Annotated in this window: 51 protein-coding genes (1 of these 51 running past the window's edge); 24 read left to right on the top strand and 27 right to left on the bottom strand. The window is 64.3% G+C overall.

The genetic code is table 11. The features are described from left to right. The 5 genes from SE92_RS03625 to SE92_RS03605 all read left to right on the top strand — a co-directional run. Positions 1 to 757, top strand: the 3' portion of a protein-coding gene (locus SE92_RS03625) for a TatD family hydrolase (RefSeq protein ID WP_063194506.1). The gene continues 20 nt to the left of window position 1, outside the view; 757 of the gene's 777 nt are visible here — the last part of the coding sequence; its start codon lies beyond the left edge, outside the window; its stop codon occupies positions 755 to 757. Between the two features lie 13 nt (positions 758 to 770). Then, positions 771 to 1,568, top strand: coding sequence for an MBL fold metallo-hydrolase (locus SE92_RS03620; protein ID WP_063194505.1), 798 nt, complete (start codon positions 771 to 773; stop codon positions 1,566 to 1,568). A 171-nt stretch (positions 1,569 to 1,739) separates the two neighbouring features. Next, on the top strand, positions 1,740 to 2,321 hold the full coding sequence (locus SE92_RS03615; protein WP_063194504.1) for a TRAP transporter small permease: 582 nt from the start codon (positions 1,740 to 1,742) through the stop codon (positions 2,319 to 2,321). A gap of 2 nt (positions 2,322 to 2,323) precedes the next feature. Beyond that, the gene (locus SE92_RS03610) at positions 2,324 to 3,637 is read left to right on the top strand and encodes a TRAP transporter large permease (RefSeq protein ID WP_063194503.1); all 1,314 of its coding nucleotides are present in this window, start codon (positions 2,324 to 2,326) and stop codon (positions 3,635 to 3,637) included. Positions 3,638 to 3,669: 32 nt separating this feature from the next. Further along, entirely contained in the window at positions 3,670 to 4,647 is a 978-nt protein-coding gene (locus SE92_RS03605; protein WP_063194502.1) for a TRAP transporter substrate-binding protein, read from the top strand. Between the two features lie 52 nt (positions 4,648 to 4,699). On the opposite strand, the gene SE92_RS03600 is transcribed toward SE92_RS03605, so the two are convergent. The 5 genes from SE92_RS03600 to SE92_RS03580 all read right to left on the bottom strand — a co-directional run bounded on the left by SE92_RS03600 (position 4,700) and on the right by SE92_RS03580 (position 11,796). Beyond that, positions 4,700 to 6,349, bottom strand: coding sequence for an acyl-CoA synthetase (locus SE92_RS03600; protein WP_063194501.1), 1,650 nt, complete (start codon positions 6,347 to 6,349; stop codon positions 4,700 to 4,702). Between the two features lie 18 nt (positions 6,350 to 6,367). After that, the gene (locus SE92_RS03595; protein WP_063194500.1) at positions 6,368 to 8,257 is read right to left on the bottom strand and encodes a TRAP transporter large permease; all 1,890 of its coding nucleotides are present in this window, start codon (positions 8,255 to 8,257) and stop codon (positions 6,368 to 6,370) included. Positions 8,258 to 8,272: 15 nt separating this feature from the next. Beyond that, the gene (locus SE92_RS03590; protein ID WP_063194499.1) at positions 8,273 to 9,304 is read right to left on the bottom strand and encodes a TRAP transporter substrate-binding protein; all 1,032 of its coding nucleotides are present in this window, start codon (positions 9,302 to 9,304) and stop codon (positions 8,273 to 8,275) included. A gap of 858 nt (positions 9,305 to 10,162) precedes the next feature. Then, positions 10,163 to 10,858, bottom strand: a complete 696-nt coding sequence (locus tag SE92_RS03585) for a VIT1/CCC1 transporter family protein (RefSeq protein WP_063194498.1) — start codon at positions 10,856 to 10,858, stop codon at positions 10,163 to 10,165. A 53-nt stretch (positions 10,859 to 10,911) separates the two neighbouring features. Continuing rightward, positions 10,912 to 11,796 carry a ferritin-like domain-containing protein gene (locus SE92_RS03580; RefSeq protein ID WP_063194497.1) on the bottom strand — a complete coding sequence of 295 codons (885 nt, stop codon included), beginning with the start codon at positions 11,794 to 11,796 and terminating at the stop codon, positions 10,912 to 10,914. Between the two features lie 247 nt (positions 11,797 to 12,043). Between SE92_RS03580 and SE92_RS03575 the strand changes: the two genes are divergently transcribed. From SE92_RS03575 to SE92_RS03545, 7 genes are read left to right on the top strand one after another with little or no spacing between them, the layout of a single operon-like run. Then, on the top strand, positions 12,044 to 14,266 hold the full coding sequence (locus tag SE92_RS03575; RefSeq protein ID WP_245324800.1) for a NosR/NirI family protein: 2,223 nt from the start codon (positions 12,044 to 12,046) through the stop codon (positions 14,264 to 14,266). Between the two features lie 22 nt (positions 14,267 to 14,288). After that, positions 14,289 to 16,235 carry a TAT-dependent nitrous-oxide reductase gene (gene nosZ / locus SE92_RS03570; RefSeq protein ID WP_063194495.1) on the top strand — a complete coding sequence of 649 codons (1,947 nt, stop codon included), beginning with the start codon at positions 14,289 to 14,291 and terminating at the stop codon, positions 16,233 to 16,235. Between the two features lie 31 nt (positions 16,236 to 16,266). Continuing rightward, positions 16,267 to 17,607: a nitrous oxide reductase family maturation protein NosD gene (locus tag SE92_RS03565; RefSeq protein ID WP_063194494.1), complete on the top strand. Its 1,341-nt coding sequence runs from the start codon at positions 16,267 to 16,269 to the stop codon at positions 17,605 to 17,607. Beyond that, positions 17,604 to 18,524 (top strand): ABC transporter ATP-binding protein, encoded by a 921-nt coding sequence (locus SE92_RS03560; RefSeq protein ID WP_063194493.1) that lies wholly within the window; start codon positions 17,604 to 17,606, stop codon positions 18,522 to 18,524. The genes SE92_RS03565 and SE92_RS03560 overlap by 4 nt, the downstream gene beginning before the upstream one ends. After that, complete coding sequence (locus SE92_RS03555) at positions 18,521 to 19,348, top strand: ABC transporter permease (RefSeq protein ID WP_063194492.1); 828 nt, start codon at positions 18,521 to 18,523, stop codon at positions 19,346 to 19,348. The genes SE92_RS03560 and SE92_RS03555 overlap by 4 nt, the downstream gene beginning before the upstream one ends. After that, on the top strand, positions 19,345 to 19,917 hold the full coding sequence (locus tag SE92_RS03550; RefSeq protein ID WP_063194491.1) for a nitrous oxide reductase accessory protein NosL: 573 nt from the start codon (positions 19,345 to 19,347) through the stop codon (positions 19,915 to 19,917). Before SE92_RS03555 ends, SE92_RS03550 begins: the two co-directional genes overlap by 4 nt. After that, positions 19,914 to 20,909, top strand: coding sequence for an FAD:protein FMN transferase (locus SE92_RS03545; RefSeq protein WP_063194490.1), 996 nt, complete (start codon positions 19,914 to 19,916; stop codon positions 20,907 to 20,909). Before SE92_RS03550 ends, SE92_RS03545 begins: the two co-directional genes overlap by 4 nt. Before the next feature lie 7 nt (positions 20,910 to 20,916). Here SE92_RS03545 and SE92_RS03540 read toward each other — a convergent pair whose 3' ends face one another. The 6 genes from SE92_RS03540 to SE92_RS03515 form a co-directional block, all read right to left on the bottom strand. After that, complete coding sequence (locus SE92_RS03540) at positions 20,917 to 21,732, bottom strand: hypothetical protein (protein ID WP_063194489.1); 816 nt, start codon at positions 21,730 to 21,732, stop codon at positions 20,917 to 20,919. A gap of 106 nt (positions 21,733 to 21,838) precedes the next feature. Further along, a complete protein-coding gene (locus SE92_RS03535) occupies positions 21,839 to 22,495 on the bottom strand; it encodes a hypothetical protein (protein ID WP_063194488.1) in 657 nt (218 codons plus the stop codon). 11 nt (positions 22,496 to 22,506) lie between these two features. Beyond that, entirely contained in the window at positions 22,507 to 23,001 is a 495-nt protein-coding gene (aroQ, locus tag SE92_RS03530) for a type II 3-dehydroquinate dehydratase (RefSeq protein ID WP_063203324.1), read from the bottom strand. 51 nt (positions 23,002 to 23,052) lie between these two features. Then, positions 23,053 to 24,333 (bottom strand): TRAP transporter large permease, encoded by a 1,281-nt coding sequence (locus SE92_RS03525; RefSeq protein ID WP_063194487.1) that lies wholly within the window; start codon positions 24,331 to 24,333, stop codon positions 23,053 to 23,055. A gap of 61 nt (positions 24,334 to 24,394) precedes the next feature. Beyond that, positions 24,395 to 24,904: a TRAP transporter small permease gene (locus SE92_RS03520; protein WP_063194486.1), complete on the bottom strand. Its 510-nt coding sequence runs from the start codon at positions 24,902 to 24,904 to the stop codon at positions 24,395 to 24,397. A 73-nt stretch (positions 24,905 to 24,977) separates the two neighbouring features. Next, positions 24,978 to 25,994, bottom strand: a complete 1,017-nt coding sequence (locus tag SE92_RS03515) for a TRAP transporter substrate-binding protein (RefSeq protein WP_063194485.1) — start codon at positions 25,992 to 25,994, stop codon at positions 24,978 to 24,980. A gap of 229 nt (positions 25,995 to 26,223) precedes the next feature. Between SE92_RS03515 and SE92_RS03510 the strand changes: the two genes are divergently transcribed. Both SE92_RS03510 and SE92_RS03505 read left to right on the top strand, forming a co-directional pair. Next, positions 26,224 to 26,883, top strand: a complete 660-nt coding sequence (locus SE92_RS03510; RefSeq protein WP_063194484.1) for a GntR family transcriptional regulator — start codon at positions 26,224 to 26,226, stop codon at positions 26,881 to 26,883. A gap of 21 nt (positions 26,884 to 26,904) precedes the next feature. Next, positions 26,905 to 27,795, top strand: a complete 891-nt coding sequence (locus SE92_RS03505) for an SMP-30/gluconolactonase/LRE family protein (protein WP_063194483.1) — start codon at positions 26,905 to 26,907, stop codon at positions 27,793 to 27,795. Between the two features lie 2 nt (positions 27,796 to 27,797). On the opposite strand, the gene fsrB is transcribed toward SE92_RS03505, so the two are convergent. From fsrB to SE92_RS03485, 4 genes are all read right to left on the bottom strand, one after another. Beyond that, entirely contained in the window at positions 27,798 to 29,090 is a 1,293-nt protein-coding gene (gene fsrB / locus SE92_RS03500; protein ID WP_063194482.1) for a siderophore utilization protein FsrB, read from the bottom strand. Between the two features lie 10 nt (positions 29,091 to 29,100). Next, positions 29,101 to 31,413, bottom strand: coding sequence for a TonB-dependent siderophore receptor (locus SE92_RS03495; protein ID WP_063194481.1), 2,313 nt, complete (start codon positions 31,411 to 31,413; stop codon positions 29,101 to 29,103). 276 nt (positions 31,414 to 31,689) lie between these two features. Continuing rightward, complete coding sequence (locus SE92_RS03490) at positions 31,690 to 33,687, bottom strand: primary-amine oxidase (RefSeq protein WP_063194480.1); 1,998 nt, start codon at positions 33,685 to 33,687, stop codon at positions 31,690 to 31,692. Positions 33,688 to 33,702: 15 nt separating this feature from the next. Then, positions 33,703 to 34,893, bottom strand: a complete 1,191-nt coding sequence (locus tag SE92_RS03485; RefSeq protein ID WP_063194479.1) for a serine hydrolase domain-containing protein — start codon at positions 34,891 to 34,893, stop codon at positions 33,703 to 33,705. A 180-nt stretch (positions 34,894 to 35,073) separates the two neighbouring features. Between SE92_RS03485 and SE92_RS03480 the strand changes: the two genes are divergently transcribed. Next, complete coding sequence (locus SE92_RS03480; protein WP_063194478.1) at positions 35,074 to 36,063, top strand: helix-turn-helix domain-containing protein; 990 nt, start codon at positions 35,074 to 35,076, stop codon at positions 36,061 to 36,063. Positions 36,064 to 36,069: 6 nt separating this feature from the next. On the opposite strand, the gene SE92_RS03475 is transcribed toward SE92_RS03480, so the two are convergent. The 4 genes from SE92_RS03475 to SE92_RS03460 form a co-directional block, all read right to left on the bottom strand. Beyond that, on the bottom strand, positions 36,070 to 36,735 hold the full coding sequence (locus tag SE92_RS03475; RefSeq protein ID WP_063194477.1) for a methionine ABC transporter permease: 666 nt from the start codon (positions 36,733 to 36,735) through the stop codon (positions 36,070 to 36,072). Continuing rightward, entirely contained in the window at positions 36,725 to 37,864 is a 1,140-nt protein-coding gene (locus tag SE92_RS03470; RefSeq protein ID WP_198172547.1) for a methionine ABC transporter ATP-binding protein, read from the bottom strand. Before SE92_RS03470 ends, SE92_RS03475 begins: the two co-directional genes overlap by 11 nt. Positions 37,865 to 38,101: 237 nt before the next feature. Continuing rightward, positions 38,102 to 39,574: a DASS family sodium-coupled anion symporter gene (locus tag SE92_RS03465; protein ID WP_063194476.1), complete on the bottom strand. Its 1,473-nt coding sequence runs from the start codon at positions 39,572 to 39,574 to the stop codon at positions 38,102 to 38,104. Positions 39,575 to 39,686: 112 nt separating this feature from the next. After that, complete coding sequence (locus SE92_RS03460) at positions 39,687 to 40,493, bottom strand: enoyl-CoA hydratase/isomerase family protein (protein ID WP_063194475.1); 807 nt, start codon at positions 40,491 to 40,493, stop codon at positions 39,687 to 39,689. Between the two features lie 122 nt (positions 40,494 to 40,615). Between SE92_RS03460 and nthA the strand changes: the two genes are divergently transcribed. The 3 genes from nthA to SE92_RS03445 are packed head-to-tail and all read left to right on the top strand — an operon-like array spanning position 40,616 to position 42,284. Next, positions 40,616 to 41,251, top strand: coding sequence for a nitrile hydratase subunit alpha (gene nthA, locus SE92_RS03455; protein ID WP_063194474.1), 636 nt, complete (start codon positions 40,616 to 40,618; stop codon positions 41,249 to 41,251). After that, positions 41,248 to 41,907 (top strand): nitrile hydratase subunit beta, encoded by a 660-nt coding sequence (gene nthB / locus SE92_RS03450; RefSeq protein WP_063194473.1) that lies wholly within the window; start codon positions 41,248 to 41,250, stop codon positions 41,905 to 41,907. The genes nthA and nthB overlap by 4 nt, the downstream gene beginning before the upstream one ends. Then, on the top strand, positions 41,907 to 42,284 hold the full coding sequence (locus SE92_RS03445; RefSeq protein WP_063194472.1) for a nitrile hydratase accessory protein: 378 nt from the start codon (positions 41,907 to 41,909) through the stop codon (positions 42,282 to 42,284). Before nthB ends, SE92_RS03445 begins: the two co-directional genes overlap by 1 nt. Here the strand turns inward: SE92_RS03445 and queC are convergent. After that, a complete protein-coding gene (gene queC / locus SE92_RS03440; protein ID WP_063194471.1) occupies positions 42,277 to 42,999 on the bottom strand; it encodes a 7-cyano-7-deazaguanine synthase QueC in 723 nt (240 codons plus the stop codon). The two genes, SE92_RS03445 and queC, sit on opposite strands and share 8 nt — an antisense overlap. Before the next feature lie 146 nt (positions 43,000 to 43,145). On the opposite strand from queC, the gene SE92_RS03435 reads away from it, so the two are divergent. From SE92_RS03435 to SE92_RS03425, 3 genes are all read left to right on the top strand, one after another. Next, a complete protein-coding gene (locus tag SE92_RS03435; protein ID WP_063194470.1) occupies positions 43,146 to 43,661 on the top strand; it encodes a hypothetical protein in 516 nt (171 codons plus the stop codon). Positions 43,662 to 43,766: 105 nt separating this feature from the next. After that, positions 43,767 to 44,585 (top strand): nucleoside triphosphate pyrophosphohydrolase, encoded by an 819-nt coding sequence (gene mazG, locus SE92_RS03430; RefSeq protein ID WP_063194469.1) that lies wholly within the window; start codon positions 43,767 to 43,769, stop codon positions 44,583 to 44,585. 14 nt (positions 44,586 to 44,599) lie between these two features. Further along, the gene (locus SE92_RS03425) at positions 44,600 to 45,058 is read left to right on the top strand and encodes a GNAT family N-acetyltransferase (protein ID WP_063203322.1); all 459 of its coding nucleotides are present in this window, start codon (positions 44,600 to 44,602) and stop codon (positions 45,056 to 45,058) included. Positions 45,059 to 45,162: 104 nt separating this feature from the next. Here SE92_RS03425 and hflX read toward each other — a convergent pair whose 3' ends face one another. From hflX to SE92_RS03405, 4 genes are all read right to left on the bottom strand, one after another. Continuing rightward, on the bottom strand, positions 45,163 to 46,545 hold the full coding sequence (gene hflX, locus SE92_RS03420; protein ID WP_063194468.1) for a GTPase HflX: 1,383 nt from the start codon (positions 46,543 to 46,545) through the stop codon (positions 45,163 to 45,165). An 11-nt stretch (positions 46,546 to 46,556) separates the two neighbouring features. Further along, a complete protein-coding gene (gene hfq / locus SE92_RS03415) occupies positions 46,557 to 46,805 on the bottom strand; it encodes an RNA chaperone Hfq (RefSeq protein ID WP_007591126.1) in 249 nt (82 codons plus the stop codon). Positions 46,806 to 47,118: 313 nt separating this feature from the next. After that, the gene (gene ntrX, locus SE92_RS03410) at positions 47,119 to 48,489 is read right to left on the bottom strand and encodes a nitrogen assimilation response regulator NtrX (protein ID WP_063194467.1); all 1,371 of its coding nucleotides are present in this window, start codon (positions 48,487 to 48,489) and stop codon (positions 47,119 to 47,121) included. Positions 48,490 to 48,506: 17 nt separating this feature from the next. Continuing rightward, entirely contained in the window at positions 48,507 to 50,900 is a 2,394-nt protein-coding gene (locus tag SE92_RS03405; protein ID WP_063194466.1) for a sensor histidine kinase, read from the bottom strand. A gap of 178 nt (positions 50,901 to 51,078) precedes the next feature. Between SE92_RS03405 and SE92_RS35560 the strand changes: the two genes are divergently transcribed. Next, on the top strand, positions 51,079 to 51,219 hold the full coding sequence (locus SE92_RS35560) for a hypothetical protein (protein ID WP_157095055.1): 141 nt from the start codon (positions 51,079 to 51,081) through the stop codon (positions 51,217 to 51,219). A 208-nt stretch (positions 51,220 to 51,427) separates the two neighbouring features. On the opposite strand, the gene ntrC is transcribed toward SE92_RS35560, so the two are convergent. Genes ntrC through dusB form a run of 3 tightly spaced genes read right to left on the bottom strand, consistent with a single transcriptional unit; the run spans position 51,428 to position 55,047 of the window. Then, positions 51,428 to 52,870 carry a nitrogen regulation protein NR(I) gene (gene ntrC / locus SE92_RS03395; protein WP_063194465.1) on the bottom strand — a complete coding sequence of 481 codons (1,443 nt, stop codon included), beginning with the start codon at positions 52,868 to 52,870 and terminating at the stop codon, positions 51,428 to 51,430. A 9-nt stretch (positions 52,871 to 52,879) separates the two neighbouring features. Then, complete coding sequence (locus SE92_RS03390; RefSeq protein ID WP_063203321.1) at positions 52,880 to 54,049, bottom strand: two-component system sensor histidine kinase NtrB; 1,170 nt, start codon at positions 54,047 to 54,049, stop codon at positions 52,880 to 52,882. Further along, positions 54,046 to 55,047: a tRNA dihydrouridine synthase DusB gene (gene dusB, locus SE92_RS03385; protein WP_198172895.1), complete on the bottom strand. Its 1,002-nt coding sequence runs from the start codon at positions 55,045 to 55,047 to the stop codon at positions 54,046 to 54,048. Before dusB ends, SE92_RS03390 begins: the two co-directional genes overlap by 4 nt. A gap of 281 nt (positions 55,048 to 55,328) precedes the next feature. On the opposite strand from dusB, the gene SE92_RS03380 reads away from it, so the two are divergent. Further along, the gene (locus SE92_RS03380; protein ID WP_063194463.1) at positions 55,329 to 56,510 is read left to right on the top strand and encodes a bifunctional 2-C-methyl-D-erythritol 4-phosphate cytidylyltransferase/2-C-methyl-D-erythritol 2,4-cyclodiphosphate synthase; all 1,182 of its coding nucleotides are present in this window, start codon (positions 55,329 to 55,331) and stop codon (positions 56,508 to 56,510) included. Between the two features lie 4 nt (positions 56,511 to 56,514). Further along, on the top strand, positions 56,515 to 56,995 hold a 481-nt coding region (locus SE92_RS03375; RefSeq protein WP_063194462.1), incomplete at its 3' end, for a CinA family protein.

The following is a 56,995-nucleotide window of genomic DNA, read 5'->3' as shown; positions in this document are numbered from 1 at the left end:
CCATCTGGATTTTCCGGACTTTGCGGAAGATCTCGACGGGATCGTGTCGCGCGCGCGAGCCGCGGGCATCGGCCGCATGGTGACGATCTCGACGCGGGTGCGGCGACTACAGGGCTTGCTCGCGATCGCCGAACGCTATGACGACGTCTACTGCTCGGTCGGCACTCATCCGCACCACGCGGATGAGGAGGACGGCATCCCGCCGGACGAGTTGGTCGCACTCACGCAACATCCCAAAGTGGTCGCGCTCGGCGAGGCCGGGCTTGACTATTTCTACGACAACGGCTCGCCGGAGGCGCAGGCGAGGGGCTTTCGTGCCCACATCGCCGCCGCCCGCGCGACGGGCCTGCCGCTGGTGATCCACACCCGCGAAGCCGACGAGGACTGCGCCCGCATCCTGGAAGAGGAGGCGGCCAAGGGATCGTTTCGTGCCGTGCTGCATTGCTATACCGGCGGACGCGAGCTGGCGCTGAAGGCGGTGTCGCTCGGGCTCTATATCGGCTTCACGGGCATCCTGACGTTCAAGAAGTCGGAGGCCTTGCGCGCGCTCGCGGCCGAGCTGCCGTCCGATCGGATCCTGGTCGAAACGGATTCGCCCTATCTTGCGCCGGGCAAGTTCCGGGGCAAACGCAACGAACCGGCCTATGTGGTCGAGGTCGCAAAGGTGCTGGCCGAAACGCGCGGCGTATCGTTCGACGAGATCTCGCGCCAGACCAGCGAAAACTTCTTCCGCCTGTTCTCGAAGGTGAAGGCTTGAAACTGGACGCCGCATGACGCTGACGCTGACGATCCTGGGCTGCGGCTCCTCCGCCGGCGTGCCGCGTCCGGCACTCGGCTGGGGCGCCTGCGATCCCAGCAATCCCAAGAACCGTCGTCGCCGCTGCTCTCTGCTGGTCGAGCGGATCTCAGAGCACGGCACCACGCGTATCTTGATCGACACCTCGCCGGATCTGCGCGAGCAATTGCTCTCGACCAACGTCGATCACATCGACGCTGTGTTCCTGACGCACGAGCACGCCGATCAGACGCACGGCATGGACGATCTGCGTTCGGTCGTGATGAAGATGCGCCGCCGTATCCCGACCTATTTGAACCAGTCGACCGCCAAGGACATCCTGTCGCGGTTCTCCTACTGCTTCATCTCGCCGGAGGGCAGCGACTATCCGCCGATCCTGACGCGGCATTCGATCGAAGCGGGCGAGAGCCAGACCATCCTGGGGAAGGGCGGTGCGGTGACGTTGACTGCTTTCCTGGTGCAGCACGGCGCCATTCCTGCGCTCGGCTACCGTATCGGGGACGCCGCCTATACGCCTGACCTCAACGACATTCCGCGCGAGAGCTGGGGCGCGCTGGAAAACCTCGACCTCTGGATCGTCGACGGCCTGCGCTACACCAGCCATGTCAGCCATTTCAGCATCAACGACGCGCTGTCCTGGATCGAGCGCTTCAAGCCGAAGCGCGCCGTCATCACCAACATGACCGCCGACGTCGACTATGAGGTGATCCGGCAATCGCTCCCCGCCGGCGTCGTGCCCGCTTTTGACGGGCTGCGGCTGGAGACGCACTGAACCTGCGGTAGAAATTCCGCCGCAGGCAGGCATAGTCCTTGCTTGCATCGGCTGCATCATGTTGATCTAACGTCTGAAAGACAGGGCGTTGGGCAAGGGCGATATTGAGGCAGGATCGGTGGCGAGCGTTATTGGATCGCCCGATCGCCTCGCGTTGAGGATGGGGATCGCGTGACAGGGGACGACGTAACGACTGGGGGATTGGTGCGCCGCGCTCTGGATCTCCTCTATCTCGGGGCGGGCTACGCCGCTGGCGTCTTCCTGGTTGCGATCTTTGCAATCATGATGACCATGTCGGTCGGGCGCCAATTTGCGATCAACATTCCCGCCGGCGATGATTTCGCGTCCTGGTGCATGGCCGCGATGGCTTTCCTCGGCCTCGCGCACACCTTCAAGCGCGGCGAGATGATCCGTGTCGGCCTGCTGCTGGAACAGCTGCACGGGCGGACCAAGCAGATCGCGGAGATCGTGGCGCTCGGTATTGCCACTGCTTTCGTCCTCTATTTCACGCGCTATGCCGTGCAGATGACCTACGATTCCTGGCGCTTCAATGATGTGGCGCAGGGCGTCGTCGCGCTGCCGCTCTGGATTCCGCAGCTCGGGTTTGCCGGGGGCCTTGCGATCCTGTCGATCGCGCTCGTGGACGAAATGATCAGCGTCGTCAGCGGCAACCGCCCGAGCTACGAGAAGGGCTCGCCGGATGAGACGCCGGACGAGTTCATCGAGCGCATCTCTCAGGGCGGCGGAGGTTGACCATGGCCAATCTCGGCATGATCGAGCTGTCGTTCATCCTGCTCGGCGTCATGATCCTGCTGCTGGGAAGCGGCGTCTGGATCGCGGTCTCGCTCGGGCTCGTCGGCTTCGTGGCGATGGCTCTGACCACCAGCCTGCCGCTCGGCGCCGTGCTCGCCACCACCACCTGGAGCGCCAGCTCGTCGTGGACGCTGGCCGCGTTGCCGCTGTTCATCTGGATGGGCGAGATCCTCTTCCGCACCAAATTGTCGGAGGAAATGTTTCGGGGGTTGTCACCCTGGGTTCAGTGGCTTCCCGGGCGCCTGACCCATGTCAACGTGATCGGCTGCGGCATCTTCGCGGCGGTCTCGGGCTCGTCGGCCGCGACCTGCGCGACGATCGGCAAGATCGCACTGCCGGAGCTCGACAAGCGTGGCTACGACAAGGGCCTGAGCCTCGGCTCACTCGCGGGCGCGGGCACGCTTGGCCTCCTGATTCCGCCCTCGATCCCGATGGTGGTCTATGCGGTCACCGCGAATGTCTCCGTGCTGCAGGTTTTCCTCGGCGGATTCCTGCCGGGCGTGCTCGTGATGGTGCTCTATTCGGGCTACATCATCATTTGGTCGCTGCTCAATCCGAAGAAGGTGCCGCCGCGCGACCCGCCGATGCCGTTCCGACAGAAGCTGCAGGAGTCGGCGAAGCTCGCGCCCTGTCTGCTGTTGATCCTTGCGGTCTTCCTCTCGCTCGTGCTGGGTTTTGCGACCGCCACGGAATGCGCCGCTTGGGGCGTCTCGGGCGCATTGCTGCTGGCGTGGTGGAGCGGCACGCTGACGCGCAAGAACTTCCTCGAGAGCATCATGAGCGCGACGCGCCTGACCTGCATGATCATGCTGATCCTGGCGGGCGCGGCTTACACCACGGCTGCGATGGCCTATACCGGCATTCCGGCGGCGCTCGCCACCTGGGTCCAGGGCCAGCAGCTCACGCCCGGCATGCTCGCGCTGTATCTGAGCATCATGTACATCATTCTGGGCTGCCTGATCGACGGCATCTCGATGATCGTCCTGACCGCCGTCATCGTGCTACCGATGGTCAAGCAGGCCGGGCTCGATCTGGTCTGGTTCGGCGTCTATCTCATCATCCATGTCGAGATGGCGCAGATCACCCCACCGGTCGGATTCAATCTGTTCGTGCTGCAGAACATGAGCGGACGGGATACGTTCACAGTTGCCCGGGCAGCGTTTCCCTTCTTCGTCCTGCTGCTCGCCTCCGTGTTCATCATCACGGAGTATCCGCAGATCGTGATGTTCCTGCCGAAGCTCGCTTTCCCAGACTGAGCGTATTCAAATCGAATGTGAGGAGAAGTCCGATGATGTCTCGTTTATTCTGCGCGTCCTTGATCACGGGCGCGATGGCGATTGCGACCCCCGCCTTGGCCCAAACTAAATGGAATCTGCCGGCGGCGTATCCCGCGGACAATCCTCACTCCGAAAATCTCGTCGCCTTCGCCAAGGACGTCGATGCAGCGACGTCCGGCAAGCTCCAGATCACGGTTCATCCCGGCGCCTCGCTGTTCAAGGCACCGGACATCAAGCGCGCCGTGATGACCGGGCAGGCGCAGATGGGTGAGGTGCTGCTCTCGATCCACGAGAACGAGGATCCGCTTTTCGGCATCGACGTCGTGCCGTTCCTGGCGACCAGCTTCCCGGACGCCATGAAGCTGTATCAGGCCTCCAAGCCCGCGATCGCCAAGAAACTCGACGCGCAGGGTCTCAAGCTGCTGTTCGTCGTGCCGTGGGCGCCGCAGGGCGTCTATGTCAACAAGCCGCTCGCCTCCATCGAAGACATGAAGGGTCTGAAATGGCGGGCCTATAACGTCGGGACCGCACGCATCGGCGAGCTGGTCGGCGCGCAATCGGTCACGATCCAGGCGGCCGAGTTGCCGCAGGCGCTCGCGACGGGCGTCGTGAACTCCTTCATGTCGTCGGGCGGCACGGGCTATGACGCAAAGGCCTGGGAGTCGCTCAAGTACTTCTACGACGTGCAGGCCTGGATTCCGAAGGACTACACCTTCGTCAACAAGGCCGCGTTCGAGGCGCTCGACAAGCCGACCCAGGAGGCCATCCTCAAGGCGGCGGCGACGGCGGAGACCCGCGGCTGGAAGGCCTGGCAGGACAAGAGCACTTGGTACATCGATCAGCTCAAGGCCAAAGGCATGACCGTGGAGCCGCCGAGCCCGGCGCTCAAGGCCGGCTTCCAGAAGATCGGCGAACAGCTCACGACCGACTGGCTCAAGAAGGCAGGGGCCGACGGCCAGGCCGTGGTCGACGCCTACAAGAAGATGTGAGGATGAATGTCTTCCGCCCGCCACGTGCGGGCGGAAGACTCCTGGACGTTGCTCAGGCCGTGATCGCTTTCGCTGATCCGACCTCGTTGCGCAGCAGGAATTTTTGAATCTTGCCCGTGGACGTTTTTGGGATGGGCCCGAACACGACGGCCTTCGGCGTCTTGAAGCCGGACATGTGGCTGCGGCAGAACGCGATGATGTCGGCTTCGCTGGCGCTGGCGCCGTCCTTCAGCTCGACGAAGGCGCAGGGCACTTCACCCCATTTCGGATCGGGCTTGGCCACCACGGCGGCGAACAGCACGGCCGGGTGCTTGTAGAGGATGTCCTCGACCTCGAGGGACGAGATGTTCTCGCCGCCGGAGATGATGATGTCCTTGGAGCGGTCCTTGATGATGACGTAGCCGTGCTCGTCGAGCACGCCGAGATCGCCGGTGTGAAACCAGCCGCCTTCGAAAGCTTCCCTGGTGGCCTTCTCGTTCTTGAGATAGCCCTTCATCACGATGTTGCCGCGGAACATGACCTCACCGATGGTCTCGCCGTCGCGCGGCACCTGCCGCATGGTCTGCGGGTTGATGACGGTGACGCCTTCCTCGAGCGGGTAGGGCACGCCCTGCCGGCGCTTCATGCGCGCGCGCTCAGCCGGCGGCAGCTCGTCCCAGCCGGGCTGCTCGGCGCAGACCGAGGCGGGGCCGTAGACCTCGGTCAGGCCGTACACGTGGGTCAGCTTGATGCCGATGCTTTCGGCGCCTTCCAGCACCGCGACCGGCGGCGCGGCGCCGGCAATCAGGCCGACGACGCGGCGCGCGGCGTTGCCTTTGGGCGCATCGGGCGCGTTGATCAGCGTGTTGTAGACGATCGGCGCGCCGCACATGTGGGTGACGCGGTGGTGCTTGATCAGCTCGAAGATCTTCGTCGGCTCGACCTTGCGCAGGCAGACATTGACGCCTGCGGCAGCAGCGATGGTCCATGGGAAGCACCAGCCGTTGCAGTGGAACATCGGCAGCGTCCAGAGATAGACCGGATGCTGGCCGAGATTGCCGGCGAGGATGTTGCTGACCGCGTTGAGATACGCGCCGCGATGATGAGTGACGACGCCCTTGGGATTGCCTGTCGTGCCCGAGGTGTAGCTCAGCGCGATCGCGTCCCATTCATCGCTCGGCGTGATCGCCGCGAAATCCGGATCGCCTTGCGCGACCGCTGCCTCATATTCGATCTCGCCGATGCGGCTGCCACCCTTGAACGATGCATCGTCAACATCGACCACCAAAGGCTTCGCGCCCTTCATCTGCGCCAGCGCATCGGTGATCACGCTCGAAAACTCGGGGTCGACCAGGATGATCTTGGCGCCGCCATGGTCGAGCTGAAACGCGATCGAGGGCGCATCGAGACGGATGTTCAGCGCGTTGAGCACGGCGCCGGTCATGGGCACGGCGAAATGCGCCTCGTTCATCGCCGGGATGTTCGGCAGCATTGCAGCGACGGTGTCGCCGACGCCGATGCCCTTGCGTGCGAGCCAGGACGCAAGACGCTTGCAGCGCTCATGGGTCTCAGCCCACGTGAAGCTGCGTCCCTCATAGACCGTGCTGACATGATCGGGATAGACGGCGGCGCTGCGCGCGAGGAAGCTTAAGGGGCTCAGTGGCACGTAGTTGGCCGGATTCTTGTCGAGGCCAATATTGTACTGGTTCTGTCGCTCACTCATCGACACACTCCTCAAACCTCAAAGAAATCCGATCGAGATCCACGGGAAGACCGCGACGATGATCAATCCCACCAGCAGCGCCAGCAGATAGCCCCAGATCGGCCGGATGCCCTCTGCGGGATCGACGCGTCCGATGGCGCAGGCGGCATAATAGCCGACGCCGAATGGCGGGGCGAATAATCCGATACCCATGGCGAGAATGATCACCATGGCGTAGTGCACCTCGTGCACGCCGACGGCCCGGGCGATCGGAAACAGCAGCGGCCCGAACAGCACGATCGCCGGGATGCCTTCCAGCACGCTGCCAAGGATCGTGAAGGCCAGGATCGACACTGCGATGAAGGTCGCAGCTCCCCCGGGCAATCCGGTCATGGCCGCCGCCAGCGAGCGCGAGAAGCCGGATTGGGTCAAGCCCCAGGCCATGCCGGTCGCCGTGCCGATGATCAGGAGGATCGCGCCCGACAGCGCCGCGGTCTCGACCAGCATCGGAAACAGCCGCCGCCAGTCGAAGCGGCGATAGACGAGGAGGCCGACCAGGGCGCCATAAACGATGCCGATGGTGGAGACCTCGGTCGCGGTGGCGATGCCCTCGACCACGGCGTAGCGGATCACGAAGGGCAGTGCGAGCGCGGGCAGGGCGACGATGAAGGTCTTGCCGATCTCACCGCCCCTGGCGCGACGGACGTGGCTCATGTCCTCGTGGCGGTAGCGCCACCACACCAGCATGCAGAGCGTGATCGCGAGCACGACGCCGGGCAAAAGGCCGCCGGTGAACAGGGCGGCGATCGACACGCCGGTGACCGAGCCGATCGTGATCAGCACCAGGCTCGGCGGAATGGTCTCGGTCTGAGCGCCGGTCGCCGCCAGCAGCGCGACGAGATCGCCGGGCTTGGCGCCGCGCTGCTTCATCTCTGGAAACAGCACCGGCGCCACGGCGGCCATGTCGGCTGCCTTGGCGCCTGATATGCCGGAGACCAAGTACATCGCGCCGACCAGCACGTAGTGCAGTCCGCCGCGGACATGGCCGAGCAGGCTCGCCAGGAACGCCACCATGGCCCGCGCCATGCCGGTCATTTCAATCAAGAGGCCCAGGAACACGAACAGCGGCACCGAAAGCAGGATGAGGTGGCTCATGCCCTCGTCCATCCGTCCGACCAGCACCATCACGGGCGTGCGCGTGGTCAGTGCAAGATAGCCGAAGATCGCAAGGCCAAAGCCGAACGCAATGGGAACGCCGGCGAAGACGCAGAAGCCGGCGACGCCGACGAAGAAGATGACGAGGTTGAGATTGCCGAGCGGCCGCAGCAACGGCTCTGCCAGCCAGAACAGGCCGACCAGGACGGCAACCGACAGCACCGCGGCCGCGACCATCCGGTAATCCGGCGCGCGCAGCAGCCGCAGCAAGGCAAAGGCGGCCATCAAGCCGATGCCGGCCGGCAGCGCGGCGGCGCGCCACATGTTGGAGATCTGCAGCGCCGGCGTCGTGATGTAGCTTTCCTCATAGGCGTAGTCGCAGGACGGCCAGACGATCAGCGCCAGGAACGCCAGCGCCGCGGAGGTCGCGACCAGATCGAGATAGGCCCGCATCGCCGGACCGGCGCTGGCGACCACCGCGGTCATGCGCATGTGCTCGGAGCGGCGGAACGCAACCGCCGCGCCCAGCATGGCCAGCCACAGGAACAGGATCGAGGCAAGCTCGTCCGACCAGATCAGCGGCCGGTGCAGGCCGTAGCGCGCGACCACGCCGGCAAACAGGATCACGATCTCGGCGACGACCAGGATCGCCGCCGGGATCTCGACGACGAGACCGAGCACGCGCTCGAGCGAAGTCAGCAACGAAGATCGGCGAGGGGACTGAACAGCCACCTCGCCCGCCACTTCGATCACATCGATCTCGACATGAGCCATGATGGCCCCGACGCGTTACGACAGCTTGCCGACGGCCTTTTCCAGGAGGTCCCACGCCTGGTCGCCATACTTGCCCTTCCACTCCGCATAGAAGCCGGCGGTGCGCAGCTTGTCGCGGAACGGCGCCACCGCCGGCTGATTGAAGGTCAGGCCCTTGGTCGCGAGCTCCTGCTGCAAATTGGCATTGAGCTTGGCGGTATCGGCGCGCTCGTTGATCGCGGCGGCGTTGATGTGCTTGGCAACGACCGTGCGGACGTCCTGCGGCAGCTTTTCCCAGGCACGGCGGTTGGCCAGGAACCAGAAGCCGTCCCACATGTGGTTGGTCAGCGAGCAGTACTTCTGCACCTCGTAGAGCTTTGCGGTCGAGATGATCGCCAGCGGGTTCTCCTGGCCTTCGACGATCTTGGTCTGCAGCGCCGAATAGACCTCGCTGAAATTGATCGAGGCGGGTGCCGCGTCGAACGCCTTGAACATCGAGGTCCACAGCGGCGACACCGGCACGCGGATCTTGAAGCCCTTGAGGTCGTCGGGACCGGTGATCGGCTTGCTCGACGACGTGGTCTGGCGGAAGCCGTTGTCCCAGATCTTGTCCATGACCTCGAGGCCGGCCTTCTTGATCTCGCCGCGGACATGGGCGCCGAGATCGCCGTCCATGGCCTTCCAGACCGTGTCGTAGTCCGGGAACGCGAAGCCGATGCCGTTGATGGAGGCCGCCGGCACCAGGGTCGACAGGATCAGGCCCGACAGCGTGAAGAACTCGACGCCGCCGGAGCGAATCTGGCTCAGCATGTCGGTATCGGACCCGAGCTGGTTGTTCGGGAAGATCTGGAGGTCGAACTTGCCGTTCGTCTCGGTCTTGATCGCCGCGGCCATCTCCTTGGCGCGGACGTTCAGCGGATGGGTGTCCGGCAGGTTATTGGCGTATTTGTAGGTGAACTCGGCGCTCTGGGCGCGGGCCACATGGGGCGCACTGAGGCCGCCCAGGACCGCGGTCGCGGCGGAGGCCTTGAGAAGCGTGCGTCGGGAAAAGCGCGTCGAAAAGACCATGGGTCTGCTTCCTCGGAAGGTTTGTTGTTGTTCTGAGACGCAAACCTATACGGACGGAAGGTCAGAAGGTCATCTGCGATCTCGCGGAAGCCTCGCTTATTGCAGCCGGACAACGTCACGGCAATATCGGCTTTCGGAGACATCGGCCGGATTCGAAATCTGAAAACAACCCCATGCACAGTAGCCGTCAAGAGCTGAGGTGACAGGCGTAGCGCAGATCGAAAATCGGACTGGGGCGAAGGTGCGATGGCAGGAATTTCGCCTAAATAACTGATCTGATTGTATATAAATATATTCCATAATATACCTTATGCGAATCACGTATTGCTGCATGCCTAGAAGCCCCTTGCACCAGGATCCGTCCCGGGACTGGTCGGTCGCCACGTTGGCGAAGGCCGCCGGCGGACCCCTATCGGTATTCGCGCAGCGTAGGTGAAGAGACGCGCCTGGCTTGTGATCGGATCGAACGCCTTGCTTCCCGGTGCGGATTTGTACGATGCATGTCCGTGCGGTCACCCGGACGATGAGCTGTTCCTCATCGCGGAGACTACGCGATTACTGCGCGCGATGAGGAAGACGGACTGACACGCTGAGGCGCGCTGACTGCCGGGACGCTTCCCTGCGATAGGCAGTTTCCGGCAAAGCGCGAAATATTTGGCAGCCCCTTTGCGTCGCTCAAGACACGTCGCCTGCCCGCCCTCAAGGGAAGAATTGCCGCCCTGCTCCCGACACCTATACCGCGGTGCTTTCGGGTAGAGGGCTAGGCCAGCATATCCGTGATGAAGTCGGATTCGGGCAAGAGACAGCGAATGCCATCGTCGGCGAACTGCAGCGCCGCAAGTACAGAATTAGGAGCGACTAGACTGCGTGCCCTACGAGCGCGCCGATACCAGCGCTGGCGGCCATCGCGATGGCCCCCCAAAACGTGACTCGTAACGTTGGCTTCATCATGCCTGCGCCCCCAATGCGAGCGCTGAGAGCACCGAGCAGCGCCAGGCAAAATAGAGATCCAGCAGACACGATCAGGGATGTTGAACCTGAGGGCGCGAGCAGCACGATGCCGATCGGCAAAGCTGCGCCGACCGAAAAAGTCAGAGCAGAGGTCAATGCAGCCTGCACCGGTTGGGCGACTACATGGGCCGACAGCCCCAACTCATCTCTTGCATGCGCAGCGAATGCATCCTTCGCTGTCAATTGTTCAGCAACTTGGCGGGCCAGGGCGACCTCGACACCGCGATCAACATAGATTTTGGTCAGTTCGTCTAGCTCGGATTCGGGTGTATCAGCGAGTTCCTTGCGCTCTCGGGCCAGATCCGCCTGTTCGGTATCGGCCTGAGAGCTGACCGAGACATATTCGCCGGCGGCCATCGACATCGCTCCGGCGACAAGCCCTGCGACCCCTGCCACCAGTACTTCGCCGGAGGAATTAGCGGCCGCAGCGACGCCTACAACCAGACTAGCAGTCGAAATGATGCCGTCATTCGCACCCAGCACGGCAGCACGCAGCCAGCCGATACGCTCGATGAGATGCGTTTCACGATGAGTCGGATGCATGGCCGGCTTTCCCAATGGATAAGATTGCAAGCTGGACGGTTACCGCAAGCGCGTCACTCGGCCGCAAGCGATCGCAGCCAGGCCAGTCTTGAGATCGCGCGCTCGGCCAGGTGCTGCAGGCCTTCCAGATGGGCTGCGTCGCTCGACCGCTCGGCGCCGTCGAGGTAGCCGTCGACGAGCGCTTCGGCGATCTCCAATGGGCCCTTGCGTTCCATGGACGCGGGAAAGCTGCCGAAGCCGGCGGCGGCGGCGGCGGCGGCCATCTCGATCGACTGTTGACGCAAATCCCTGATCCGGACCGCGGCTGGCTCGTTCAGACGCGGTTCCATGTCGTCGAGCTGGGCAACGAGGCGCAGCTCAAGCCGCTGTGCATCGACATGCGACGACCCAGGCGCTGATGCCGCTACGGCACTGATCCGGTCGTGCTCGTGATGGTAAGCGCGCCGCCTCTCCCTCCGTAGCGTGGCCACGTGGCCGAGCTCCTCCTTGGCCATCGCCTCGGACGCCTTCTTGACCTCCGGATCATGCGAGTAGGCTGCCAGATATGACCAGAAGGCGAAGGCCCGCTCCTCGTTGCGGACCGCCATGGCGAGTGCGCGGTACGGCGTCATCAACCGTGAGGTCTTGATCTCGGCGGCAGCGTCCGGGGCGAGCGCGTCCGGAGCCTCCCAGCGCACCATGGCGGGATCCGGGCGCTTGCCTCGGCGCGATTGCGACCACTGCGTCACACTGTCCACATGCTCGCGCTCGGCGGCGGCGAGCCGGGTGAACACCTCCGCCAGATCATCCTTGCCCTGCCCGCGCATCTCTTCGGCGAGAGAATCGTACTTGCTGGCCGCTTCCTGCTCCATTGCATGCGCTAGCGCAAAGAGCTCGTCGAGCGACTCCAATACTCCGGCGGGCTCAGCACTGAGCAATGACGTGCGTAGGAATGGCATACCGAGGACTCCACATGCAGATTTCTGATCCCGTTCCGCGCGAACATCTCATGAGCGGGCTTGACAGAGTCAGTCGTACAAGATGAGCTTTGCACGTCAGCGGCGACAAATCATCGACGAAGATTATCAAGGCAAGCGTGGCCCGGTTGGTCGCGCAGATGGCATTTGAATCGACATGTCGAAGCGGCCGAATGATTATATCGCCTTCGCAAGGCGTGCAGCGCTAGCGCTCGCGGGCTTGCTGCTGATGTGTCTGACATATATTTCACCTGCCTCCGCCGCCGGTGATCTGCAGACATACTTGCCGAAAATCCCGCCTGCGGAGTTTTTCCCGGGAGCCGACCGTTTCGGGGCGCCGCAGGGCGATCCGCCGATTGTACCAGTGTACCGCGGCGACCAGCTGCAGGGATTTGTCTTCCTCAACTCCGATCTCGCGAATTCCGTCGGCTACTCGGGCAAGCCGATCCACCTGCTCGCTGGGATCGACCCGAAAGGCGTGATCACCGGCATCAAGCTGGTCGATCACAAGGAGCCGATCGTGCTGGTCGGCATTCCGGAAGCGCGCATCGTCGCGGCCGTGAACGGCCTGATCGGCAAGGACATGAAGCCTGTCGCATCTGGCGCGGAGAAGCCGCCGCAGGTCGACATCGTGAGCGGCGCGACGGTCACCGTGCTGGTGATGGGCGACAGCATCGTCCGCGCGGCGTCCAAGCTGATCCGAAGCGGCCGCGTCGGCGGCGGAGACGGCGCTGCGGCTTCGGCAGCCCTGCCCCCTGTGATCAAGACGCTCGATCTCCAAAACAGCGAAATGCGCGACTGGGAGAGCCTCGCCGGCGACGGTTCGATACGCCGTCTTCATCTCGGCATCGGCGACATCAACGAAGCCTTTGCAAAGTCCGGCAGTGCGGCGGCGGCGCAGTACCCCGAACCAGGTGAAGCCAGCGACACCTTCATCGACCTCTACGTGGCGCTCGTGAGCGTGCCCACGATCGGCCGCAGCCTGCTCGGCGACGACGGCTATCGACGGCTGAAGGACAGCTTGAAGCCCGGGCAGCAGGCGATCATCGTCGCCGGCAACGGTCCCTACTCCTTCAAAGGTTCGGCTTATGTCCGCGGCGGCATCTTCGATCGCATCGAGATCCTGCAGGAAGGCAACAGCACCCGCTTCCGCGATCGCAACCATACCCGCCTTGGTGCACTGGAGGCGGCCGGCGCGCCCGAGTTCAAAGAAATTGGACTGTTCGTTACCCCGCCTGAGTTCACCCTGGACCCGACGCAGCCGTGGCAGATTCAGCTGCTGGTGCAGAGAAGCCTCGGCGGCCGCGACAAGGCATTCCTGACCTTCGATCTCGGCTACGCCCTGCCCGACGGCTACATAAGGCGCGAGCAGCGTGCGGTGACGGTACCGGAGAACGCCGCGTCTCCGGCCTCTCAGGCAAAGGCTGCGACTGCTCCCCCGGCCGAGGCTGACGAGCCGCTTTGGGTGCGGATCTGGCGGTCGAGCACGGTTTCAATCGGAATCACCGCGTTCATGCTGATCGCCCTCACCGGCATCTTCTTCTTCCAGAACCTGCTGGTGCGCCGCCCGGTGTTCTACACCTGGGTACGACGAGGCTATCTCGCTTTCGTCCTGGTCTGGCTAGGCTGGTACGCCAACGCGCAGCTGTCCGTCGTCAACGTCGTCACCTTCAGCAATGCGCTGGTGACCGGCTTCCGCTGGGAATTCTTCCTCGCCGCTCCCCTGATCTTCATCCTGTGGGCCGCGACGGCCGGCGGGCTTCTGTTCTGGGGCCGCGGCCCGTTCTGCGGCTGGCTGTGTCCCTTCGGCGCGCTCCAGGAGCTCACCAACACGGCCGCGAAATGGCTGAAGGTGCCGCAAATCACCGTGCCGTGGGGACTCCACGAGCGGCTGTGGCCGATCAAGTACATCATCTTCCTCGGACTGTTCGGCCTGTCGCTCTATTCGGTCGACATGGCCGAGCGCTTCGCCGAGATCGAACCGTTCAAGACCGCGATCATCCTGAAGTTTTCGCGCAGCTGGCCGTTCGTGGCCTATGCCGTCGCCCTGCTCGTCATCGGCCTCTTCATCGAACGCTTCTTCTGCCGCTACCTCTGTCCGCTCGGTGCCGCGCTCGCAATTCCCGGCCGCATGAGGACATTCGAATGGCTGCGTCGCTGGGAAGAATGCGGCTCGCCCTGTCAGCGCTGCGCCAAGGAATGCCCGGTGCAATCGATCCATCCCGAGGGTCACATCAACGTCAATGAGTGTATCTACTGCATGCACTGTCAGGAACTCTATTACGACGACCACCGCTGCCCGCACATGATCCAGGTGCGGCTCAAGCGCGAGAAGTTCGCGGCCATGTCTTCGCCCACGATGCGATCGGGCGGCAAGGGTCCTGCGACCGTCATCACCGCCGGCGGCAAGACTGTCGGCGCGTCACCCGCCATCTCTCCACCACCGAACTGAACCGAAAGCCGAGGAGGCAATCATGAGCGAGAACGAACAGGCAAAGGGCGTCAGCCGACGAACAGTGCTGGGAACGACGGCGGCTGCGGCGGGCGTGGGCCTTGCCGGCGGAGTCGCACTGAAGGACGGCGGCTTCGTCTCCTCCGCGGACGCGCAGACCAAGAATGCCGCGCCGAAAGCGCCGGCGGCGAGGCCGGCCGTGCAGAAGACCGAGGTCGCGCCCGGCGAGCTCGACGAATATTACGTGTTCTTCTCGAGCGGCCAGTCCGGCGAGATGCGCATCATCGGCCTTCCCTCGATGCGCGAGCTGATGCGCGTCCCGGTGTTCAACCGTTGCAGCGCGACCGGCTGGGGCCAGACCAACGAGAGCATCAAGATCCTGACCGAGGGGCTGCAGCCCGCGACCCGCGAATTCCTGAAGAATCGCGGCGGCACGTTCCTGAACGGCGATCTCCACCACCCGCATATCTCCTTTACGGACGGCACTTACGACGGTCGCTATGCCTTCATGAACGACAAGGCCAACAGCCGCGTCGCGCGCGTGCGGCTCGACATCATGAAATGCGACAAGATCGTCGAACTGCCGAACCAGCACACGGTCCACGGCCTGCGTGTGCAGAAATATCCGCGCACCGGCTATGTGTTCGCGAACGGCGAGGATGGCGTGCCGCTGCCCAACGACGGCAAGGTCCTCGACGATCCCAAGCAGTATCACTCCATCTTCAGCGCGATCGACGGCGATACGATGAAGGTGGCCTGGCAGGTGATCGTCAGCGGCAACCTCGACAACGTCGACGCCGACTACCAGGGCAAGTACTGCTTCGCGACCTGCTACAACGGAGAGGAAGGTGTCACTCTCGCGGAGATGACCGCCAGCGAACAGGACTGGGTCGTCATCTTCAACATCAAGCGGATCGAAGAAGCCGTGAAGAAGGGCGACTTCAAGGAAATGAACGGCGTGCCCGTCATCGACGGCCGCAAGGGTTCGGCCTACACCCGCTACGTGCCGGTCTCGAACAATCCGCATGGCATGAACACCGCGCCGGACGGCATTCACATCGTGGCGGCCGGAAAACTCTCGCCGACCGTGACCGTGATGGACGTCCGCAAGTTCGACGATCTGTTCGACGACAAGATCAAGCCGCGCGACGTCGTCGTCGCCGAGCCCGAACTGGGCCTTGGCCCGTTGCACACCGCCTATGACGGCAAGGGCAACGCCTACACCACCCTCTTCCTCGACAGCCAGGTCTGTAAATGGAACATCGACCTCGCCAAGCGGGCCTTCAAGGGTGAGAAGGTCAATCCCATTCTCCAGAAGCTCGACGTGCACTATCAGCCGGGTCACAACCATACCTCGATGGGACAGACCAAGGAGGCCGATGGAAAGTGGCTCATCTCGCTGAACAAGTTCTCGAAGGACCGCTTCCTGAACGTCGGGCCGCTCAAGCCCGAGAACGATCAGCTGATCGACATTTCCGGCGATCAGATGAAGCTGGTGCATGACGGTCCGAGCTTTGCCGAGCCGCATGACGCAACCATCGTCCACCGCTCCAAGATCAACCCAATCTCGATCTATGACCGGGCGGATCCGATGTTTGCCGATGCGGTCAAGCAGGCCAAGGCCGACGGCATCAATCTCGAGGCGGATTCGAAGATCATTCGCGACGGCAACAAGGTGCGCGTCTACATGACGTCCACCGCCCCCGCCTTTGGCCTCGAACAATTCCAGGTCAAGCAGGGTGACGAGGTCACCGTCTTCGTCACCAATATCGACGCCGTGGAAGATTTGACCCACGGCTTCTGCGTCGTGAACTACGGCGTCCAGATGGAGATCGGGCCGATGGCGACGGCGTCCGTGACCTTCACGGCCGACAGGGCGGGCGTCTACTGGTACTACTGCTCCTGGTTCTGCCATGCCATGCACATGGAGATGAAGGGCCGGATGTTCGTCGAACCGAAATCGGTCTGATCGGAGCGACCTCGTGGGTCCATTCTTACGCATGTTTCCGGCGGCGCTCGTCGCCGCCGGATTGTCCGGCTTCGCCAGTGCGGAGACGTTGACGGCTGTGCCCGGACAGCCGCTGCAGGCGGTGCTGGATGGCGCGCGCGCCGGCGACGTCGTCACGCTCGCGCCCGGTGAGTATCATGGCTCGATCCGGATCGAGCGTCCCCTCCAACTGGTCGGGAGCCGCAAGGCGGTGCTCGATGGCGACGGCTCCGGCAACGTCATCACCGTCAGCGCCCCCGACGTCACCGTCCGCGGTCTGACCATCCGGGCCTCCGGCCGCGATTTGCAGGCGATGAACTCCGGGATCTTCCTGCAAAAGACGGCCGAACGCGCCACGATCGAGGACAACCGGCTGGTCGGGAACCTGTTCGGCGTCTACGTGCACGGCGCCAGGGGCTCGCGGGTCGTCCGTAACGAGATCGAGGGATTGCGCGGGGTGCGTCTCAGCGAGGCCGGCAACGGCGTCTCGCTCTGGAATGCGCCCGACGTCACCATCGCCAACAACATTTTCCGCTACGGCCGCGACGGCATCTTCTCGATCTCCAGCAGCAAGGACCGTTTCGTCGACAACCGCTTCGAGCAGGTTCGCTTTGCGGTCCACTACATGTACACCAACGACAGCGAGATCAGCGGCAACGTCTCGATCGGCAACCATGTCGGTTACGCCATCATGTATTCGAACCGCCTTTTGGTCCGCGGCAACTCCTCCGATCATGATCGCGATTATGGATTTCTCTTCAACTACGCGAATTACGCCCAGATCGAGGGCAACCGGGTGACCGGCGGCCCGCTCGGCGCGACGACAGAGAAGACGGAAGAGGGTCCCGACGACGAGCGAGGCATGCTTCCGCAAGCCAAACGAGAGAGCGCGCTCAAGAGCGGCCCCGAGAAATGCGTGTTCATCTACAACACCAATCACAACAAGTTCCGCAGCAACTGGTTCGAACGCTGCGCCATCGGCGTGCACTTCACAGCCGGCTCCGAAGGCAACGAAATCACTGGCAACGCCTTCGTCAGCAACGCCAACCAGGTGAAATATGTCGGCACAAGGCACCTCGACTGGTCGACCGGCGGACGCGGCAACTACTGGAGCGACAATCCGGCATTCGACCTCAACGGCGACGGCATCGCCGATACCGCGTACCGGCCGAACGACCTGATCGATCGCGTGCTGTGGACCGCGCCCGCTGCGAAGGTCCTGATCAACAGCCCTGCCGTCCAGGTGATCCGCTGGGCGCAGGCACAGTTTCCCGCGCTGCTGCCGGGCGGCGTTGTCGACAGCCATCCGCTGGTGTCGCCGCCGCAAAGAGTTGCACCGAAGGAAGCGCGATGACCAGCACGGTCCGCATCAGCGACGTCACCAAATCGTACGGCCAGGTCAAGGCCGTGCGCGATGCGTCGTTTACGCTCGACCAAGGCGAGCTGGTCGCCTTGATTGGCCACAACGGCGCCGGCAAGACCACGCTGATGAAGCTCATGCTCGGCTTGATCCGGCCGACCAGCGGCGCGATCGAGGTTCTCGGAGACAATCCCGCCGCCGGCGAATTCGCAGGCCGCCGACAGCTCGGCTACTTGCCGGAAAACGTCTCCTTCGACCCTGCCCTGACCGGCCGCGAGACGCAGGCCTTCTACGCCAGGCTGAAACGGGAGCCGGTGGCCAAGGCCCTCGATCTTCTCGACGCCGTCGGGCTCGGTGCTGCCAGCCGCCGCCGGGTGAACACTTATTCGAAGGGCATGCGTCAGCGCCTGGGACTCGCGCAGGCGCTGCTTGGCACCCCGCGGGTGCTGCTGCTGGACGAGCCGACCACCGGTCTCGATCCGGAGCTGCGCCAGACATTCTACGATATCATCGCGCGCCTCGCGGCGGGCGGTGCGACCGTGCTGCTGTCGTCGCATGCATTGACCGAGCTCGAGGAGCGCGCTGGCCGGGTCATCATCATGAACCGCGGCATCAAGGTCGCGGACGGATCGATCGACGAACTGCGTCGGCTCGCCCGGCTGCCCACCCGGATCCGTCTCAAGGTGGCTGGCCTCGCACCTCAGGAGATGCCGGGCTGGGCTCCCCAGGACGCGACCTGCCGCCGCCTGAACGGACACATCGTCGAGATCGACGCCGCACCGGAGCGGAAGATCGAGCTGCTGCATCGCGCGACGGCCGCCGGCAATGCCGTCGAGGACGTCGACGTCGTTCCGCCGACCCTCGACGAGCTCTATGCTCATTTCCTCCGGCAATCGGAGCAGGCGCCATGAACGTTCTGATCATCGCCGCCAAGGAGATCCACCAGGCCATCCGCAATCGCTGGGTGCTGGCCGCAACGCTCCTGCTCGCCGGGCTGGCGCTGTCCCTCACCTTTCTCGGCAGCGCGCCGACCGGCAATGTCGGCGTTCGCACGCTGGACGTGGTCGTCGTCAGCCTGTCGAGCCTGACGATCTTTCTCGTGCCGCTCATCGCGCTCCTGATCTCCCACGACGCCATCGTCGGCGAGATGGAACGCGGGACGATGCTGTTGCTGCTGAGCTATCCGGTCGCACGATGGCAGGTGCTGCTCGGCAAGTTCCTGGGCCACCTCGCCGTGCTCGCCTTTGCGACCTGCCTCGGCTACGGCGCGGCGGTCGGCGCGCTGGCGGCGACCGGCAGCCAGATCGACAACGATAGTCTCCTGGCCTTCGGAGCGATGGTGGGCTCCTCGGTGCTGCTCGGCGCAGCTTTCGTCGCGATCGGATATCTGGTCAGCGCGCTCGTGCGCGACCGCGGCACGGCCGCCGGCATCTGCATCGGATTGTGGCTGCTGCTGGTGCTGATCTACGACATGGCGCTGCTCGGTGTGCTCGCGCTCGATCAGGGACGCAGCATCTCGGCTTCCGTGCTCAACGCCATGCTGCTGGCGAACCCGACCGACGCCTACCGGCTGATCAATTTGACCGGCTTTGCCAATGTCAGCACCTTTGCCGGCATGGCGGGCCTTGCCCAAACCACATCCCTGACCATACCTGTCCTGCTGACCGCCCTGCTCGGCTGGACGCTGCTGCCGCTGGGTCTGGCTGCGCTCGCCTTCTCGCGGAGGGAGCTATGAGGCGCCGAACCATCCTTCTTGCCTTGCTCGTGCCGCTCGCGCTCGCCGGCTGCAACGACAAGCAGGCCGCGAAGATCCCGTCGCCGCATCGGATGACGGCGGAGGACATCGGCCATTACTGCGGCATGAACGTGCTCGAGCATCCCGGACCGAAGGGCCATATCTTCGCCGCCAGCCTGATGGAGCCGGTGTGGTTCTCGTCCGTGCGGGACACCATCGCCTTCACCATGCTGCCGGACGAGCCCAAGGACATCCAGGCGATCTACGTGTCCGACATGGGCAAGGCGCCCGACTGGGACAAGCCCGGCGCCGACAACTGGATCGAGGCGCGCAAGGCGCTGTTCGTGATCGAGAGCCGGGTCAAAAGCGGCATGGGCGGCGACGAGGCCGTTCCGTTCTCGGACCGGGCGGCGGCGGAGACATTCGCCGGTGCAAACGGAGGCAGGATCGTCGGCTTCGACGAGGTGCCCCGGGACTATGTCTTGACCTCGGCGAACGCCGGCGGCGCCGTCGCGGCCGACGAGACGGCGGAAGGCCCGCCGGGCGAAAGACCGAGGAGAACGCCATGACGCGAATCCTGACGCGCCGACGCTTCATCCATATCAGCGCGGCGGCCGCGGGCCTCGGCGCGCTGTCTTCTGCTCATCCTGCTCGGGCCGAGCTCGCGCCGGTGACCTGGCGCGGCACGATGCTGGGCGCGGTGGCGACGATGGAGATCCATGACGACGACCGCAGCCGGGCGGAACGGCTGATCGTGCTGGCGTGCGCTGAGGCGCGGCGGCTCGAGCGGCTGTTCAGTCTCTACCTCGACGACTCCGCCCTGGTGGGGCTGAACCGGACCGGCATCCTGATCGATCCTGCCGCCGAGATGGTCGATCTGCTCTCGACCTCGCAGCACTATTCGACGCTCTCGGGTGGTCTGTTCGACGTCACGGTGCAGCCGCTGTGGGAGCTCTATGCCAGCCATTTCGCGCGAGATGACGCCGATCCGGCCGGTCCTGCGGCAACCGAGATCAAGACGGCGCTGGCGCGCGTCGGTAGCGGCCGGCTGTCGATCAGCCGCGAGCGGATCGTGATGCCCAGAGGCATGGCCGTCACCCTGAACGGGATCGCGCAAGGTTACGTCACGGACAAGGTGGTCGAGCTGCTGCGGGCGCACGGCATCTCTCGCAGCCTGGTCGACATGGGCGAAGCCCGGGCGATCGGCTCGCGTCCGGACGGGCGCCCCTGGGAGATCGGCATCGCCGATCCCGACGTTGTGGGCCAGACGAAAACTGTGCTGCCGATCGTCGACCGCGCCGTGTCCACATCGGGCGGCTACGGCTGCCAGTTCGGCGCCATGGGGCAATTCAACCATCTGTTCGATCCGCGATCAGGCGGCTGCGCCCTGCGCTATCGCAGCGTGACCACCGTGGCCCGCAGCGCGACCGCCGCGGACGCATTTTCGACGGCGTTCAGCCTGATGCCGGAAGACGAGATTCGATCGCTCTTGCCGCGCGTCGGCATCGACCGCGTGCACCTGATCGATGGGGCCGGCAAGTCGGTCGAATTGTCGGCGTAATCGCAAGTTAGCGCAGCGGCAGCAGATCCAGCTGGCTCTGCGCCTTCTTGACGGCCGCCGCGAACCAGCTCTGGCTTGGTGCTTCCTTGGCGAAGCATTTGGTGTAGGCGTCCATCGCCTGGTCTTCTTTGGCCATGGTGTCCTGCGGCGTCTTCCGGGCCATCATCTGCTTCCAGACTTTCTCGCAGGCGGGGATCTCGGCCGTCTTCACGGCACCGCTGACGGCAAGGAAGAAGACCTTGTCGCCCTGGATCGCGACGACGCCAATCTCGCTCGGCGGTCCCTTCAGGTCGCCATTGCCGCGCACGCCCAGCACGGCGACCGCGGCGCTCGCCGATGCTGGCTTGGTGACCGGCAATTCCGCATATTTGGCGAAAGCGGCGTCCTGGATCGCGTAATAGTAGAAGCGGTCTGACGTCAGCGCGCTTCCGATCTCCTGCGGCATGCCGTCCCCGCGGCGTTCGCGCAGCCAGTGCTTGAGCAGCCCGGAGGTGGTCACCACGGCCTGCATCTTGTCGCCTTCGGAAGCGAAGCCGAGACCGTCGAGATGACCGAAGCCGGAGTCACCGCTGAACAGCGTGTCGACGTTCGACTTGCCCTCTGCGGGCAGCCCCCTGATCGCGACCGGTCCGACCAGGCCGCGCAGTACTCCTGTCAGCTCCTTCAGAGCGGCATCATGCTGCCTGGAGGTCTCGTCGCTCTCCTTGGCCTTCGAGAATTTTGCGATGTAGCGATCGCGCAGATCAAGGTAGTGCTGCTCGGTCGTGGCGGCATGGACGGGCGTCGCCAGGACGAGCAGGCTGAGCAGGACAAGCGATTTCATTCAACGTCCGCGGACTTGGGAGTGATCTCTCTCTTTGTGCCCTCACCTTGCGGCAAGGTTCATCCGCGAGGGCCGTGCCAGGCGGTAGCACGGCTTCCGGTGCTGATCAGCCGAAATACGCGATGCGAGCGTCGAGTGCAAACATGTTCTGATAAATCTCCGGCTCGCTCGCGCGGTCCATGACGTCAGGTGCAATCTCACGGGCCTTGTGAAGGGCGGCCTGCAAAGCCGTCACGTCCAGCGCCTCGATCAACAAGAGGCCCGCGAAAAAGCCTTCTGCCTTTCGCATGCCCTTCTCCGTCGTCGGCACCGAGGTCCGGGCCTGATCGGTCGCGCCGATCTGCACGGCGGCAACTCCGTCGCAGGCGACGAGTGCCTGGGCCATTCCTTGCGGATCTTCAGGCAGCTTCTCGATCCGCAGCGCCATGATCGTTGCCCCCTCGCCCCTCCCCGCCCGCGTGAGCATGACGCCCCCGCCCCGCATGAAATTGCCGAGTTTCGGCATGATGCGCTGCGACCACGGCGTCGGCGCGTTGAGGCGCGCCAGATAGGCTTCGCCATCGAGAACCTCGGGCGCTTCCAGCTCATACAGGATGAAGAAGCGGTTGATGTCGGCTCTTGCAGCGCGAAACACACGCGCAGCCAGGAATCCCTTGGTCGTCACGCGCTCGGTGGTGTGCTCACGCGTCAACCAGTGCCGGTAATCCGTCAGATCGTACGCCTCAACGTCGCTCCAGATGGCGAGAAATCCCGCTCCGCGCATTCCGCCCTCCCCTAAGCTTTGCCGGCAGCAGCGAGCCCGTGAAGAGCGGCCGGGATCGTCCCAGGCAATCGTCCGATGCGCTGGACAACCGCCAGCATCGCGGCGAGATAGCCGTAGGGGCCCAGACCGCAAATGACCGCCGTGCAGGCGCTCGAGGTGACCGAGTGGCGGTGAAGCTCGTCGCGCATATGGATGTTCGAGATATGCACCTCGATCTTCGGTCCCTCGAAGATCTTCAGCGCATCGATCAGCGCGATCGAGGTGAAGGAATAGGCCGCTGGGTTCATGATGATCGCATCCGCTTTCCCATGGGCGGATTGGATGAGCTCGACGAGCTCGCCCTCCATGTTGGACTGGTGGAACGAGATCGAGACCTCGAGCTGATCGGCCAAGGCCCGGCAGCTGGCTTCGATTTCCTTCAGCGTCGTCGAGCCGTAGATGTGGGGCTCCCGGATGCCGAGGAAGTTGAGATTGGGTCCGTTGAGGATTATGATCCGTGCGGTCATTTTGTCCCTCTTCTCTTGCCAAATCTGCGCAACCAAAGCGCGATGAAATCTCTAGCCGCCAAACCACTTGGCCGGGATCGTCACCAGCCCCGGGAATAGCACCATCGCGAACAGCACGACCAGCTGAGCGATCATGAAGGGCCATACGCCCTTGACGATCTCCTCCATGCTGATCCTTGAGACGCCGCAGACGACGTTCAGCACCACTCCGACCGGCGGGGTGATGAGGCCAATGGCGTTGTTGATGATGAAGAGGACGCCGAAATAGACGGGGTCGATGCCGGCCGCCTTGACGATCGGCATCAATATTGGCGTGAGGATGAGGATCGTAGGCGTCATATCGAGGGCCGTTCCCACGATCACCACTACGACCATGATCGCCAGCATCAGAAGCGTGTTGTTGCCCATGAACGGCTTCAGGAGATGGACGATCTGGGTCGAGATCTCCGATACCGTGATGAGCCAGGACGACACGAGAGCTGCGGCGATCAGAAACATCACGATGCTCGTCGTCACCGCGGAGGAGACGAACACGTCGTAGAGCTGGGTCAGCTTCAGCTCGCGATAGATGCAGGTTGCCACGAAGAGCGAATAGACGGCGACCACCACCGCAGCTTCCGTCGGCGTGAAGATGCCGAAACGCAGGCCGACGACGATGATGACGGGCAGCATCAGCGCCCAGAAGCCGTCGACGACGGCCTTCACGATCTCGGACAACGAGGCCCGTGGCGGCGGCGTCAGGTTCTCCTGCCGCACCACCCACGCCCAGGCGAGGCACAGCCCGGCTCCGAGCAGCAGCCCGGGCACGATGCCGGCCAGAAACAGCTTGGAAATCGAGACCCCGGCGGCGACGCCGAAGATGACGAAGCCGATGCTGGGCGGAATCACGGGGGCGATGATGCCGCCGGCCGCCACCAGACCCGCTGCATGGGATTTGTTGTGCCCCGCCGCCACCATCATCGGTACCAGCAACGCCGCCAGCGCCGCGGCGTCGGCCGCCGCCGAGCCCGACAGCGAAGCAAGAATGCACGAGGCCAGGATGGTGACGTAACCAAGGCCGCCGCGAAAATGCCCGACCGCGATCAGCGCGACGTTGACGATGCGCTTGGCCAGCCCCCCCTTGTTCATGATCTCGCCGGCGAGCATGAAGAACGGAATCGCCATCAGGGGAAAACTGTCGGCGCCATTGATGACATTCTGCGCCACGATCTGGGCGTCGAACATGTCGATCGTGCTCATCAGCGCAACGCCGCAGACGATCAGCGCAAAGGCGATCGGCATGCCGAGCGCCATGGCCCCGAGCAGCGAAAGGGTGAAAACAGCGATCGTCATGGCAGGGTCCTGCCGGTTTGCAGGATGTGAGCGTCGGCCGGCAAGGCTCCATGCGACAACATCAGTGCTCTTCCGATTCCTTGACGGCCACCATGTCGGATTCGCTGGCCTGACCGCTGAGCACACGAAAGAGGTCGTAGAGCAGGATCACGCCGGCGGACACGCCGAAGACCACACCGACGCCGTAGAAGATCCCGAGCGACAGGCCGGTGGCCGGCGCCCGATCGTCGATGTTGATGATGGTCTGGCGCCAGCTGCCCGAGAGCAAAAGCCAGTCGGCAAACAGCATCAGGCAATAATTGATGACGAAGCAGATGCGCTTGCCGTAAGCCGGCAGCATCCGGATCAGACTATCGACGCCGAGATGCGCGTGTTCGCGCATCGCGACGATGGCGCCGAGGAAGGTCAACCAGACCAGCAGCCACCGCGACAGTTCCTCGGAAATGGCAATGCCGGAGTTGAAGCCGTAGCGCAGCACGACGTTGCCGAACACCAGCACCACCATGACGGCGAGACACGCGGCAATGACGGCCTTCAGGAACGTGCAATAGAGGTCGAGAGCTCGCGCCATGCGTGACGTCCGGGCAAATCGAGGGCTCGAGCCGGCAAAGTGCCGGCTCGGCACCTGCGTGGCGAAGAAGCGGCTACTTCACGTCCTTGCGGATGCGCTCGACCTCTTCGTTGAACAGCTTCACCGTCTCGGCACGCAAATTGGCCGAGATCTTTTCGACGACGGGTTGAACCGCCTTCCGCATGCGCTCGGTCTCTTCGGGAGCGATCGCATTGTACTGCATGCCCTTGGCCTGCAGCTCCGCCAGAGCCTTTTCGGTCTGAAGGCGGGTCTGCTCCTTCTGATAGCCACGGCTTTCCTCGTAAGCTTCGCGCATCAGGCGCTGCTCGGTCGGCGACAGCTTGTCCCAGAATGCCTTGCTCACCAGGATGATGTTCAGGGTGAAGGTGTGATTTGTGGCAGAGACGTATTTCTGCACTTCGTAGAATTTGTTCGAGAGGATGACCGTGTACGGATTCTCCTGGCCGTCGACAGTGCGGGTCTCCAGCGCCGAATACAGCTCGCCGAAGGCCATCGGGACCGGGTTGGCCTTAAAGGCGCTGAAGCTTTCCAGATAGACCGGGTTCGGAATGACGCGAAGCTTGAGCCCGCTGAAGTCTTCGAGCTTGGTAATCGGGCGGGTGCTGTTGGTGACGTTGCGGAAGCCGAGGCCCCAATAACCCAGGCCGGTCAGCCCCTTCGCCGGCAGCGTGTCGAGCATCGCCTTGCCGAACTTGCCGCTGCCGAGAGCATCGGCCTGCTCCGTCGAGTTGAACAGGAACGGGAAATCGATGAGGCCGAACTCGGGAATGACGGTCGCGAGTGAGGTCGTGGAGGCCGACAGCATCTCCTGGGTGCCGCCGCGCAGCGCGGATTGCTGCTGCAATTCGTTGCCGAGCTGTGAGGCCGCGAATTCCCGGACCTTCATCTTGCCTCCGCTCTTGGCGAGCAGGATCTCGGCAAACTTCTGCACGCCCATGCTCACGGGGTGATCGGTATTGTTCAGGTGGCCCCACCTGATTGTGCGCTCCTGAATATCTTCGGCAGATGCGCCGACCGTCAGCGCCACGCAGATCGCCGTCGCAGACAGCGCCCGTACCAACAAGCTCATCGCTTCCTCCCCTATGCGAGCGAGCACGAACTGCGGCTTAAGCCATTATCTTTCGTGCCCTCCGTTTATTTAGAGAACATACATGAATCGACATGTCAAATGAGGATCATAGTTTCATATGATATTCTTCTAGACGTCAGGCGTCCGGACTCTGTTATATTGCTGTCAGCATTGATGTTCGTCCGTCCGGACGGAGCGGCGCGATCGGGACAAACGGGGTCTGGAAAGCATGACGGCAGTTGATGAACGGCCCCTCTCGGCGGGCGACAGCGGCTACCAGCGCATTCGCTCCGACATCATTTTCGGGGTGCTGACGCCATCCGGGCGTCTCAGGCTCGACGCCATGAAGGAAGATTACGGCGTCAGCATCAGCACATTGCGCGAGATCCTCAATCGCCTGACCTCCGAGGGCTTCGTCGTTGCCGAAGGCCAACGCGGATTCGAGGTGGCGCCTGTATCAATCCAGAATTTGCGGGAGCTCGCCGATCTGCGCATCCTCCTGGAGCATCACGCGATGGCTGAATCGTTCCGCGCCGGCGACGTCGAGTGGGAGGGCCGCGTGGTTTCAGCGCACCACAAGCTGGCGGCCACCGAACGCACCGTCCTCGCGGAGGGCGATGATCCCGAGTTGCGCAAGCGTTATGACGGCGAATTTCACCAGGCGCTGATCTCTGCTTGCGGCTCGCGCGAGTTGATGCAGACCCACTCGGTCGTGTTCGACAAATACTTCCGCTACGCGCTGCGCTATCGCGGCGCCGAGACGATCAACCAGCACAAGGCCTTGCTGGAATGCGCCCTGAAACGGGACATCAAGACGGCCAGGGCGGTCCTCGCCGACCATATCAATGGCTGCGTCGCGCATGCGCTGTCCTCCTGGAAGAGCAACTGACGGCTGGAGCGGGAATCCCGGATGAGCCCGGCTACGATCCCCGCGCATCGGGTTGAGATCGCGGTCGCGAGCGCGGATATTCTCGGCGAGACGCCATTGTGGTGCGATCGGTCCCGCAAGCTGTGGTGGATCGACGTCGACGGCAGGCTTCATCAATCCTTCGATCCGGCGACGGGCGCCCATCACGTTGCCTCCCGCGACTGCCAATTCCTGGGCAGCCAGGCCTTGACGGCGGACGGCTCGCATCTGCTGGCGCGCGATCTGCGTCTCACTCGTGGTTCTTGCGAAGATGTCTCCCCCGGTCAACTCTGCGAGGTCGAGCACGGCCTGGACAACCGCCTCAACGACGGCCGCGTGGATGCCCGCGGCCGCCTGTGGATCGGCACCATGGACAATCAGCTGCATCGTCCGAACGGCTCGTTGTATCGCGTGACCGGCGACGGTCAGGTGGCCCGCATTTTCGGCGACGTCATCGTCACGAACGGAATTGCGTTCTCACCCGACAATCGCACGTTCTATTTCACGGACACGCGGCGATACTGCACCTGGATGTTCGACTTTGATGTCGATGACGGCGTGATCCGAAACAGGCGCTTGTTTGCAGACTATAGCGATTCCAAAGAAAGACCCGACGGCGCGTGCGTCGATGCTGCCGGCGGGCTATGGACGGCTTTCTTTTCCGGCGGCCGGGTCGTGCGATACCGGCCGGACGGGCAGATCGATACCATCATCCCGATGCCCGTGACCAATCCGACCTGCCTGTGCTTCGGAGGCAGCGATCTCAAAACGCTGTATGTCACGACGGCGAGAAAGTTCCTGGATCAGCGCCAGCTGAGCATCGAGCCGCAGGCCGGTCATGTTCTCGCCATTCACGGCGTCGCGCAGGGCCTTCCAGAACATCGCTTCGGCTAACCCTACTCCGCCGGCGTCAGTTGCCGGGCATTCAGGCGCATCGCCGCGGTCTCGCGAACCCGGACCCGGGCGCGGCGCTTGCGCCACCAGATCACGACACCGGTGACCGAGAGCGCGGCGACCACCAGCCCCATGATCGAGATCAGGATACGGCCGAACAGTCCGACGATACGGCCCGAATGCAGCGGAAACTGCGCCTGCACGAAGATATCGGCGGCGGTGCCGACCCAAGGCAGCCGCTCGCCGATCGGGCGGCCGTCCTCGCTGTCGTAATAGAGCTGCGCCGGGCCAACGCCGCCGGCGCCGTGATCGTCACCGGGGTGGAAGAAGGCGGCGGCATAGACGCCATGGGCGGGGCCGTAATTGATCGAGCCGACCGGAATGGTCCAGCCGCGCGCCTTGCCGTCGGCTGCCGCGCGCGCCGCGATCTCGGCGAAGGTGACCTTCGGCTCGATGGGATCGTCGAGACCGCGATAAGGCCGCTGCTCATAGGGCGTGGGCGTATAGTTCGACACCATCTTCATCAGCGGCGAGAACACCTCGAAATAGAGGTTCAGCGAGAACGCAGTGAAGGCGATGATGAACAGGACACCCCAGGTCCACAGGCTGAAGGCGCGATGGATGTCGAAGTTGATCCGGTAGGCGCTGCCGGAGGTCTTGATGGTCCAGGCCGGCGCCCAGCGCGCCCAGAAGCCGCGCTCGAGCTGGCGCGTCACGGCAGGCGCCCGCGCCGCCTTGGCGCGCCGGCGCGATGGCAGCGTCAGATAGAAGCCGACGAAGCAATCGATGGTCCAGATGATGGCGATCACGCCGAGCACGCGCATGCCCCAGCGGTCGCTGCCCCAGAACTCCGGGATGTGCATCGTGTAATGCAGCTTGTAGAGAAACGAGACGAAGTTCTCCCGCGTCACCGGCCACACCGCGCCCCAATAGCGCCGGCCGAGCTCCGCGCCGGTGTTGGGATCGAGGAAGACCTGATTGTAGTCGAGCGCGTATCGCTTGCCGGTCGAAGGATCGATCCGCGGCATCACGAAGAACCACAGCGAGTGGCCCTGCTCCGGCGTCATGAAGAGGTAGACCACGCGCGCACGGGGATCGCGCTGCTCGATCATTTTGGCGAGCTCGATCGAGGGGATAGCCGGGCCTTTGCTGGTGACGTCGAACAGATGGCTGTTCAGGATGTCATCGATCTCGTGATCCCAGGAGATGATCGCCCCCGTGATGCCGGAGAAAAACAGGAATCCGGCCGTGAGCAGTCCCGCCCAGCGATGCAGCTTGCCGAATATCGCTCTCATGGTCTTGCACTCACCAGCGGTAAGTCAGCTTGCCGATCGCCTTGCGTCCCTCCGCGTAGAAACAGCCCGACAGGGTGTAACAGGCGGCGACATAGCGGGTGTCGGCGAGATTGGTGACGTTCAGCGACAGGCGCCAATTGTCCCTGCTGTAGGCCAGCAGCGCGTCCAGCACGGTCGCCGATCCCACCTTGAACGTATTGGAGTCATCGCCCCAGGTCGCGCCGACGTAACGGATGCCGCCGCCGAACTGCAAGCCGGCCAGCGGTCCGTTCTGGAGCGTGTAGTCGTTCCACAGCGAGGCGCGGTTGAGCGGCACGGTCGCAGGCGCCTTGCCGACATTCACCGGATCCTGCGTGACCATGGCATCGACATAGGCATAGGCCGCACGCAGGTTCCAGCCGTCGGCGAGCGACATCGAGCCCTCGAGCTCGATACCCCGCGATTTCACCTGACCGGTCTGCTCGGCGATGTTGAGCGGCGGCGCGTAGGTGACGACGTTATCGCGCGTCAGGTCGAAGGCCGCGAAGGTGAACAGCGCATTCCAACCGATGGGCTGGTATTTGACGCCCACTTCGTACTGCACGCCGGTCTCGGGATTGAGCATCTGTCCGGACGGACCGGTCGCGAGCACCGGCAGGAACGATTCCGAGTAGCTGAAATAAGGCGCGATGCCGTTGTCGAAATTGTACATCACGGCGGCACGGCCGGTGAAGGCCGAAGCGTCCTTCGCGACCGTGGTGTTGGCGATGCCGCTGTCGACCTGCGTCGTCACGAAATCCTGGCGGCCGCCGAGCTGGAACGACAGCCGGCCGAGCTTGATCTGGTCCTGCGCGTAGAGCCCGACCTGGGACTGCTTGACGCCGGTGTTGTCGCTCATCCCGCCCAGGGTCCAGTCGTAGCTGTAGACCGGGTTGAACACGTTGATCTCGGGCGCCGACGTCGTGACGCCGAAGGCCGTGTCGCGGAAGGAAGTGTTGCGGTAGTCGACGCCGACGAGCGTGGTGTGGCTGAGGAGGCCCGTGGTGAACTTGCCCTGGAGCTGATTGTCGACCGCGAAGGAGTTGATGTACGAATTGCTGTAGCTGCCGTAACGTGCGAGCTGCCCCGCCGCCTCGTCGGTATAGCCTCCCCCGTAAAACACCTTCTCTTCGTTGTGCTGATAGGCGTAGCGCAGGTTCTGCCGGAACGTGATGTTGTCGGTGAAATTGTGCGAGAGCTGATAGCCGGCGGTCGCGATCTCGGTGTTGAACGCGTTGAAGCTTGGCACGCCCGCGAAGAACGAGACCGGGATGGTGCGGCCGTTATTCGGCCACACCGTACCCGAGGCCGGCAGGAACTGCAGACCCCACCCTGCCCGGTCGCGCTGGTAGTTGGCGAGCAGCGTGATGGTGGTGTCCTCGTTCGGCTTGAAGGTGACGGCGGGCGCGATGAAGACGCGGTTGTCCTTGGTGAAGTCGACCTGGGTTTGGCCGTCGCGCACGACGCCGGTGAGGCGCCACAAGACCGTGCCTTCCTTGTTGGCGGGGCCACCCATGTCGAACTGGCCTTGATACCGGTTGAAGCTCCCGCCGGAGATCGAGACCTCGCCGAACTGCTGCGCGGTCGGCAGCTTTGTCACATAGTTGAGGATGCCGCCGGTGCCGCTGCCGCCATACATCGCCGATGACGGGCCCTTGAGAACCTCAAGCCGCTCCGCGCCGTAGGGATCGAGGCCGTTGAAGTGCACGTAGTTGCTCGACGGAATCCGCAACCCATCGACGTAAAGGCCCGACATGGTGGTGTCGAAGCCGCGGATCTGCAGGGCGCCGAACCGGGTGTCGGAGCCGCCATTGACGTCGCCGCTGACGCCGGCTGTGTAGCGCAGCGCCTCGCCGATCGAGACTGCGCCCTGGTTCCTGACCTGATCGGTGGTGACGACCGAGACCGACTGCGGGGTTTCGATCAGCGGCGTATCCGTCTTGGTTGCCGTGCCGCTCCTTGTGGCAACGAATCCGCGAACCGGACCATTGGCGCGTTCGCCGCTCGTGCCGTTCGATGATGCCGACCGGGTTGGCGCGACCTGCTGTGCGGGTGAACGGCGATTGGCGCGGGGGGCGCGCGTCGTCGCCCTTCGCGTTGAGGCGATCGTCGCCGGACGGGCGCGCTCGGCCGGCGCATCGACGGTGACAGTGGGAATCTGCGTCTGGGCCTCCACGGAACCCAAGGGAACGACGAGACAGATTGTGCCGGCCGCGCCGAGGAAGAGAATCCGGATCTGTCGACGACGCGTGTTCTCACGCAAAGAAAATTGGAAGTCGGTCACGTCTTGCGAGGCCCCACGCACTGCCGGCTTTGCCGGTATCGTTTTTGATGCCTCGCCCTAACTCAGGCGGTTTTGGAGCGCGATAGGAACAGCGTTAGAATTTCTCCAGACATGTGCGCAGCACGTGCGACCAATGCGCTCATGGCGAACGAGCCGCTATAGCGCCGCGCAGCAGTCGCATGCGAGGGCACCGATCACGGCCAGCTCGATGCTTCCGCATTTGGAATGATTCCAGATGGAAACATTCCCTTACTCTTATGCAATGGCCGCACACGATCGGCTTGTTGCCGCGCGGGTCTATGCCTTTCCGGCGTGACAGCATGGTTCGTTGGGAGCATTGCTTGCTCCCGCCAGCACGCTGCGGCTGTTGCGGTCCGGCGGAATATCGCCGGCCGCATTGGCCGCAAAGAAGCCGGTCGGCTTCAGCATGAAACCGGCATATTCGACCGGCATGATCGGAAAGTCCTCGGGCTTGCAGACATGGGTATGTCCGAACGAGTGCCACACCACGATATCGGCATTTTCGATGTTGCGGTTCTGCGCGGCGTAGCGAGGCAAGCCGTCGCCGCCGGCATGGACGTTGGGATAGTCACCGCTCGCGTATTTTTCGTTCCTGTCGAACGCTGTCACCCAGACGTGTTTGGTGGCAAAGCCGCCGCGCTTGCGTACAAAGCTGCCCTCCTGCGCCAGCATCAGCGGGCTCGGATTGACCACAATCTTGTACGCAGGCGCATTGCCGACGGAATTGGTCTCGTTGGGATTGCAGATCTTCCAGAACCGCCCGGTCTCGCCATTGGCGATCGCCGCCGCGTCACGCTCGCGCGACAGCACGCGCGTGGTGGTGTCGAACACGTTGCCATGCGGATTGTCCGCGCCCCAGGGCCGCGGCACGAAGTCGTGCTCGGTGACCGTGTTGCCGCCGCCGTCGAGGTCCATGTGCAGGCGGACGTTGAAGAAGTGCTGATGCGTCGGCCCGCCCAGACTGTCGTCGACCATGCCGCCCCATTTGTACGTCTCGCCCGGCTGCACGGCGGCGGTCTGGATGATGCCGGTGAGCTTTGTTTCCAGCTGGATCGTGCCGTCCTGGTAGAGATACCAGTAGAAGCCGTAATCGTAATTCCCGACGGTCGCGAAGAACGAGATCACGAGTCGCCGGGACCTGCGCACCTCGAACAGGCCGTTGCGGAATTCGTAGTGCTTCCAGGCAATTCCGTAGTCTTCTTCATGCATGCAGATGGCGTTCTGCATGACGAAGGGCTCGCCCTTGTTGTCGGCGGCGGGCACGTCGAAGTAGTGAATGTTGCCGAGGCAGTCGCAACCGAGCTCCAGCGCGTTGGCGAGCATGCCGAGACCGTATTCGCCGGCATCGAAGGCCGACTTCCAGAAATGATTGGCGGTTGGATCGGCGTAAGGCACCACCATCTCGGTGACGCTGGCGCGATGGATCAACGCGCGCCTGCGCGCGCCGTCCTGATAGGCAAGCTGATGCAGCACGAGCCCCTCGCGCGGCGTGAAGCCGACGCGAAAGCTCCATTTCTGCCACTCGACCTTCCAGCCGTCGACCTTGAAGCTGGCCCCTTGGGGCTGCTCAACATGCAGCGGCTTGATGTCGGTGCGCGGATTGGTCACGTCATGCGCGCCGTAGTTCCGCTTCTTTCGCGGGATCGGCACGATCGGATCTTCATCGGTGAGGTCGATGACCTTGCCGCCAATGAGGTCGACGACGGCTACCACCCCCTCGATCGGATGCGCGTAGCCGTTATCCTGAAGATGCTCACGGAAATAACTGACCGCTCGGACAATGCGCGCGCCGCGCTCGAATTCCTTGTCGAAGAACCCCGATGAGAACGGATCGACCTGGACCAGCTGGATCTCCTTGTCGGTCAGCCCGCGCCGGATCATCGCCGCGCGCCAGCCGGGATCGGCCTTCACCACGGCCTCGCATTTGAAGAACTCTTCCAGCATCACCGGCGGCTGCCCATAGGGCGCCTCCCGGTTCGGAATGACTCTTCGTGCAATGATCTCATTGCGGCCGAGATCGACAATGTGCTCGATCGCCTCGCCCGTCACAATGTCCAGCGTCAGGGCGAAGGCGCGGCGTCCTGCTCCGCCGGCGGCCAGTTCCTGCTTGGTCGGCTCCTCCAGCCGTACCGTCGGGAAGCGGCAGTTCTCGGGCGCGGCCGCAGCGGCGCGCGCCAGGGTGCAGGCGGCCGTGATCTCCTCAGCCGTCAACGGGTCGAGCGGATGCGGCGTCGCGGTCTGCGTCGGCGATGGGGCTTTGACGGCGTCGAGCATGGCGATGTCCCGGGATCAGGCGAGATGCGCGGTGATGGCGCTGAAGGCGGCAAACCAGCGCTGATCTATCGGAACGTCCATCGCCTTCGGCTGCGTTGCGAGCTTGACGATGACGGTGTCGGAGTCGAGGTCGACATAGAGGTGCTGGCCGTGGATGCCGATGGCCGTGAGCGCGTTGCGCGACGGATCGATCGTGAACCATTTGCTGCGGTAGCGCGCGCCCGGGAAAAACTCGGCGAGGTCGCCGTCGGCCCAGGCCTTGGGATCGCCGTTCTCGCGGATGTCGTCGATCCACCAGCCCGGCACCACCTGCCGTCCCTCGACCACGCCGCGGCAGCGGATCATCTCGCCGAAGCGGAGGAGATCGCGGGCCGTAACCGAGATGCCGCCGGCGATGCGACCCATGCCGTGGCTGTCGAGCGTCAGCGAGCCGTCCTCCTCCGCGCCCAGGGGCTGCCAGAGATAGTCGGAGAGGATGCGATGGTAGGGCATGCCGCAGGCACGCTCATAGACCCAGCCGAGCACCTCGGTATTGGGCGAGACGTAATGAAAGACCTTGCCGTGCGGTTTGCCGGTGCCGCGCAAGGTCGTGAGATAGGCGCGCTGGTGACCGGCCTCGATGCCATCAGGCGCCACGTCCCAGCCAGAGGAGAAGCGATAACGCGCAACATCTCCGGCAGGGTCCTCATAGTCCTCCTCGAACTTGATGGCGACGGCCATGTCGAGGAGATTGCGGACGGTGCAGCCGGCGTAGACCGAGGCCTCCAGCTCCGGCACGTAGCGGAGCACCCTCGCCTCGGGATCTAGCAGGCCTCGCGCGGCCAAGATGCCGCCGAGCGTGCCGGCGATCGCCTTGCTGATGGAGCAGATCAGGTGCGGTGTGGTCGCGCTCATGCCGTCGTCGTACCATTCGTGGATCAGCGTGCCCCGGTGCATCACAAGCAGTGTGTCGGTGAAGGTTTCGCGGAGCGTGGCTTCGATCGTGGTCGCTTTGCCGTCAGGCGCGGTGAAGCCGAGCTTGGCCAGCTCGCGCGGCGCGCTTTGCATCGGCGTCGGTTGGGCCGAGCGGCGGATCTCCGCTGTCGGCAGCACTTCGCGGGTGTGGGTGAAGCCCCAGCGGATCGCGGGAAAGCTGCGCCAATTGGCGCGCGTCACCAGGGCCTCAACCGCCGGCGGGCTGCCACGCATGATCTCGGTCGGCCGCATCTCGATCCCTCCGCGAAGCGCCGCCAGCGGCAATGCTGGGCGGCGAGCGAGCAAGTCTGCACCCGGGCACCATTAGGCGTTATCGAGATCCGGCAATATTTTGCTGGACACGGAGGATGGCCATGACCAGTCTTGGCGAGGTTCTCGCTAACTTTCGCCTGGCAAATCCGACGTGCCGTCATGGTCTTAAGTGCAACTCCTGCGATTCAGGACTCGGCTGCCAGCCTGTTCCAGGCCAGCAGCACGGACGTTGACGAGCATTGCGCAGCGCTCGGCCGCTGGCGCCTGAGCTACGACCAAATCAGCGCCGGCGCGTTCAAGGGCAGTTTCACCCAGCTCTCCCTGCCCCGGCTCGACGTGTTCCGCGAGATCACCAGCCAGCAGGTCCGCCAATACGGCCAGCTCGGCGCCGACAGTTTTGGCATCGGCCTGCCCTGGGACGGCGATGGCGAGCTCAACTGCAACGGGACCACTGCCAGCGGCGCCCACGTGCTCGCCAGCATCGACGCCGAGATCGACATGTGCACGCCGAAGGCATTCGAGCTGCGCGGCGTCGTTGCCAGCACGGTGTTGATCGCAGAGCTGGCGGCCCGGCTCGATATCGAGCTGCCGCGCACCGTCTGGCATCATTTGCAGGTGATCGAAATGGCGGAGGCGCCGGTCGCGCGGCTGCGGGCGCATCTCGCCGCCATTCAGGCGACCATCACGACCGCCCCGGAAATATTCGACGACCCAGCGGCGCGGCAGGCCCTCGAAGACGCCCTCCTCGTCGAGATCATGGACATGCTGCCGACCGCACGGCCGGGCCATCCCGGCCGCAGCGCGGTGGCGCGCAGGCGCACGGTCGATCGCGCCCGCGAGCTGATGCATGGCAGCGGCGATCGCTCGCTCTCGCTGCTGGAGGTCTGCAAGGCGGTCGGCGCCAGCCCGCGCAAGCTCGGCTATTGCTTCCAGGACGTCTTGGGCACGAGCCCGATGCATTATTGGCGCGCGATGCGGCTCAACCGCGTGCGCCGCGACCTCAAGCGCGCCGGCGACATCGCAACCTCGGTCTACGACATAGCCGTGCAGCACGGCTTCTGGCACTTCAGCCAGTTCTCGCTCGACTACAAGCGCCACTTCTCCGAATTGCCCTCGGAGACGCTGCGGCGGGCGAGGCGTGCCGCGTGATCCGGCTCAGTGATGCCGCAGCCGGCGGTTGACCCGGCGTGCCAGATAGTCGCCCGCGCTCTGAACGAGCTGGACCAGTGCAATCAGCACGACCACGACGGCGAGCATCATCTCCGGCATGAAGCGCTGATAGCCGTAGCGGATGCCGAGATCGCCAAGGCCGCCGCCGCCGACCGCACCGACCATCGCGGAATAGCCGAGCAGGCTGACTACCGCGAGCGTCAGGGCCAGCAGCAGGCCGGGCAGCGCCTCCGGGATCAGCACCTTGAACACGATCTGCATGGGCGATGCGCCGAACGAGGACGCGGTCTCGATCAGCCCGCCATCGACCTCGCGGATCGCACCTTCGACCAGACGCGCAATGAACGGCGCGGAGGCAATCGTCAGCGGCACGATCGCCGCGGTCGATCCGATCGAGGTGCCGGCAACGAGCCGCGTGAACGGGATGATGGCGACGACGAGGATGATGAACGGCGTCGACCGCGTCGCATTGACGACGATGCCGAGCACGCGGTTGACCAGCGGGGCTGCGAACAGCTCGCCTTTCCGGCTGGTTGCGAGGAAGACGCCGAGCGGCAGGCCGAAAGCGGTACCGAGAGCTGCCGCGATGCCGACCATGTACAGGCTCTCGAAGGTCGCCTGGATGATCAGGTTGATGAGTTCAGGCGACATAGCCGAGATGCTCCGCCGAGAATTGATATTGAGACAGCCAGGCGAGAACCCGCGCCTGCGCGTCGTCGCGGCCGGGTATGCCCAGAACGAGCGAGCCGACATGCTGGCCGCCGATCTCGTCGATACGGGCCGAGAGCAGCGACACGTCGATCCCGAGCTCGCGGGCGAGCCGCGCCACCATTGTGTCGCCGGCCCCTGCCCCACGCACCTCGACGCGGATCACGGCCTGCCCGCCGGCAGGCGGCTCGGAGACGATCCGGCTCGCCAGCGACACCGGCAGGCTGTCGCCGGTCACTTCGGCGAGGAACGGCTGCGTGATCGGATGCCTGGGATGCGTGAAGATGTCGGCGACATGGCCGCGCTCGACGACCCGGCCGGCATCGAGCACCACCACTTCCTTGGCGAGCTGGCGCACCACCGACATTTCATGGGTGATCAGCACGATGGTCACGCCCAGCTCGCGATTGATGTTCGCGAGCAGGTCGAGGATCGCGCGCGTGGTCTGCGGATCGAGCGCCGAGGTCGCCTCGTCCGACAGCAGCACGCTCGGCCGTGTTGCCAGCGCGCGGGCAATGCCGACGCGCTGCTTCTGGCCGCCGGAGAGCTCGGAGGGATAACGATCGTGCTTGTCGGCGATGCCGACCAGCGCGAGGAGTTCTGCAACGCGGGTCTTGATGTCGGCCTTGGCCCAGCCGGCGATCTCGAGCGGCAGCGCGATGTTGTCGGCCGCGGTGCGCGAGGACAGCAGGTTGAAGTGCTGAAAGATCATGCCGATCGAGCGCTGCGCCAGCCTGAGCTCACGGCCCGCCAGGGCCGAGATATCGCGGCCGTCCACGATCACGCATCCCTTGGTCGGCTTCTCCAGCCCGTTGATGAGCCGGACCAGGCTCGACTTGCCGGCGCCGGAGCGGCCGATCACCCCGGTGATGGAACCGCGGGGAATCGCGAAGTCGATGTCTTGCAGCGCGTTGACGCCGGGCTTGCCGCGATAGGCCGGATAGGTCTTCGAGATCCCGGCGAAACGGACCATCGCGTCCGGCTCAGCGGCGGTGGAAGCAATCGCTTCAGGCGGCGCTATCGGCTGTCCGACGGCAAGCGATTGATGAGCGTTCATGGTGACGGCCTTCATGAATCATAGTTCTTTCGCCCGCCCGAAAAGGCAAACGAGAGCCGGGTCGCATCAGCGACTGGGGGTGGAACAGCAGCAAACGGCTCACAAGGGGCGCGCGCTGCACCGCAACACGCACCATCGCCTTTTCCAGTCTTTCTTGCAATGTCAGATATTTGCGAGGAGATGGACGAAGATTCCCCAATCCTTCCCCCGAAAAGAATATTCCTTCCCCGGGCTATCGGCCTCCCGCCGGGCTCACCCCATCTGCAACCAGGGCAGCACGATCAGCAGCAGCCCAGCGAAATAGAGCAGCCCGAAGATCAGGCCAAAGCCCCAGAACTGGCCCTTCCCGATATAGCCGCTGCCGAAATACATCGGCGCAGGTCCCGTCGCGTAAGGCGAGATCACACCCATCAGGCCGAGCGAGTACATGCACAGCATGGCGAGGGTCGTGACCGGCAGGCCGGGGATGCCCGATCCGACCGCGAGCACGACCGGCAGCACGGCGGCGGCATGCGAGGTGATGCTCGAGAAGAAATAGTGGATCCAGAAGAACAGCGCGACCAGCAGCAGCATCGCGGTCGACGGCGACAGCCCGGCAAGCGGCTTGGCGTACTCGGTCGCGAACCATTTGATGAAGCCGATCTCGTTGAGGCCGGAGGCCAACGTCAGCAGCGAGGTGAAATAGAAGAACACCTCCCAGGCGCTCTTCTCGCTGACGATGTCGGCGAACTCGATCACGCCAGTCACCAGCATCAGGGAGATCACGATGAACACGACGGTGGTGGCGTTGACGAAGTTCGAGCCGAGCACGGGCACGCGGATGTCCGGGCTCGAGCCCGCGATCCACAGGAACATCGCGAGCACGATCAGCGCCAGCATGATCCACTCGTTGCGCGACATCGGGCCCATCTCGGCGAGCTCGTTGGCCGCCCATTCGGAAATCTCCGGGCTGCGTTTCACCTCGGGCCGGCACACCAGATAGCTGAGCAGCGGCACGACCGCCATCAGCAGCAGGCCAAGCGGCGCGAAGCCGAGAAACCATTGGCCCCAGCTGACCTCGACCCCGACGGTCTTCTTGGCGATCGCCAGTGCCGCCGCATTCGGCGCAAGCGCAGTGAAGAACAGCGAGCTGGTCACGGCCGTGGCCGCGAACGCCGTCCACATCACATAGGTGCCGATCCTGCCGGCGGTCGGTCCCGGCTCCGAGCCGTAGATGCGTGGGATGTTGGAGATGATGGGATAGACGATGCCGCCGCTACGCGCGGTGTTGGAGGGCGTTGCGGGCGCGAGCAGGAAGTCCGACATCGCCACGGCATAGCCGAGGCCGAGCGTGTTGCGGCCGAGGCGCTGCACCAGCACCAGCGCGATGCGCCGGCCGAGCTGGCTCTTGCGATAACCGATCGAGAACACGAAGGCGCCCACGATCAACCAGACCGTGCTTTCGGCAAAGCCCGCCAGCATCCAGCGCAGCGACTTGCCGGGATCGGGATCGATATAGCCCGCAACCCCGGCGACCGTCAGGCCGATGAATCCGACCGCGCCGACCGGCATCGACTCCAGGATAAGCCCGGTGATGACGGCCGCGAACACCGCGAAATAGTGCCACTGATTGACGTTGAGCCCGGCAGGCACCGGCCACAGATAGATCACCAGCCAGACAACGAGCGGTGCAATCAGTTTCCAGCGAAATCCCTTTGCCTCAGGCGCCTGCGAACTGGCGGTCATGGGCCCTCCCCTGTGATGTCGTCGCCTCTAGCGGCTCGTTGGCCGAGCCTGCTCTTCTGCCGGTGCGGCGTATACGGACTGCCGGGAGTGCGATCAATGGCCCGAGACAAATCTACCGCCCCTTGAAGCGCGGCTTGCGGCGGGCCAGGAACGCCTCGACGCCCTCCTTGTGATCCTCGCTGAAACCTGCGAGCGCGAACTGGTCGACGTCCATGTGACTGGCGAGATCGTCCAGAGCATGCGCCAGCCGGTTGACGGTGAGTTTCGTCATCGCCACCGAGAGCGGCGGCTGCGCGGCGACCTTGCGGGCGAGATCCATGGCGGCATCGAACGCATGGCCGGGATCGACGACGTGCTCCACCAGTCCCCATTCATAGGCTTCCTCCGCGGAGATGCGCTGATCGGCCAAGATGACGGCCTGCTTGGTGCGGGCGGGCCCGATCAGATGCAGCATGCGCGGGATGCTCTGCCAGCTCATGTTCATGCCGAGCCCGATCTCGGGCACGCGCAGATGGGCATCGCTGCCCATGACACGGAAGTCGAGCGCGACGGCCAGCGCCACGCCGCCGCCGACGCAGAAGCCCTCGATCGCCGCGATCGTGATCTGCTCCATCTCCTGCCAGGCCCGGGTGAGACGCGGCCCGAGCTTGAGGTGCCGCCTGAGCGTGCCGAGATCCATGTCCTTGCGCGCGCGTCCCTCGGCATCCTTCAGGTCGAAGCCGGCGCTGAATGCGCTCGCGCTGCCGGTCAGCACCACCACGGAGGTCGCAGCATCATCCTCGAAGCTTCGCGCCGCCGCGGTGAGCTGGCGCAGCGCCTCCGGCGACAGCGCATTGATGCCGTCGCCGCGGTCGAAACGCACCACCGCGATTCGTCCCTCGGGCCCAAGGCCCTTTTCGATCTTCACGTAGTCCGTCACTAACGTCTCCCCAATCTGCCCTGCGGCGATGCTAGCCTACATCCGGCCTCACGAATATGGGACCCGGTTACGCCGCAACGCATACTCGACAGGCAGGGCCCATTGCCCCTATCTTTCCCATTATGAGCCACGATCACGACCATCACCACGATCACGATCACGATCATTCCGAACTGTCGGAGACCGAGCTGCGCGTGCGCGCGCTCGAGACGATCCTGACTGAAAAAGGCTATGTCGAGCCCGCCGCGCTCGACGCCATCATCCAGGCCTATGAGACCAAGATCGGCCCGCACAACGGCGCGCGCGTTGTCGCCAAAGCCTGGAGCGATCCGGCCTTCAAGAAAGCGCTGCTGGAGGATGGCAGCAAGGCCATCGGCACGCTCGGCCATGTCAGCCGCGTCGGCGATCATCTCGTCGTGGTCGAGAACACGCCCGCGCGGCACAACATGGTCGTGTGCACGCTGTGCTCCTGCTATCCCTGGGAAATGCTGGGACTGCCGCCGGTCTGGTACAAGGCCGCGCCCTACCGCTCGCGTGCCGTGAAAGATCCGCGCGGCGTGCTCGCCGATTTCGACGTCACCCTGCCCAAGGACATGGAGATCCGGGTCTGGGACTCGACGGCAGAAACCCGCTTCCTGGTGCTGCCGATGCGCCCCGCGGGCACCGAGGGGTGGAGCGAGGAACAGCTCGCCGAGCTCGTCACGCGCGATTCCATGATCGGCACCGGATTCCCCAAGACGCCGGGAGCGCCGTCGTGAACGGCGTGCACGACATGGGCGGCATGGACGGGTTCGGCAAGGTCGAGCCCGAGCCGAACGAGCCGGTGTTTCACGAGGAATGGGAATCCCGCGTGCTGGCGATGGTGCGTGCGATGGGCGCAGCCGGCGCCTTCAACATCGACACCTCGCGCTTCTATCGCGAGACCATTCCGCCCCACGTGTACCTTTCGAGCTCTTATTACAAGAAATGGTTTCTCGGGCTCGAGGAGATGCTGATCGAGAAGGGCTATCTCACCCGCGAGGAAGTCGCCGCCGGTCACGCGATGCAGCCGGGGAAGACGCTCAAGCACGGCAAGTTCGATCTCGGCCAGGTGGAGCGCATCATGGTGCGCGGCAAGTTCGCCCGCCCGGCACCAGCGGCCGCAAAATTCAACATCGGCGACCGTGTGCGCGCCAAGAACATCCACCCCAAGACGCATACGCGGCTGCCGCGTTATGTGCGCGGCCATGTCGGCATCGTCGAGCTCAACCACGGCTGCCACGTGTTTCCGGACACCGCGGCGATGGAGCACGGCGAACATCCGCAATGGCTCTACACCGTCGTGTTCGAGGGCCGCGATCTCTGGGGCGAGGATGGCGATCCCACGCTGAAGGTCTCGATCGACGCCTTCGAGCCCTATCTGGATCCGGCGTGATGAGCAGCGCAGCTGCCGCCGCCGCGACGGCGGCGATCCCGAGCATTCCCCGCGACGACGACGGCCCGGTGTTCCGCGCGCCGTGGGAAGCGCATGCGTTCGCGATGGCGTTGAGCCTTCACGAGCGCGGCGTGTTCACCTGGCCGGAATGGGCCGCCGCCCTCGCCTCCGAGATCAAGCGCGCCCAGGCGGCCGGCGATCCCGACACCGGCGAGACCTACTATTTGCACTGGCTCGCCACGCTGGAGGGCCTCGTCGCCAGCAAGGGCGTCGCCTCGATGGACACGCTGCAGCGCTACCGCGACGCCTGGGACCACGCCGCCGATCGCACGCCGCACGGCAAGCCGATCGAGCTTAAGGCGGAGGATTTTAGGTAAGCTCCGCTCGCGCCACGAACTCCCGCCACCCCTTCGCCCGCAGGCTGCATGCCGGGCATTCCCCGCAACCGTAGCCCCAATCGTGCTGAGCGCCGCGCGTCCCGAGATAGCAGGTGTGGGAGTGCTCGCGGATCAGATCGACCAGCCCGTCGCCGCCGAGATCCTGCGCCAGCTTCCAGGTCGCGGCCTTGTCGATCCACATCAAGGGCGTGTGCAGCTCGAACTTCCGGGCCATGCCGAGTGACAGCGCGGTCTGCATCGCGCGGATGGTGTCGTCGCGGCAATCGGGATAGCCGGAATAGTCGGTCTCGCACATACCGCCGACGATGTGGGTGATGCCCCGGCGATACGCCAGTGCCGCGGCAAAGGTGAGGAACACCAGATTGCGGCCGGGCACAAACGTGTTCGGCAGGCCGTCGGCGCCCATCGCAATCGCGACGTCGCGCGTCAACGCGGTCTCGGACACCGCCGCCAGCGTCGGGATCGACAGCGTATGGCTCTCGCCGAGCTTTTCCGCCCAATCAGCGCGAAGACCCTTGATGCCAGCGAACAGCCGATCGCGGCAGTCGAGCTCCACCGCGTGGCGTTGGCCGTACTCGAACCCCAGCGTCTCCACCCGCGCAAAGCGGCTCAGCGCCCAGGCCAGGCAGGTGGTGGAATCCTGACCGCCTGAGAACAGGACCAGCGCGGTTTGTGATGAAAATGCGTCACTCATGGGCCTCAGGTAGTCCACTTCGTCGACGCCATCAATGCAAGATCACGCAACGGCGTCCGCGCCGGCGGGCGTCACTCATTTGCCGTCGCATACTCGCCCTGGTAGCATAACGGCGTTGCCGCACGATCCAATGGACGGACGTCGATATGGGTTATTTCGAAGGGTTGGCCAGTAGCAGTTTCAAGACCACCGAGGACGGCCGCCGGCTGTTCTTTCCATGGGGAGCGCTCGGGCGCGGTTACGCCATCGGCTCGGAGGAGCGCTATGGACGTCTTCGAAAGCAGGTGAAAGCCTACATGGTGGTTTCACTCCTGCCTGTCATCCTCGCACCAATCATCTTTCACGGTTACACCATCAGCTTTGCGTCGGCCGCTATCTCCCTGGCATTCTATTTGGCTTGGATGTGGGTTCTGCTTCCCCGCCTCGAGGCCGCTGATGAAGGGCTATCTTTGAAGGAGAGTATGACGTCTCAGGCACGCGCGCATGGCCCGGTCGTGCTCTGGCCGCTGACCATCGGATCTCTGGTGTTCGTCGCCGGCGGCCTCCTGATGTCCGTCGGCGAGACCGGCAGCAGAATGATCGGACTGGCGGTGACCTTGTTTTTTGGACTTTGCGCGGCGATGAACATCTGGCTGCTTATGCTCCGGCGGAAGGCAACCTGATCCAGATCAGCCCGTCGGTGGAAATCCGTCTGATTTCGCCTTGTTCCGCTGGGATCAATGCCGTGCATTTGGCATAAAGCCGGAAACGCGCAACTCCGGTGCCCAATGACCCCTTCCCGCGACATTTCCCGCCTGATCGAGATCATGGCGGCGCTGCGCACGCCGGTGACCGGCTGCCCCTGGGACCTTGAGCAGGACTTTTCGACGATTGCGCCCTACACGATCGAGGAAGCCTATGAGGTGGTCGACGCCATCGACCGCGGCGATCTCGACGATCTCCGCGAGGAGCTTGGCGACCTCCTGCTCCAGGTCGTGTTCCACGCCCAGATGGCATCGGAGCAGAACGCCTTTGCCTTCGGCGACGTCGTCGAGGCCATCACGCGAAAGATGATCCGGCGTCATCCCCACGTCTTCGCCGACAAGGACGGCAACCTCGCCTCCTCTCACGTCAAGGAAGTCTGGGACCGCATCAAGGCCGAGGAGAAGGCCGAGCGCGCCGCACGCCGGCCGCCGGAAGACGTACCGGCGCACAGATCGCTGCTGTCGGGCGTCAAGGCCGGACAGCCCGCGCTGACGCGTGCCATGGAGCTGCAGCGCAAGGCATCCACCGTCGGCTTCGACTGGAACGACCCGCGCGCAGTGCTGGCAAAGATCCGCGAGGAAGCCGACGAGATCGAGGCCGCGCTCGATCGTGGCGACAAGCAGGAAATCGCCGAGGAGACCGGCGACCTCATGTTCGCACTGGTCAACCTCGCCCGCCACGTCGATGCCGATCCGGAGGCCGCGCTGCGCGTGACCAACGCGAAGTTCGAGCGGCGCTTTGCGTTCATTGAGCGCGCGTTGGAGACGCAGGGCCGCACGCTCGAGCAGGCGTCGCTGGCGGAGATGGATGCGCTGTGGAATGAGGCGAAGACGGCCACGTGATGCAAGGGCGCTACATGGACATCAGGCAGGATGATCCGACGGCGCCCTATGTAGCCGACCTCTTGGCGCATCACCTTGCGGAACTGCAGAGTGTGATGGGCAAGCACGCGCAGGCGCTGGATGCGAGCGGCCTTTCGGACTCGGCGGTTACCTTCTGGACCGTATGGCAGGACGATCAGCTGGTTGGATTTGGCGCCCTCAAGCAATTGGATGACGCGCATGCAGAAGTGAAGTCGATGCGGGCCGCGCCGGCTGCCCGCGGGACCGGGGTTGGCCGTGCCATCCTGCATCATATCATCGCTGAGGCCCGCAAACGAGGCTATGCGCGTCTTAGCCTGGAGACCGGCACGGCACCGCTTCATGCGCCGGCCGTTTCACTCTATCGCAGTGTCGGCTTCACGAACTGCGAACCCTTCGCGGATTATCAGGCGAGCCCGCATAATCAGTTCATGAGCCTCGACCTCGCCGACTAGTCTGCGGCCGTAGCCCGGATGGAGCGAAGCGCAATCCGCGACCGGTCGTCGAGATCCGAATCCCGGATTACGCTTCGCTTCATCCGGGCTACGAAGCTGGGGATTTACGCCGACAGACGCGGCACAGCGTCAAACCTGTTCACTACGATATCGCGCTTGGTTTCGTCCACCCGCACGGTCATGTCGAAGCGGCCGTCGTGCAGCTCTTTGGCCAGCACCTCGGCGTTGCGATGCAGCCAGGAGATGCCGGCGCCGTCGGCGGCGTCGATGGAGAGATCGAGCGTGGTGCGCTTGGCCGCTAACCGTTCCTCGATCGCGGCGAGCAGTGCATCGACGCCCTCGCCTGTCACGGCGGAGACCAGCATGGCCGGATGATCCTCCGGCCGGCGCGCGGCGATGTTCAAGAGCTCTTCGCGTTGCTCGGAATCGTAACGGTCGATCTTGTTCCAAACCTCGATGATGCGACCTGAGTCGTCGGGGTTGATGCCGAGCTGGCGCAGCACCGCGTCGACATCGCTCTGCTGAGCTTCGGCATCTTCATGCGAGATGTCGCGCACATGCAGGATGACATCGGCCTCCAGCACTTCCTCCAGCGTGGCGCGGAAGGCGGCGACGAGCTGGGTCGGCAGGTTGGAGATGAAGCCGACGGTATCCGACAGCATTGCCTTGCCGCCATGCGGCAGGTTCAGGGCGCGCAAAGTCGGATCCAGTGTCGCGAAAAGCATATCCGCGGCCTGCACGTCGGCGCGCGTCAGACGGTTGAACAGCGTCGACTTGCCGGCATTGGTGTAGCCGACCAGCGCGACCACGCGATAGGGCACGCGCTGGCGTCCGGCACGATGCAGCCGCCGCGTCGCCTGCACCTTCTTGAGCTCGCCCTCGAGCTTGGAGATGCGCTCCTGGATCAGGCGGCGGTCGGCCTCGATCTGGGTCTCGCCGGGACCGCCCATGAATCCGAAGCCGCCGCGCTGGCGCTCCAGATGGGTCCATGAGCGCACGAGGCGCGAGCGCTGGTAGTTGAGATGCGCGAGCTCGACCTGGAGCGAGCCTTCCCGCGTCTTGGCGCGGCGGCCGAAGATTTCCAGGATCAGTCCGGTGCGGTCGAGCACCTTGGCGTGCAATTCCTTTTCGAGATTGCGCTGCTGGATCGGCGCCAGCGCGCAATCCATCACCACGAGCTCCACGTCGAGGGTCTTGATCAGCGCGGCGATCTCCTCGACCTTGCCCTTGCCGATATACGTCGCGGGCCTGATCTGGCTGATCGGTGCGATGATGGCATCAGCAATGACGAGATCGATCGCGCGCGCGAGGCCGGCGGCTTCATCGAGCCGGGCCTCGGAATCACGCAGGACATGAGTTTCAGATTGCGCGTCGGCTCCGCCGGCGCGCACCCGCAAATAGGGGCCGATGACAAGCACCCGCCCCGTCTGCTGAGCCCCGGCCGACCGCGGACGGTCGGCCTCCCCGTCGAAATTCCGGGGTTCCAATCAGATCACTCTCAAGCCGGCTGGTCCTCGCCGCCTTCGAACAACTGAATCGGTGCGCCCGGCATGATGGTCGAGATCGCGTGCTTGTAGACAAGCTGCGAGTGACCGTCGCGCCGAAGCAGCAAACAGAAATTGTCGAACCAGGTCACGATGCCCTGGAGCTTCACTCCGTTGACCAGAAAGATCGTCAGTGGCGTCTTGGTTTTGCGAACGTGATTAAGGAAGGTGTCCTGTAGGTTTTGTGCGCGGTCTGCCGCCATTGTTTTTTTCTCGCTTTGAGTTTCTTTTTATTGCGCCGGTTGCGGCCCTCTTTGTGATGTTCGGGGCCTCTCCCGGTTGCCGTTCCTCATGAGATCCCCCTCGGAAGGAACAGCTGTTGCGATTAGAGGACAGGTGGGCCTTTTAGGCAAGCTGCTTCACGCGGCATGGCACGCCGTAATGCCCCGAAAAACTACGGAAAGCGATGGTTTTCCTGACCAATCCCTCAGGGTTAACCGCAGTCCCGCAGCGCTAGATTCTTGTTTTGACCCGTTTTCTTTATGCGAACCGCCAACCGCTGTGCTCCAAAACGTTCTAGCCGACACCGAGCGCTTTCAGCTTCCGATGCAGCGCCGACCGTTCCATGCCAACGAACTCGGCCGTACGAGAAATATTTCCTGAAAAACGGCTGATCTGTGCAATCAAATAGTCGCGTTCGAACACTTCGCGCGCTTCGCGCAGCGGCAGGCCCATGATGTGCTCGCCGTTGTTGCTTGTCGGCATCGCCGGCACCATGGAGCCGACGTCCTGCGGCAGCATGTCGGCGGTGATGATGACCTCGGGACCACCCGCTGCCAGAATCATGACTCTCTCAACATTGTTGCGAAGCTGGCGCACATTGCCCGGCCAGACATGCGATTGCAGCACCGCCATCGCGTCCTGCCCGATCTGCCGCTTGGGCAAGCCGCTGCCGGCCGAGATCTGCTCCATGAAGTAGTCGATCAATTCCGGAATGTCCTCGCGCCGCTCCGACAGCGCGGGCACGCGGATCGGCACCACCGAGAGCCGATGATAGAGGTCCTCGCGGAAATGGCCGGCCGCGATCTCCTCTTCGAGATTGCGCGCGGTCGACGAGATGATGCGCACGTCGACCTGCACCTTGGCGGTGCCGCCGACACGCTGGAACGACTGCTCCACCAGCACGCGCAGGATCTTGTTCTGGGTCTCGCGCGGCATGTCCGCGATCTCGTCGATGAACAGCGTGCCGCCATGGGCTTCCTCGAGCGCGCCGGCCTTGCGCGGCTGCTCGCCGTTGGTCTGCTCGACGCCGAACAGCTCGTGCTCCATGCGCTCGGGCGTGATCGCTGCGGCGTTGATGACGACGAAGGGACCGTCGGCACGGCCGGAGGCCGTGTGCAGTGTGCGTGCGGTCAATTCCTTACCCGCGCCGGCAGGGCCGACGATCAGGATGCGGCTGTTGGCCTTGGCGGCGCGCTCGATGGTCTGGCGCAGCTGGTTCATGCTGGGCGAGCGGCCGACGAGCTGGCTGGCGCTTGGCGCCAGCTGCTTCAGCTCCTTGACTTCGCGCTTCAGCCGCGAGTTCTCCAGCGCGCGGGTCGCGACCAGGATCAAACGATCGGCCTTGAACGGCTTCTCGATGAAGTCATAGGCGCCACGCTTGATCGCCGCGACCGCGGTCTCGATGTTGCCGTGGCCCGAGATCATCACGACCGGCAGATCGGCATTGTCCTTCTTGACCTGCTCCAGCAGTTGCAAGCCGTCGAGCTTGGAGCCCTGCAGCCAGATGTCGAGGAACACCAGATGCGGCCGCCGGTTGGCGATTTCAGCCAGCGCGGAGTCGCTGTCGCGTGCGGTCCGGGTGACGAAGCCTTCGTCCTCGAGAATGCCCGCCACGAGATCCCGAATATCGGCCTCGTCATCGACAATCAGAATTTCACTAGCCATGGGTCGCGCCTGTCTTGTCAGCTGCCTGTTGCGGCTTGGATTTTCGTTGAATCATTGGTCTTTTCAGCGGGCTCTTTGGTTTCGGCCGCCGGCTCTTTTGTTTCTTGCGCCGGATCCTTGACAGCAGCGCCGGGCTGCCCGCCGGTGACTTCCTTGGCCGCGGCCGGAGCCTGCTCGGCTCCCTCGGGCTTGGCGGGTTGACCGGTGATCGCAAAGCGCATCCGCATCCAGGCGCCGCGCTGGCCCTCGCGGAAGTCGGACGCATCCTTCAGCTCGATGCGTCCGCCATGGTCTTCCAGCACGCGGCCGACGATCGCCAGGCCAAGCCCGGTGCCCTTGGCGCGCGTGGTAACATACGGCTCGAGCAGCCGCGAGCGCGCGACCTTGGGCAGGCCGATGCCGTTGTCGACCACGTCGATCAGCACGTCCTCGCCCTCGCGCGATACCACGACGTCGATGCGCCCTTTGCCGAGTTCCTCCACCGGGACCTGTTCGATCGCCTCGGTGGCGTTCTTGACGATGTTGGTGACCGCCTGGGAGATCAGCCGCCGGTCGAACTGGGCGCGCAGCGGATCCTGCTTGAACTCGGCCTCGATATCGATCTCGGGATGGGCGACCTTCATCAGGAACACGGCTTGCCGCACGGTGTCGGCGACGTCCTCGCCCTCCATCACCGGCTTCGGCATCCGCGCGAACCGCGAGAACTCGTCGACCATGCGCCTGATGTCGTCGACCTGACGCACGATGGTGTCGGTGCACTGTTCGAAGATCTGCTTGTCCTTGGCCTCGGTGATGTCCTTGCCGAACTTGCGGCGGATCCGTTCGGCGGAGAGCTGGATCGGCGTCAGGGGGTTCTTGATCTCGTGGGCGATGCGGCGCGCCACGTCGCCCCAGGCCGAGGTGCGCTGCGCCGAAACCAGCTCGGTGATGTCGTCGAGCGTGATGATGTAGCTGTCGTGCGGCTGGTTCTTCTCGGCACTGACCCGGACCGACAGATTGCGCTCCTGCCCGTCGCGGGTGATCGTGATCTGCCCCTGCACCAGGCGCTGGGTCCCTTCCCGCGCCGTCTTCATCATCTCGTCGAGCTCGGGCAGCACGTCCGAGAGCGGATGACCGAGCGTCTCGGATTCAGCGTGTCCGATCAGCTTCTCGGCGGAGCGGTTCAAAATGCCGACGCTGCCGGAGGCATCGACGCCGATGATGCCGGCGCTCGCCGAGGACAGCACGGCCTCGATGAAGCGGCGGCGGCTGTCGATGAGATCGCTGGCGTTGACGAGCTCGTCGCGCTGGCTGCGCAATTCCTGCGTCATCTTGTTGAAGGTCTCACCGAGCTGGGCGAGATCGCCTTCCGACTGGTGCACCGGAACCTTCACGTGGAGGTCGCCGGTCGAAACCGTATGGGCCGCGTTCATCAGCCGCCGGATCGGCGCCACCAGCGAGTTGGCGAAGTTCAGCCCGATCAGCACCGAGGCCATCAGGATGGTCAGCGCGATCACCGCGAACATCAGCGCGAAGGCGACCTGGATGCCGAGCCGCCGCGACTCGATCTGGGCATATTCGGCGACGCTGACCTCGGTCTGCTTGAGCTGATTGACGACGTTCGGATCAAGCGGGCGCGCGACATAGAGGAAGGTATCGCTGAAGGCACGCAGGCGGATCACCGCGGCGACGAAGCTCGCATCCGGCAAAACCGCGATCTCGGGCTCGTTCTCGTTGACGTTGCTGAGGAAGTCGGGTGCCGGCGGCGAATAGGCCAGCCGCATGCCGGTGTCGGCGGATTCCAGGATGTTGGTGTTCTTGTCGATGATCATCGCGCCCGGCAGGTTGCGCGAGCTCGCACTGGCGGTGAGCATCTCGCGGAACGAGCGCCGGTCCTGGTCGTAGAGCGGCCTTGCATGGGCGATGTCGTTGGCCATGCCGAGAATGTCGCCGCGGATCAGCTGCGCATGGTCCTGCATGTAGGCGCGCGCGATGTTCAGCGAGTTCTGGATGACCTCCTTGGTCGGCCCGGAGAACAGCCGGTCGAGGCCGCGCTCGATGGTCACGTTGGCAACGACGGCGACCAGCACCGCCGGCAACACCGCCACGATCGAGAACAGGCTCACGATCTGGACATGCAGCCGTGCCGCTGCCCTGCCCCGCCGCCGCGCCAGGATCAGCTGCCAGAGCTCGCGGATGATGATGCCGACCAGCAGCAGGATCGTGGCCGCGTTGGTGAGGTAGATCGAGCGGACCACCGCCGGCGTCGGCTCGATCGTGGTCAGGCCGGTCAGAACCAGGAAGGTGACGAAGGCCGACAGCAAGGCCAGCACGACGGCAAACGGTGCCAGCCAGCGCCGCGCCGACCAACGCCGGGGCTCTTCCGCTGGGGCCGTGTCAAAGTGTGCGGCCGAGGTATCTGCGCTGGTCATTCCGGCAATGGTGGGTGCTGAAAACGGGTCCGCGGGCGCGCGGATACTGATGTATTCGTACCACATTGTTGCCGAATTGCGACAATTGCGAGGCGTCAGCCGCGCGGCGGAGCAACGCATCCACAGGGCAGTGCCGCATCAGCGGGAACGGAATCGGACGATTCCGGCTTGACCCCGCATGGACAGGATCTTTCTCGCGATCATGGCTTCGGCTGTACTGCTGCTGATTGTGGCTTCCGACCTGCTGGTCAATGGCCCGGCTCTGCAGGAGCGAGCTGACTTGGCCATGCTGCCGACATCGGCCAGGCTGGTCAGATAGGCGCGCGGCGCTGCGCCCTGCGGCCAAATGCCGGAATCGTCCCCTTTCAACGGAACAATTGGGTCCGTATCGGACTTCTGCTCACCGCGTCAGCCACAATGGCCAGCGCGATCCGGACAGGCTCAGCTCTGCCTTGGTAGGGGGAGCTGAGCCACTCCGTTCAAACGCGATTTGGCGTTCAGACGCGATGCCGCGGGTCGCCCGCAGTCTAACCCCCGCTCCGATACACCTGGATATCGAGATCCCGGATTTTCTTCCGCAGTGTGTTGCGGTTGAGGCCGAGCAGGTCGGCGGCGCGGATCTGGTTGCCGCGGGTGGCGGCCAGCGCGGCCGTGAGCAGCGGCACCTCGATCTCCTTGAGGATGCGGTGGTAGAGGCCCGGCGGCGGCACGCCGTTCGGAAAGCCCTGGAAGTGCGAGGACAGATACGCCTCCACGGCGCCGCCGAGATTGTCGACGCCCTGCTGGACCGCCGCGCCGGGACTGACCGTGGGCGGCGCCAGCTCGCCGTCGATGACGGAGCCGGTGATCACGTCCTGCGGATAGAGTGCCGCAAGGCGACGGGCGAGGTTCTCGAGCTCGCGCACGTTGCCGGGCCAGCGATGCTGCTTCAGCCGCTCCAGCGCCAGCACGTCGAGCTTCTTGGGCGGCAGGCCGTCCTTCTCGGCCAATGCGAAGAAGTGACGGATGAGATCCGGCAAATCCTCGATACGCTCGCGGAGCGGCGGCAGCCGCAGCGGCACGACGTTGAGTCGGAAGAACAGATCTTCGCGGAACAGGCCCTGCTGGATCAGCACCCGCAGGTCCTTGTTGGAGGCCGCGACGATGCGCACGTCGGTCTTGATCGGGGTGCGGCCGCCGACTGTGGTGTATTCGCCTTGCTGCAGCACACGCAGCAAGCGCGTCTGCGCCTCCATCGGCATGTCGCCGATCTCGTCCAGGAACAGCGTGCCGCCCTCGGCCTGCTCGAACCGGCCGGAGGCGCGGGTGTTGGCGCCGGTGAAGGCGCCGCGCTCATGGCCGAACAATTCGGATTCGATCAGGTCGCGCGGGATCGCGGCCATGTTGACCGCGACGAACGGGCCGTTGCGGCGCTTGCCGTAATCGTGCAGCGCGCGCGCCACCAGCTCCTTGCCGGTTCCGGACTCGCCCGTGATCATCACGGTGAGATCGGTCTGCATCAGGCGCGCCAGCACGCGGTAGATTTCCTGCATCGCCGGCGAACGGCCGACCAGCGGGATCGCCTCCATCTCGGCGTCCTCGTCGGGCGTCGAGACGCGCTCCTTCGGCTCGGCGAGCGCCCGGCCGACGATCGCGATCAGCTCCTTCAGGTCGAACGGCTTCGGCAGATATTCGTAGGCTCCGCGTTCGGAGGCGCGGATCGCCGTCATGAAGGTGTTCTGCGCGCTCATGACGATGACGGGCAGATTCGGCCGCATCTTCTTGATCCGCGGCAAGAGGTCGAAGGCGTTTTCGTCCGGCATCACCACGTCGGTGATGACGAGATCGCCCTCGCCCTGGCTGACCCAGCGCCACAGCGTTGCGGCATTGCCGGTCAGCCGCACTTCGTAGCCGGCGCGGGACAGTGCCTGGTTGAGAACGGTGCGGATGGCGGTGTCGTCATCAGCTACGAGAATGCTACCTGCGGGCATCGTTAATCCTCATTTCGCCCCCTGTGACACAGGCGACGACTTCCCGGCAGAGTCGGCGCGACTGCTTTGATCGGCATGTTTCACCGATGTGGAATACATCGGCATCAGCACGCGGAAGGTGGTTTTGCGCGGCTGAGATTCGCATTCGATGATGCCCCCGTGATCGCCGATGATCTTGGCGACCAATGCAAGACCCAGGCCCGAGCCGGTCTGCTTGGTGGTCACGAAGGGATCGAACAGGTTGGGCAGAAGATCGTCCGGCACGCCTGGTCCGTTGTCCTTCACGCAGAATTCGAGTGGCAACGATACCCGGGATTTTTGACCGGGGACTGACAGGCGCACGCCGGGGCGGAACGCGGTGGTGAGCTGGATCTCGGCGTCGGGAACGTCGATCAGCGCCTCGGCGGCGTTCTTCACCAGATTGAGGAACACCTGGATCAGCTGGTCCTGGTTCGCCAGCACCGGCGGCAGCGAGGGATCGTAATCCTCGATGAAGCGGATGTTGCGGGCAAAGCCGGACTGCGCCAGCCGCTTGACGTGGTCGAGCACGGAATGGATGTTGACGGGACCGCGCACCACGGGACGCTCGTCGCCGAACACCTCCATGCGGTCGACCAGCGTCACGATGCGGTCGGCCTCGTCGCAAATCAGGCGCGTCAGCATGCGGTCTTCGGACGAGGCCTGCTGCTCCAGCAGTTGCGCCGCACCGCGGATGCCGGAGAGCGGGTTCTTGATCTCGTGTGCCAGCATCGCGGCCAGCGCAATCACCGAGCGCGCGGCGCTGCGATGGGTGAGCTGGCGGTCCATCTTGTCGGCGATGGTGCGCTCCTGCAGCATCACCACGATATGGCCGGGCCGCTCTGTGAGCGGAGCGACGTGCAGGTCGACCTGGCGATCACCGCCCATGCGCGGCGTGCCGAGATCGACCTTGTATTCGTTGACCGGCGAGTTCGACGAGCGCACCTGGTCGATCAGCGCCAGCAAGGGGCTGCCGAACGGCACCAGCTCTTTCAGCGACTGCCGCTTCAGGAACTGGGTCGAGATCTCGAAGAAGGCTTCGGTCGCGATATTGGCTGCGACGATCTTGCCGTCCGGCCCGATCATGAGCACGGGGTTGGGCAAGGCATCCAGCATCGCGTCGCTCTCGGACGGCCGGCGATGTTCAGCGGCTGAGCTCATGCAGCAGCGCTCCATGCGAAGTCGTCGAAGGCATCCTGCAGGGACTGGTGGACGAGGCGCGGATCCTCCGATGTGAGGATCTTCTGGCGCCAACCCTTCAGCTTCTCGACAGATGCGCCGCTCGCCTGTGCCGCGACATCGAGCGCCCAGCCGAGATGCTTGCGGGCATGCCTGAGGCCGATGCGCAGACCATAGAGCGCGCAGACGCCCTCATACAGCGTGCGGACATAATGCAGCTGGGTTGCGAGCGAAGGCGCCGCCTCCTCGGCCCCGCCTGTCAGGCGGCGGCCGATCTGGCCAGGCAGCCAGGGCTGGCCGTTCGCACCGCGGCCGATCATCACCGCATCGGCGCCGGAGGCCTCCAGCGCCGCGAGCGCCTTCTCGTAAGTCGTGATGTCACCGTTGACGACGAGCGGAATCGAGATCGCATCGCGCACGGCGCGGATCGCATCCCAATCGGCCTCGCCCTTGTAGAACTGGCTGCGGGTGCGGCCATGGACTGTGACGAGCTGGACGCCGGCGGCCTCCGCGCGCCGCGCCAGCTCGGGCGCGTTGCGGGTCTGGTCGTCCCAGCCGAGCCGCATCTTCAGCGTCACCGGCACCTTCACCGCTGCGATGGTCGCATCGATCAGGCTGACGGCATGGTCGAGGTCGCGCATCAGGGCCGAGCCGGACTGGCCGCCGGTGACGTGACGGGCCGGACAGCCCATGTTGATGTCGATGATGTCGGCGCCATCGGCCTCGGCGATCCGGGCGCCCTCCGCCATCCAATGCGTCTCGCAGCCGGCGAGCTGTACCACGTGCGGGCCGATGCCGGTGGCTTCGCAGCGCAACCGGGACATCCGGTGGCCATTGGCGAGCTCATCGCTGGCGGTCATTTCGGATACGACAAGTCCGGCCCCAAGCTCGGCGGCCAGCTTGCGGACGGGCGAGTCAGTCACTCCCGACATCGGCGCCAGGATGACCGGGGTGGCGATATCAATATCGCCTATTTTCAACGGCTTAGAGCCGAATACTGCCGAACCGGTCACGGGGGTCTCGTCGACTGGGCAGGGCCTCATCGCGCCTGCCAGGATCTATCTTGCGCACAATTCTTGTGCAGTCAAGCGTCATGCCTACAGTTTAGACAGTTCTGCAAATCTTTCAAGTGCAGTGCAGCAAAATGCTGTTTCCAACAATCCGGGGAAACCCCCTTTTTTTGCGGGCCTGCCGTGCTAGAGGCATGCGGCAATCACCCCACTCCCCGACTCTTCCATCACCAATTGAGTATTTGAGTCCTATGGCGAAATCACAGCGCACCGCAGTCGTCCTCGTCGCAGCCGGGCGTGGACTGCGTGCAGGCGCCGGCGGGCCGAAGCAATATCGCGAGATCGGCGGCGTGCCCGTGATCTACCGCGCCATGGAAGCCTTCAGCCGCCATGCCGAATTGTTCGCGGTGCAGCCGGTGGTGAACCCCGACGACAACGCGATGTTCACGGCAGCGGTCGCAGGGCTCAAGCACGAGCCGCCGACCAGTGGCGGTGCCACCCGTCAGGCGTCCGTGCTCGCCGGCCTCGAGGCGCTGGCCAAGCACAAGCCTGATATCGTGCTGATCCACGACGCCGCCCGGCCCTTCGTCTCGGCCGGCGTGATCTCGCGCGCGATCGAGGCGGCGAGCCGCACGGGCGCTGCGATCCCCGTCGTCCCCGTCACCGACACCATCAAGCTGACCGGCGATGCTGGCGACGTCGAGGGCACGCCGGATCGCGCGCGTTTGCGAATCGCGCAGACGCCGCAATCCTTTCGTTTCGACGTCATCCTCGAGGCGCATCGTCGCGCGGCGAAGGACGGCCGCAGCGATTTCACCGACGATGCCGCGATTGCCGAATGGGCGGGATTGACGGTTGCAACCTTTGAAGGCGATGTTGCCAACATGAAGCTCACCACTCCCGAGGATTTCGTGCGCGAGGAAGCGCGCCTGGCTGCCCAGCTCGGCGACATCAGGACCGGCACCGGCTACGACGTGCACGCCTTCGGCGACGGCGACCACGTCATGCTCTGCGGCGTGCGTGTGCCGCACACCAGGGGTTTTCTCGCCCATTCCGACGGCGATGTCGGCCTGCATGCACTGGTCGACGCCATCCTCGGCGCGCTCGCCGACGGCGACATCGGCTCGCACTTTCCGCCGAGCGATGCGAAATGGAAGGGCGCCTCCTCCGACCAGTTCCTGAAATACGCCATCGAGCGCGTCACTGCGCGCGGCGGCCGCATCGCCAATCTCGAGGTCACCATGATCTGCGAGCGGCCGAAGATCGGCCCGCTGCGCGACACCATGCGCGCGAGCATCGCGGAAATCTCCGGCGTCGACATCTCGCGCGTCGCGGTGAAGGCGACCACCAGCGAGCGGCTCGGCTTCACCGGCCGTGAGGAAGGCATCGCGGCCACCGCGAGCGCCACCATCCGCCTGCCCTGGAGCGTGTAGGATCATGGGCGGCAGCGACGCACGCGCCCTCTCCCGCTCGCTGCTCGACCTGTGCCGGATGCGCAAGCTGACGATCGCGACCGCTGAATCCTGCACCGGCGGGCTCGTCGCCGGCGCGCTGACCGACATCCCCGGCTCCTCTGATGTGATCGACCGCGGCTTCGTCACCTATTCCAACGACGCCAAGCGCGCCATGCTCGGCGTCGAAGCCGGCACGCTCAGCAATTTCGGCGCGGTCAGCAAGGAAACCGCGACTGCCATGGCCGTCGGCGCGTTGGAGCGTGCCGATGTCGATCTTGCGGTTGCCATCACCGGCATTGCCGGTCCCGGCGGCGCCACGCCCGGCAAGCCGGTCGGTCTCGTGCACTTTGCCGCCGCGGCGCGCGATGGCCGCATCATCCACCGCGAGCACCGTTTCGGCGCGATCGGCCGCTCCGCCGTGCGTCAGCGCTCCGTGGTCGAGGCGCTGCGCATGCTGATGGACC

It is taken from the genome of Bradyrhizobium sp. AT1 (assembly GCF_001590795.1).
Lineage (GTDB): Bacteria > Pseudomonadota > Alphaproteobacteria > Rhizobiales > Xanthobacteraceae > Bradyrhizobium.
Note: the sequence above shows the minus strand (reverse complement) of the source record. Positions and strands in the feature narration are given on the sequence as shown.

Coding starts and splice junctions, on each gene's coding strand:
- SE92_RS03445 (WP_063194472.1), top strand. CDS start 41,907: ATGAGCAGCGCAGCTGCCGCCGCCGCGACGGCGGCGATCCCGAGCATT.
- SE92_RS03515 (WP_063194485.1), bottom strand. CDS start 25,994: ATGAGCTTGTTGGTACGGGCGCTGTCTGCGACGGCGATCTGCGTGGCG.
- SE92_RS03605 (WP_063194502.1), top strand. CDS start 3,670: ATGATGTCTCGTTTATTCTGCGCGTCCTTGATCACGGGCGCGATGGCG.
- SE92_RS03535 (WP_063194488.1), bottom strand. CDS start 22,495: ATGCGCGGAGCGGGATTTCTCGCCATCTGGAGCGACGTTGAGGCGTAC.
- SE92_RS03510 (WP_063194484.1), top strand. CDS start 26,224: ATGACGGCAGTTGATGAACGGCCCCTCTCGGCGGGCGACAGCGGCTAC.
- SE92_RS03480 (WP_063194478.1), top strand. CDS start 35,074: ATGGTCTTAAGTGCAACTCCTGCGATTCAGGACTCGGCTGCCAGCCTG.
- SE92_RS03425 (WP_063203322.1), top strand. CDS start 44,600: ATGGACATCAGGCAGGATGATCCGACGGCGCCCTATGTAGCCGACCTC.
- nthA (WP_063194474.1), top strand. CDS start 40,616: ATGAGCCACGATCACGACCATCACCACGATCACGATCACGATCATTCC.
- SE92_RS03590 (WP_063194499.1), bottom strand. CDS start 9,304: ATGGTCTTTTCGACGCGCTTTTCCCGACGCACGCTTCTCAAGGCCTCC.
- SE92_RS03465 (WP_063194476.1), bottom strand. CDS start 39,574: ATGACCGCCAGTTCGCAGGCGCCTGAGGCAAAGGGATTTCGCTGGAAA.
- SE92_RS03550 (WP_063194491.1), top strand. CDS start 19,345: ATGAGGCGCCGAACCATCCTTCTTGCCTTGCTCGTGCCGCTCGCGCTC.
- SE92_RS03520 (WP_063194486.1), bottom strand. CDS start 24,904: ATGGCGCGAGCTCTCGACCTCTATTGCACGTTCCTGAAGGCCGTCATT.
- queC (WP_063194471.1), bottom strand. CDS start 42,999: ATGAGTGACGCATTTTCATCACAAACCGCGCTGGTCCTGTTCTCAGGC.
- SE92_RS03595 (WP_063194500.1), bottom strand. CDS start 8,257: ATGGCTCATGTCGAGATCGATGTGATCGAAGTGGCGGGCGAGGTGGCT.
- SE92_RS03475 (WP_063194477.1), bottom strand. CDS start 36,735: ATGTCGCCTGAACTCATCAACCTGATCATCCAGGCGACCTTCGAGAGC.
- SE92_RS03610 (WP_063194503.1), top strand. CDS start 2,324: ATGGCCAATCTCGGCATGATCGAGCTGTCGTTCATCCTGCTCGGCGTC.
- SE92_RS03525 (WP_063194487.1), bottom strand. CDS start 24,333: ATGACGATCGCTGTTTTCACCCTTTCGCTGCTCGGGGCCATGGCGCTC.
- SE92_RS03435 (WP_063194470.1), top strand. CDS start 43,146: ATGGGTTATTTCGAAGGGTTGGCCAGTAGCAGTTTCAAGACCACCGAG.
- SE92_RS03545 (WP_063194490.1), top strand. CDS start 19,914: ATGACGCGAATCCTGACGCGCCGACGCTTCATCCATATCAGCGCGGCG.
- ntrC (WP_063194465.1), bottom strand. CDS start 52,870: ATGCCCGCAGGTAGCATTCTCGTAGCTGATGACGACACCGCCATCCGC.
- ntrX (WP_063194467.1), bottom strand. CDS start 48,489: ATGGCTAGTGAAATTCTGATTGTCGATGACGAGGCCGATATTCGGGAT.
- SE92_RS03505 (WP_063194483.1), top strand. CDS start 26,905: ATGAGCCCGGCTACGATCCCCGCGCATCGGGTTGAGATCGCGGTCGCG.
- SE92_RS03565 (WP_063194494.1), top strand. CDS start 16,267: ATGTTTCCGGCGGCGCTCGTCGCCGCCGGATTGTCCGGCTTCGCCAGT.
- mazG (WP_063194469.1), top strand. CDS start 43,767: ATGACCCCTTCCCGCGACATTTCCCGCCTGATCGAGATCATGGCGGCG.
- SE92_RS03585 (WP_063194498.1), bottom strand. CDS start 10,858: ATGCATCCGACTCATCGTGAAACGCATCTCATCGAGCGTATCGGCTGG.
- SE92_RS03485 (WP_063194479.1), bottom strand. CDS start 34,893: ATGCGGCCGACCGAGATCATGCGTGGCAGCCCGCCGGCGGTTGAGGCC.
- nosZ (WP_063194495.1), top strand. CDS start 14,289: ATGAGCGAGAACGAACAGGCAAAGGGCGTCAGCCGACGAACAGTGCTG.
- SE92_RS03600 (WP_063194501.1), bottom strand. CDS start 6,349: ATGAGTGAGCGACAGAACCAGTACAATATTGGCCTCGACAAGAATCCG.
- aroQ (WP_063203324.1), bottom strand. CDS start 23,001: ATGACCGCACGGATCATAATCCTCAACGGACCCAATCTCAACTTCCTC.
- SE92_RS03555 (WP_063194492.1), top strand. CDS start 18,521: ATGAACGTTCTGATCATCGCCGCCAAGGAGATCCACCAGGCCATCCGC.
- SE92_RS03560 (WP_063194493.1), top strand. CDS start 17,604: ATGACCAGCACGGTCCGCATCAGCGACGTCACCAAATCGTACGGCCAG.
- SE92_RS03620 (WP_063194505.1), top strand. CDS start 771: ATGACGCTGACGCTGACGATCCTGGGCTGCGGCTCCTCCGCCGGCGTG.
- SE92_RS03580 (WP_063194497.1), bottom strand. CDS start 11,796: ATGCCATTCCTACGCACGTCATTGCTCAGTGCTGAGCCCGCCGGAGTA.
- SE92_RS03575 (WP_245324800.1), top strand. CDS start 12,044: ATGTGTCTGACATATATTTCACCTGCCTCCGCCGCCGGTGATCTGCAG.
- hfq (WP_007591126.1), bottom strand. CDS start 46,805: ATGGCGGCAGACCGCGCACAAAACCTACAGGACACCTTCCTTAATCAC.
- SE92_RS03540 (WP_063194489.1), bottom strand. CDS start 21,732: ATGAAATCGCTTGTCCTGCTCAGCCTGCTCGTCCTGGCGACGCCCGTC.
- fsrB (WP_063194482.1), bottom strand. CDS start 29,090: ATGAGAGCGATATTCGGCAAGCTGCATCGCTGGGCGGGACTGCTCACG.
- SE92_RS03405 (WP_063194466.1), bottom strand. CDS start 50,900: ATGACCAGCGCAGATACCTCGGCCGCACACTTTGACACGGCCCCAGCG.
- SE92_RS35560 (WP_157095055.1), top strand. CDS start 51,079: ATGGACAGGATCTTTCTCGCGATCATGGCTTCGGCTGTACTGCTGCTG.
- SE92_RS03390 (WP_063203321.1), bottom strand. CDS start 54,049: ATGAGCTCAGCCGCTGAACATCGCCGGCCGTCCGAGAGCGACGCGATG.
- SE92_RS03470 (WP_198172547.1), bottom strand. CDS start 37,864: ATGAAGGCCGTCACCATGAACGCTCATCAATCGCTTGCCGTCGGACAG.
- SE92_RS03380 (WP_063194463.1), top strand. CDS start 55,329: ATGGCGAAATCACAGCGCACCGCAGTCGTCCTCGTCGCAGCCGGGCGT.
- SE92_RS03490 (WP_063194480.1), bottom strand. CDS start 33,687: ATGCTCGACGCCGTCAAAGCCCCATCGCCGACGCAGACCGCGACGCCG.